Source organism: Nonomuraea recticatena (genome assembly GCF_039533245.1).
Classification (GTDB): domain Bacteria; phylum Actinomycetota; class Actinomycetes; order Streptosporangiales; family Streptosporangiaceae; genus Nonomuraea; species Nonomuraea roseola.
Genome location: NZ_BAAATE010000004.1, coordinates 56,336 through 112,266, shown reverse-complemented (window position 1 = coordinate 112,266; position 55,931 = coordinate 56,336). Strand labels below are relative to the sequence as shown.

The following is a 55,931-nucleotide window of genomic DNA, read 5'->3' as shown; positions in this document are numbered from 1 at the left end:
CTGGACCTCGGCGGTGTTGGCGAGCACCTCGACACCCGAGTAGGCCGCGGTCTGCTCGGCGGTGGCATTGGGGAGCAGCAGGTAGGCGTAGGTGGCGCCTGAGGGGTTGGCGCCGTGGTCGAACCAGAGCGTGACGTACTCCCGCGAAACCGGCTCGCCCGAACCGCTGGTGCTGGCGCCGTCGTTGATCGCTTTCCAGCTGTCGGTGAGCACCTCACGCAGCGTGCGCAGGGGAGCGCCACCGGGAAAGACGTAGCCGCCGACGCCTTCGAGGTGAGCCCACGAGGAGGTGGACGAGCTCTCGGCGCTCTGCCGGAGGACGCCGTCGACGGTCAACGCGCCGGTGGTGCCGCGATTCTCGACGACGGTCTCGATCGTGCGGGCGTCGGTGCTGGTGATGCCCGCGCCCAGGCAGACGACGGCGTCGTCGAGGCAGATCCAGCTCTTCCTGGCCGTGAGCGTGCTGCCCATCGCCATGAGCTCGAGCGACGCCACGCCGTACCCGCCGAGAACGGCCCCGCCCGCCCACGCGTTCTTCGGGCGGAAGGTGCCGGTGCCGCTCACGGAGACCGCGGGATCGCGATGCCGTGTGTCGACCGTGGTGCCAGGCAGCCGGTAGGAGTTGACGGTCGGCCAGTAGTCGGCGCTGTAGTGGTCGAGGTCGGTGTAGAGGTAGGTGACGCCGTCGCCCTGGTACCAGGCGCGGTAGTTCTCCCCGTTGCCGCACTCGTATCCCGCGATGCGCTTGGAGTCGAGGCTCAGGGCGAAGGACCAGTGCGTACGGCGGTGCACGACGCGGTCCATGTCGGCGAACACGTGATGGCCCACCGGCCTCGCCACGGCCGCGAGGCGGGGGTCGTCGAGCACGGCCCTCGCCCTGGCGGTCGCCGCGATGCCCGCCCCTTCGAAGAACCTGCCCCTGCTCACCCAGCCCTTGGCCAGCTCCTTGAAGCGGGTTGCGTAGGGCTCGGGCGCGCCGGTGGCGAGTTGGAGCACCGCGTCGACGGTCTCACGCCCCGCGTCGTGGTCGCGGGAGCCGCCGCGCGACACCGCCCTGCCTCTGACGCTGTCCATCATGAGGCCGTCGTGGATCCACGGCGCGAAGGTGCGCTCCACCGCGTCGAGGATCACCGACCTCTTGGGGTCGGTGACCTCCCAGCTCGACCCGCCGAGCAGGCCCAGCATGGCGCTGACCGACTGGAGCAGGACGACGCCGTAGGAGCCGGTGTAGGCGACGGTGTCGTGCTGGATGAAGGAGCCGTCGGCGTAGAAGCCGTCGCGGGAGGTGACGTAGCCGAAGAGGGTGTTGCGCCCGCCGTCGCGCAGGTCGGACAGGCCGTCACGAGCCAGCGCCACCTTGGCCGCGTCGTCGCCGACGATGCCGCGCAGGGCGACGATCAGCGCCTTGTCGGCCCTGTTGGCTCCGGTCTCGGCGAAGTTCGTGAGGTTGGTCCTGCGGTCGGGGTTGGGGCAGAACCTGTCGACCGCTCTGATCCACGCTGTGCGCTGCTCGGTGCTGATGAGGTCGTACATCAGCAGGCAGGTGTCCATGAGGGCCCTCGGAGCGCCGATCTCCCAGTGCCACCAGTTGCCCACCTCGCGTTTGGTCTCGTTGTAGGCGCGGGCGTAGAGGAAGTCGAGTGCGGCGAGGAGCTCGCCCGCGAGGCCGTCGTCGCCGTGGAGGGCCGAGCCCGGGGTGGCCCAGGCGGTGGCGAGCGTGCGCAGCCGCTGGTGGCTGCTCGCGATGTCGCCCGAGACGCCCTTGAGGGGGAGGTCCGGCCAGAGAAAGCTGCGGTTGGGCGCCAGGTCGAGAGCCCCGCGCAGGGTTGACGCGGCGGCGTCGAGCTTGGCGAGGGGAGCGGCGAACGTGGGGTCGGCGGGGTCGAAGGAGCCGCCGGAGAGGAGGGCGGTGGCCTTGGCTCGGAGGGTGGCGAACTCGGTCACGCCCGCAGTCTGGCCGATCGGGGCGAGGGCGGGTGACGGGCCGGTCGCGCCTGTGGAAAACCCGGCGCCGGTCGCGGAGCCTGTGGATGACGCGGCCGCCTCCTGGGGGAGAAGGAACGCCGCCAGACCACCCGCGAGCCCGAGGAACCCCCGCCGGCTGGTGGCGGAGGCGAGGACGCGAGGCTCGGCAGCCTGGGAGAAGGGGACCCCCGGCGGTCGCGGAAGGTGCGCAGGGGGGCGCGGAGTCGGTGTGGTCATGGGACGGCTCCTACTCGGCCAGCGTGCTCGGGTCGACGCCGGGCGTGGGGAGGCCGAGGGCGGCCACCTTGGCCAGGTACTCCGCCGTCACCGGCGCGCCCCATCGCGTCCAGAACCCGCTCAGATCCCGTCCAGCCGTCCGTGAGGTGTAGAGGGCCAGGTACCCCCACCTCTTGTCCGTCTCCGTCCAGTCGGAGGCGGGCCGTTCCGCGCGGACCAGCCGGTGCAGCCGGGGCCAGAAGTCATCCCCGAACGCCAGCTCCAGCTGCCTGAACGGCACCAGCTTCTCGAAGGCGCCGAACCCCTTCACGTACCCCGCGCTGGGCAGCTTCGGCAGCGCGCTCTGGTACGGCGTCAGCCCCGTCTTGGCGTCGGGCTTGGTCAGGTTCGAGGGCTGGCCGAGGGTCCGCTGCGCCGCCAGCGAGTAGATGTTGACCGTGACCTCCGTGAGGTCGGTGGGCTTGTAGGCCATCTGCTGGTGCTGGTGTCCGAGCTCGTGGTAGACGCCCCAGCCCCTGGTCCGCAGCCCCTCCACGGTGATGAGCCTGTCGAGGTAGGTGCGCGGGTAGGCGGTCCAGCCGTGCGTGGCGTACGCGCCCGCGCCTGTGGGCATGCGCGGAGCCTCCACCAGGTGGAACGGCAGCGGGCTCCGCTCGCTCTCGGTGAGCCCCGAGATCGCCGCGTGCGAGGAGATGATCGTCTCGAGCACGGTGAGCAGCCCGCCGTGGTCCTGCTCGCGCCAGGCGAGCATGCCGTCCCTGGTCACCGTGACGATCCCGTACGGCGACAGCAGCTCGACCTGCGGCGCGGAGGTCAGGGTGTCGAGCTGGGACTGGAAGTCGGACTCGGTGGTCTCGCCCATCACGAAGGTCGGCACGGGCACCGCGCCGCCGAGGAACTTGACCTTGGCCTTCTGGCCCTCGCCGATGAGGGACAGGTAGACCATGCCGCCGCCGGGGTCGGTGACGGTGTTGACGCCTGAGGTCAGGGGGTAGGCGCGCGGGTTCTTGTAGATGACGTCGGCGTGGGTGTCGGGGGCGCCGACGTGAAGGGTGGGCAGCAGGCCGTCCTGCGCGTCGACCTGGACGGTCAGCGAGGTCGCGGCGGGCAGGTGGAGCCCCGTGGGGTGGAAGTTGGTGGTCCCGAGCGCCTGCTGGAGCCGCAGCCGCTCGCTTTCGGCGCTGGGCCTGGCCCTGAGGACGAACGTCCGCCTGGCGCTGGGGGCGGAGGTGCCCGCGAGGGCGGGACCCGCCCCGAGGAGGACGGCGCCGGCGGTGGCCGCGCCCAGGAAGCCACGGCGGGAAAGGGGGGTGTGAGTCATGACGGCAGCATGAAAGCGCTTTCTATAGCGCGTCAAGGGCCTGGGAATCTTTCTATGTCTTTCTATGCTGCTCAGCGCTGGTGCTTCAGTAAGCGCTTGCTATTGTGGAGGCGCGACAGACCCGCGCACGACGATGCTCGTGCCGACCCGCGTGGTGGTCTGCACGGGGGCGAGGTAGTCGCTCTCGCCCGCCACACCCAGCGCCAGCCGTACGGCCTGCCGTCCCATCTCCTCCAGCGGGATGCGCACCGTGGTCAGCTGGGGACGCAGCTCCTGCGCCACCGGCACGTCGTCGTAGCCGACGACGGAGATCTCCTCGGGCACGGAGACGCCCGCCAGCTCCAGCGCCTGCATGACGCCGGCGGCGACGGTGTCGTTGGCCGCGAAGATCGCGGTGAAGTCGAGCCCTTCGGCCAGCAGCGCCCTGACCTTGTCGTAGCCGAACCTGCGGTTGAACGAGCCGGTGTGCACCAGCTCCTTCGCCTGCGCGAGCCCTCGCATCTCCAGCGCCCGCCGGTGCCCCGCCAGGCGGGCGATCGTCGTGGACAGCGAGGGAGGACCGCCGAGGAACAGGATCCTGCGGTGCCCCTGCGTGATCAGGTAGTCGGTGATCGCGAAGGCGCCGCCCTCGTTGTCGTACTCGATGACCTTGGTCGGCACGTCGTCGCCCAGCGAGGGACGCCCGCACAGCACCAGCGTGGACCCGGCCGTGTGCAGTGCGCGGGCCCTGCGTCCCACCTCGGCGGCGTAGGCGCGGTCCTCGTGCGCCCCGCCGACGAGGATCACGGCGTCGGCGCGCTGCTCGTGCAGCAGGTCGATGAGAGCGAGCTCCTTCTCGTGGCTGCCCTGCGTGCAGCACACCATGCACAGCCTGCCGTGCACGGTCGCCTCGCGCTCCACACCCCTCGCGATGTAGGCGTAGAACGGGTCGACCACGTCGTTGATGATGATGCCGACGGTCCTGTTGGTGGAGCCCGCCAGCGCCCTGGCGTGGGCGTTGGCGACGTAGCCCAGCTCGGCGATGGCCGCCTCGACGCGCTCTCTCGTGGACGTCGCGACAGGGTAGTTGCGGTTGATCACCCTCGAGACTGTGGCGCTGGAGACGCCGGCCCGTTTGGCGACGTCGGCGATGGTCGCCGAGCTCATCTCGGTCACCGGCTCCTCCTTACCCGTGTGAAGATCATGCCATCCGATCGAGCGCGTCGAGCTGGATCTCGTGCAGCAGCGGCAGCCCCGCGCAGTACCTGGCCACCTCCTCGACCGTCGAGTCGGCCAGCCTGCCCAGCTCGTTGCCCTGCGCCCCCGCCAGGTGCGGGGTGAGGAAGACGTTGGGCAGCCCGAACAGCGGATGCCCCGACGGCAGCGGCTCGGGGTCGCTGACATCAAGTATCGCGTCCAGCCGCCCGCTCGTGACCTCTTCCAGCAGCGCCTCGGTGTCGATGAGCGTGCCCCTGGCGGTGTTGATCACCACCGCGCCGTCCATGAGCTTGGCCAGCCGGGAGCGGTCCAGCAGCCGGTAGGTCTCCAGGGTGCTGGGCGCGTGGAGGCTCACCACGTGCGAGCGGCGCACCAGCGTGTCGAGATCCACCAGCACCCCGCCGAGCCTGGCGACCAGCGCCGGATCGGCATAGGGGTCGTAGACCAGGACCTCGGCCTCGAGCCCGCGCAGCAGCTCGACCACCCTGCGGCCGATCCGCGAGAATCCGACCACGCCGACCGTGATGCGGCGCGCTCCCAGCCACGGGATGCCGCTGAAGTCGCGTTTGGTGCCGTGCTCCCTGTACCTGTGGGCCATCGTGAAGGCGCGCTTGGCGCCGAAGACGATCGCCGCGTAGGTGAACTCGGCCACCGGTACGGCGTTGGCGTCGGCCGCGCTCGAGACACGGACCCCGCCTTCCAGCACCACGGGGTCGAGGAAGGTCTTGACGGTGCCGGCCGCGTGGGCGATGAAGCGCAGCTTGGGCGCCCGTTCCAGCAGCTCGGCGCCGAGCGGCGGACATCCCCAGCCCGTGACCAGCACCTCCGCCTCGGCGAGCACCGGAAGGGCCGAGCCGGACGACAGGTCGTGCAGGACGTCGCCGTGAAGGTCGGCCAGCTCGGCGAGCCGGTCGAGGGCGCCCTTGGCGAAGACCTCCTCACGCACGCCCGGCGCCATCGCCAGGACGGTACGCGGTCTGAGCCGCGCCTCCATGACCGTCACATCACTCTCCCCGAGTCCTAACCGAACCAACCGGACCACCCCCAACCGCTCGACCTTGAGGATCGAGCCTTCGCCACACCCGAACCCCGGCGAACCGAGAGCCGCCGAACCCCCGGCGAACCCGAGGCCCCCGGAATCCGAGACCCCTCGGGCCTCGAACTCTCACGACCCCCCGCGAACCGAAACCCCCAAACCGCTGCGGGGCCCGAGTCCGGCGAACCGAGACCCGCAGGGCTCGAGTCCTGCGGACCTGACACCCGTAGGGTCCGAGTTCGCCGGTCCCGAGGACCCGCGAGGCCCGAGACCGCTGGGGGCCGAGACTCGCGGACCCGAGTTCCGCAGGGTCCTAGTTCGCCGGCGCCGAGGACCTGCGAGACCCGAGCCTTCTGGAGGCCGGGAACCCGCGGACCCGAGATCCGCAAGACCCGAGCTCCCCGGCCCCGAGGACCTGCGAGACCCGAGAGCCCTGGAGGCCGAAAACCCGCAGCTCCGAGATCCGCAGCCCCGAGATCCGCAGCTCGGAGAGCTCGAGGATCCGAGACCCCTGAGCCCCGAACCTCGCGGGCGACCCGACCACCAAGATAGTAAGCGCGTTCTACAGAGATCGTGCGCCGCACGCTAGGCCCTCACCTGAACAAACGTCAAGCGCGGAAAACCCACCCCACCCAACCCCTTGACGAGATGAGAAAGCGCTTACTACGGTCACGCCAACTGGAAGGACCAAGCATGACGACACCCCTACAAGCCGTCGGGACGGGTACGGCCAGCCGTACCAAGCCCGAAACCCCCTTGGCCGCGCCCAGGCGGCTCCCGCTGTGGAAACGGCTCTGGCGGGACCGGGTGATGCTCATGCTCACCCTGCCCGGCCTGGTGTACTTCCTGGTCTTCCACTACGTCCCGCTCTTCGGCTACGTGGCCGCCTTCCAGGACTACCAGCCCTACATCGGCTTCCTGGACAGCCAGTGGGTCGGTCTGCAGAACTTCGCGACCATGCTGGGCGACCCCCGGTTCTGGGACGCGGTGGGCAACACGCTGCGCATCACGCTCACCCAGCTGGTGCTCTTCTTCCCCGCCCCGATCGCGCTGGCCCTGCTGCTCAACAGCGTGATCAGCGAGAAGGTCCGCAGGTTCGTGCAGAGCGTGGTCTACCTGCCGCACTTCATCGGCTGGGTGATCATCGTCTCGGTCTTCCAGCAGGTCATCGGGGGCGCGGGTGTGCTACCCGGCTTCCTGGAGAGCATCGGGCTGCCGCGCTACGACATGATGACCGACCCCGACGCCTTCCCCCTGCTGGTCACCCTGCAGGTCATCTGGAAGGACTGCGGCTGGGGAACGATCATCTTCCTCGCCGCGCTGCTGTCGATCAATCCCGAGCTCTACGAGGCCGCGGCGATGGACGGCGCCGGCCGCTGGCGCAGGCTCTGGCACGTCACGCTGCCCGGCATCACGCCGATCATCATCCTGCTGCTCATCCTCAACCTCGGCAGCATCCTGTCGGTCGGGTTCGAGCAGATCCTGCTCCAGCGCGACGCGGTGGGGCCCGAGTCGGGCGAGGTGCTCGACACCTTCGTCTACTTCAACGGCGTCCAGGACGGACAGTGGGGCCCCGCGGCGGCGGTGGGCCTGGTGAAGGCGGTCGTCGGCGCCGTCCTGGTGCTGGGCGCGAACAAGGTGGCGCACCTGCTGGGCCACGAGGGGGTGTACCGCAATGCGAGCAAGTGAGCGTCCCGCCTGGATGGAACGACCCTCCAAGCTCGGGGTCGGCCTCAAGGCGGTGATCATCACCGCGATCACGCTGCTGGTGATCTATCCGTTCGTGGGCGTCATCGGCACCAGCTTCTCCTCGGAGTCCGAGATCGCCAGGAGCGGTGGGTTCGTCCTGCTGCCCACCGCGCCCCAGCTCGACGCCTACCGGGCCGTCTTCGACGGCGGCACGGTCACCCGCGCCCTGCTCATCAGCGTGCTGGTCACCGGCGTCGGCACGCTGGCGAGCGTCACCGTCACGATCTGCATGGCGTACGGCCTGAGCCGCCGCGAGGTCACGGGCTCGAAGTGGATCCTGATGATCGCGCTGTTCACCATGCTCTTCAACCCCGGCATCATCGCCAACTTCCTGCTGGTCAACCAGCTGGGCCTGCTCAACAGCTTCGGCGCGCTCGTCCTGCCGAGCCTGGTCAGCGCGTTCAACCTGGTCGTGCTGCGCTCGTTCTTCATGAACCTGCCTGGTGAGCTGCTGGAGAGCGCCCGCATGGACGGCGCGGGCGACCTGCGCATCCTGGCGCGCATCGTGCTCCCGCTGTCCAAGGCGGTGATCGCGGTGGTGTCGCTGTTCTACGCGGTCGCGTACTGGAACAACTTCTTCAACGCCCTGCTCTACATCGACGACTCGGACCGGCACCCGCTGCCCAACATCCTGCGCACCTTCATCCTGCAGGGCCGGACGCTGGAGAGCGCCGTGGGCACCGAGGCCCCCGCGCCCGTGCAGGCGATCCAGATGGCCGTGCTCGTCGTCGCGATCGTCCCGATCCTTCTCGTCTATCCCTTCCTGCAGCGCTACTTCACCAAGGGCGTGCTCACCGGCGCCATCAAGGGCTAGCCGGGCCCGCCCGCCCCACGACTCCCCGAAGGAAGACCATGAACCTGTCCAGGCGCGGACTCCTCCGCCTCGGCGCGACCGCCACGGCGGGCGCGGCGCTCTCCCCGCTGCTGGCCGCCTGCGGCGGCGGTTCGGGCGGCGCCCCGGCCACCAAGGCGCAGGGGCTGACCGTCAAGCTGCCGACCTACGTGCCGCTGGCGGCAGCGGCCAAGCCCGACCTGCCCGGCACGGCGGCGGGCGTGCCCGAGGGCTACTTCACCTATCCGAAGGAGCTGTTCAGGTCGGTGGCCAAGCCGCCGATGTCGGGCGGCAAGGTGACCATGGCGTCCAAGACCTTCCTGCCGCCGCCCCCGCCGCGCGAGCAGAACGCCGCGTGGCAGGAGATCGAGAAGCGGCTCGGCGGCACGGCGGACCTGCTGATCGTGCCCGAGGCCGACTGGCCGACCAAGTTCAACACCATGGTCGCCGGCGGCAACCTGCCCGACGTGTTCCCCTACGTGCAGACGCAGGGTGTCAACAACCTGCCCGCCTTCGTGGCCAGCCAGTGCGCCGACCTCACGCCGTTCCTGAGCGGCGACGCGGTCAAGGAGTACCCGAACCTGGCGGCCGTTCCTGAGGTCTTCTGGAAGCAGGGCATCGTCGCGGGCAAGCTCTACGGCATCCCGATCCCGCGCAACATGGCCGGAGGACTCGGCTTCTACCGGGCCGACCTGTTCGCCGCAGCGGGCGTCAGCGACCTGGCCGAGATCGGCGACACCGACAGGCTCGCCGAGGCGCTCAAGGCGGTCACCAACCCCAAGGAGAAGCGCTGGGGCCTGGTCACCGCGAGCGGCGGCCTGTTCGGCATGTCCATCTTCGCGCAGCTGTTCGGCGTGCCCCTGGAATGGCGGCTGGAGCCGGGAGGCAAGCTGGTGGCCGCCATCGAGACCGAGGAGTACAGGGCCGCGGTCGAGTACACCCGCAAGCTGCGCGAGGCGGGCGTCATCTACCCGGGCTCGGAGGGCTTCGACTCGCTCAAGCGCAAGAACGAGTTCAACGCGGGACGCGCCGCGATGACCTACGACGGCATGCCGGCCTTCCTCGGCGCGGCAGGCTACCTGCAGACCCAGAAGAAGATCGACCCGAAGGCCGACCCCCGCCCGATGCTGCCCGTCGGAGGCAAGACGGCGGCCTATCTCAACAACATCGCCTTCGCCACCAACTTCGTGAAGAAGGCCGACGAGGCGAAGGTCAAGGAGGTGCTGAGGGTCGTCGACTTCTTCGCCGCGCCCTTCGGCAGCGAGGAGTACACCCTCATCCAGTACGGCGTCGCCGACACCGACTACACGCGCGACGACAAGGGCAACCCCATCCTCACCGAGCAGGGCGCCAAGGACACCTCCGTCCCGTGGAAGTACGTCGGGGCGCCCACCCAGCCGGTCTTCGACGCCACCTCGAGCGAAGCGGTCAAGCTCGTCCACGACGCGTTCACCAAGCTGATCGCCGTCGGCGTCCAGGACCCCACCACCGGGCTGTTCTCGCCGACCGACGAGAACAAGTACGAGTCGCTCTACACGATGCGCACCGACAGGGTCACCTCGATCATCGCGGGACGCGCGCCGGTGTCCGACCTCGACCAGCTCGTCAAGGACTGGAGGGCACAGGGCGGAGACAAGATCCGCGCCGAGTTCGAGAGCGTGATCCAGAAGAACGGCGGCGTCGGCTGAGCCGGCTGTCCCTTCCCCTCAGCGCTACCACGGAGACCCCCCATGAAGCGAACCATCGCGACACTGGCCGCCGCCACGCTGGCGGCCGGAGCCCTCACCCTCCCCGCGCACGCCGACCGCTTCGATCCCACCCCCGGCGCTCCGGGCCTGAACGACCCGCTCTTCCCCGACCTCGGCAACGGCGGCTACGACGTCCGCCACTACGACGTCTCCTTCGACTTCACCCCCGTCACCTACGACTTCGCCGCCAAGGTGACGATCAAGGCCACGGCCGTCCAGGACCTGTCGTCCTTCAATCTCGACACCGACGGTCACCTCATCGACGAGGTCACCGTCGACGGCCGCCCCGCCGCCTGGGCGCTCAGCCCCGGGCGCACGGGACAGGAACTGACCGTCACCCCCGCCGAGCCGTTGAGGAACCACCGGCCCTTCACCGCCGAGGTGAGGCTGCACGGCAACGGCAAGGCTCCGCGCGGCGGCCTCACCGGCTGGCGGTTCGGCCCCGACGGCGGGTTCGCCGCCGCCGTCCAGGCCAGCAGGGCCGACACCTTCTTCCCCGTCAACGACCATCCCTCCGACAAGGCCACCTGGACCTTCCACGTGAAGGTCCCCGAGGGCTACGTCGCCACCGCCAACGGCGAGCTGACCGCCAAGGACGGCGACGTGTGGAGCTTCGAGGAGCGCGAGCCCATGGCGTCGGAGCTGCTCGGTCTGGCCGTGGTCAAGGGCACCTACCTGTACGGCACAGGCCCCCATGCCCTGCCTCTGCGCCACGTCGTCCCGCAGGGTCAGGAGGAGAAGTACGGCCCGATCGCCGCCGAGACCGCCGGCCAGATCGAGTGGGCGGAGGCCAGGTTCGGCCGCTTCCCCTTCTCCACCTACGGCGTGCACATCTACCCCGGATACACCGACGCGCTGGAGAACCAGACCCTCTCCCTGTTCGGCACCGGCTGGTTCACCAGGCCCACCTACTCCAACACGATGATCCACGAGCTGGTCCACCAGTGGTTCGGCGACTCGGTCACCCCCGCCACCTGGCAGGACGCCTGGCTGAACGAGGGCCCCGCGGTCTACTACGCGGCCGTGTGGGCCGAGGAGAAGGGCGGCGAGAAGCTCGCCGACAAGATGAGGACGGTCTACGGCAAGCTCGACGCCGTCCGCGCGAAGGACGGCCCGCCCGGCAGGCCGAAGGGCCTCGGCGGCTACAACATCTACGACGGCGGCGCCCTCGTCCTCTACGCCCTCCAGAAGGAGATCGGCGAGCGCGACTTCGACCGCGTCATGCGCCGCTGGGTCCAGCGCCACCAGGACGGCAACGCCTCCACCGAGGACTTCATCGCCCACGCCGTGAAGACCACCCACCGCCCTGACCTGGACGCGTTCCTTCGCGGCTGGCTCTACGGCGAGACGAACCCCCCACTGGAGATCTCATGAAGCGCCTGCTCGTCCTGACCGCCCTGCTCTCGCTGCCCTTAACCGGCACCGCTCAGGCGGCCGCTCCCGCCACGAAGATCTACCACGCGGCGCCCGGCGCCACGGGCCACGCCTGCAACGAGAACAACCCCTGCTCCCTCGAGACGGCCAGGGACAAGGTACGCGGGGCCATCGCGGGCGGCATGAACCGCGACATCGAGGTCCGCCTGGCAGGTGGCGTCTACCGGATGGCCGAGCCGCTCGTCCTCGACCGGCGCGACTCGGGGCCTGGCGGGCACACCGTCACCTGGACCGCCGCCCCCGGCGCCGTACCCGTGCTGTCGGGCGGCGTGCCGATCACCGGATGGCGGCAGGAGGGCGACCTCTGGGTGGCCCGGGCCCCTGAGGGCGTCGTCCCCAGGCAGCTGTTCGTCGGTGGGGTGCGGGCGGTCCGCGCCCGCGGCGAGGCCTGCCCCTCCAGCGTCTGCGACGCGACCAGGACCGGCATGACGGGCGCCGTGAAGAGCGGGATCGCCGCGTGGAAGGCGCCCTCCGACGCAGAGGCGGTGATCAGGATCCGCTGGCGCAACTACCACTGCGCCATCGACAGGGTCGAGGGCGACCTGATCACCTTCGCCCAGCCGTGCTGGGCCAACTCCGCCAGCGGAACCAACCGCACGGGCCCCGCGTGGGACACCACGACCGTCGACTCCGGCCGCTACACCAAGGTCTCCTACTTCGAGAACGCCAGGGAGTTGCTCGATCAGCCAGGCGAGTTCGTCTACGACCGCGGCAGCCGTACGGTCACCTACCTGCCCAGGCAGGGCGAGGACCTCAGCGACGTGATCACCCCCGCCCACGAGACGCTGCTGCGGATCGAGGGAGCGAGCGGCGTGAAGATCTCGGGCCTGCGCTTCGAGCACGCGGCCTACCTGCAGCCGAACACCGCCGAGGGCTACGCGGGCATGCAGGCGGGCCTCACGCTGACCGGCGCCACGGGGCCCGTCGACCACGCGGGCCGCTACTACACCAAGCCCGCCGCCGCGGTCGTGGTGCGGGGCGGGCGGCGGGTCACGGTGGAGAACAGCTCCTTCGCCCGCCTCGGCGGCGCGGGGATCATCATGGAGAAGGGCACCAAGGACTCCGCGGTCAGCGGCTCCACCTTCACCGACCTGTCCTCCGGCGCGGTCTACGTGGGCGACACCGAGCCCAACCCGCCCGCCGAGCTGCAGGGCGAGCGCAACACGGTGGCGCGCAACACCATCACCCACATCGGCGTGGAGTACACCGACGCGGTGGGCGTGTGGGCGGGCTACGAGAGCGAGCTGTCCATCGACCACAACACCCTCGAGAAGCTGCCCTACTCCGGCATCTCGGTCGGCTGGGGATGGAACCAGCCGGAGGCGCAGCGGCCCGCGATGCGCGACAACAGGATCACCGGCAACCGGATCGTCGACGCGATGATGGTCGCCTTCGACATGCACGACGGCGGCGCCATCTACACCCAGGGGCCGCAGCCGGGCACGGTGATCTCGGGCAACTACGTCAACCGCTCCGCCTACGGCAACACCGAGCGCGACGGCAACGGCGTCTACCTCGACGAGCAGAGCAGCCACATCCGCGTCGAGGGCAACGTGCTGACCCGCATGGGCTACAAGTGGGTCTCCAACTGGGCCGGATACGGCATCGAGAACCTCGCCACGGGCAACTGGACGGACACCACCGCCCCCGCCCTGTCGGGGCGCGGCTCGCAGATGACGGGCAACTTCACCGCTCTGGAAGTGCTGCCCGAGGCCGCGCTCCAGGTGGCGGCCGCCGCGGGCGCGGCCCCCGGCGGCACGGTCGAGCAGCTCCTGCCCGACCTGGCCAGGGGCAGGGCCGCCACCCAGTCCTCCACCGACGGTACGGCCGACGCCGCCAACGCGGTCGACGGCTCCACCTCGACCGACACCAGGACCCTCAGCCAGCCGGGCTCCTGGTGGCAGGTCGATCTCGGCGAGGTCAGGCGGATCGGCTCGGTCGAGATCTGGAACGACGCCTCGATGACCACCGCGGACGTCGAGGTGATCGTCGCCACCAGGGCCGACCTGTCCGACGCGAAGCGCGTGCCCCTCACGGGCAGGGCGCTTCGTCCCACCCTGGTGGAGATCGCGGCCGATGCCAGGTACGTGCGCGTCCAGCGCACCGGCACTGGCAGGATCGGGCTCGCCGGAGTCTCGGTCCACCCTTAGGAACGCACCTCGAGGGGGTACGGCCAGGCCGTGCCCCCTCCCGCTTGGAGAGCAGATGAGCTGGTTCACCGACGCGCGGTTCGGCCTCTTCGTCCACTGGGGCATCTACGCCGCCGCCGCCCGCCACGAGTGGGTGAAGTCCTACGAGAGGATGGACGACGAGCACTACCAGCGTTACTTCGACCACTTCGACCCCGACCTGTACGACCCGGAGGTCTGGGCGGACGACGCGTGGAACGCGGGCATGCGCTACCTGGTCGTCACGACCAAGCACCACGACGGGTTCTGCCTGTGGGACTCCGCGCTCACCGGCTACAAGGCCACCGCGACGCCGTACGGCAAGGACCTGTTGCGGCCGATGCTCGACGCCTTCAGGGCCAGGGGCATGCGCATCGGGCTCTATCACTCGCTCATCGACTGGCACCACCCCGACTTCCCTGTCGACCTCTACCACCCGCAGAGAGACCTCGGGGAGGACGGTGCCCGAGACGTCGGGAAGTACGCCGACTACCTGCACGGGCAGGTCCGTGAGCTGCTGACCGGCTACGGGCCCGTCGACATGATGTGGTTCGACTTCTCCTATCCCGGCCGCGGCATGGGGGCGAAGGGCCGCGACGAGTGGCGCTCGGAGGAGCTGGAGGCGATGGTCCGCGAGCTCCAGCCCGGCATCATGATCAACAACAGGCTCGATCTGGGCAGCGGCGACTTCATGACGCCCGAGCAGGTCATGCCGCCGGGCGGGGTGCCCGGCCACGTGCCGTGGGAGGCGTGCCAGACGCTCAACGGCAGCTGGGGCTACGACCGCGACAACCTCGACTGGAAGTCGCCGCAACTGCTGCTGAGCATGCTGGTCGACACCGTCTCCAAGGGCGGCAACATGCTGCTGAACGTCGGCCCCAACGCGCGCGGCGAGTTCGAGCCGCGCGCGGTCGAGCGGCTGCGCGAGATCGGCAGGTGGACCAGGCTGCACGGCAGGGCGATCTACGGCGCGGGCGCGTCGGAGTTCACCCCTCCCCAGGACTGCCGCTACACCCAGCGCGGCGACCGGCTCTACCTGCACCTGCTGAACTGGCCGATGAAGCACGTCCACCTGGAGGGGCTGGCGGGCAGGGTGAAGTACGCCCAGTTCCTGCACGACGCCTCGGAGGTGCGCTTCCTCGAGGTCGACCCGCACGAGCCCGGTCACGCCTACCTCAGGGGCGTGCCCGAGGACACGCTCATCCTGCAGCTGCCCGTGACCAGGCCCGACGTCGCGGTCCCCGTGGTCGAGCTGTTCCTCTAGCGGCCGGTGAAGGTGGGGCGCTGCTTGGCCAGGAAGGCCCGGGTGGCGCCCAGGTGGTCGTCCGTGGCGGCCAGCGCGTCCTGCAGGTCGGCCTCCAGCTCCAGCGACTCCTCCAGGGAGTGGGAGGCGGCGTGGTGCAGCGCCCTCCTGGTGGCCGCGTAGGCCTTCGTGGGGCCTGCCGCGAGCCGTACGGCCAGCTCGTGGGCGGACTTCAGCAGCTCGTCCTCTGGCACCACCCTGGAGACCACTCCGAGCTCCAGCGCGCGGGCCGCGTCCAGCGGCTCGCCAAGCAGGAGGAGCTCGGCCGCGCGGCCCTGGCCGACCAGGCGCTGCAGGGTCCAGGAGGCGCCGGAGTCCGGCGCCAGCCCGAGGGCGGAGAAGGCCATCGCGAACTTCGCCCGCTCGGAGGCGATACGCAGGTCGCAGGCGTAGGCGAGGGAGGCGCCCGCGCCGGCGGCCACGCCGTTCACCGCCGCCACGACCGGCTTCTCCATGCCGGTGATCAGCGCGATCAGCGGGTTGTAGTGCTCGCGCACCGTTCCCGCCAGGCCGCGGCCCTGCTCCAGGTTGTCCGCGTGCTCGCGCAGGTCCTGGCCCGCGCAGAAGGCGCGGCCCGAGCCGGTGATCAGCACGGCCCTGACGGTGTCGGAGTCGGCCGCCTCGCGCAGGGCGCCGATCAGGGCGCTCTTCAGCTCCACGGTCAGGGAGTTCATCGCCTCAGGCCGGTCCAGCGTGACGGTGGCGACGGCCTCGGTGACGTCGTAACGGATCACAACAGCTCCTTGTCGACGAAGGCGGCGGCGGACGGCATCAGGCGGGCGGCCTTCTGCTCGAAGAAGGCCCGTGCCTTCTCTCCGGGCCACCCCGGAGGCAGCAGCTCCGGGGGCAGCCCCGGGTCGCGGAACAGGAAGTTGCGCCAGCCGTGCAGCAGTCTGCTCCTGATGGCGAAGACCTGGGCGTCAGGCGCGCCGTCCGGCAGCCCGCCGACCAGCTCCTGCGCGTCGGTCAGCCACTGCTCGTAGGCCCGGCCTATCGCCTCGAGGTCCCATGCCCTCGCCACCAGCTCGCGTGGGTCGCCGTCGAGGACGGCTTCGAACCTGTCGGCGCGGATGCCCTCGTGGGCCAGCAGTGGATCGAGCTCGGGGGAGGGGCGCGGGCCCACCCAGGTGGTCTCTGACAGCTGCGCGTAGCCGAGGAAGGCCAGATCGGCGCGTAGCCGCTCCCTCCTGGCCCGCTCCCTCACCGGCTCCAGAACGATCAGATGCCAGCGCCCGTGCCACTTGATCGTTCCAGCTCGGTAAATTCTCAGCGCGGCCTCGTCCAAGCGTCTGACGCACTTGGGCGTGACGACATAGCCGGGCCCCTGGGGCATTCTGGCCCGGTCCAGCCAGCCTTGCCTGACCATCCGCGAAACCGCTGTGCGCACGGCCGGAGCCGCGATTTCCAGGGGCGCGAGCAGTCTCACCAGGGCGGCGACAGAGGCCTTTCCCCCGCGGGAGCGCAGATGGTCCCCGTAGAGGTCGAACAGCGCCGCGCGTGCGTTCACGAGCACCAGTTTGGCCGTCTTCGCGACCCTGGACAACGGATGCTGGGAGGAGATCGTTACCCATTTGGCACTCCGATGCGGGAGAATAGGACATCACAGAAGACGTGAATGCGTCGGCCACCCACCGGGGCGGTCGTTGATCGCAACCGCGGAGTCCATGGCAGGAAGGGATACACGCATGGCGGCGATGAAGCCGCGGACCGGTGATGGTCCGCTGGAGGTCACCAAGGAAGGGCGCGGCATTGTCATGCGGGTCCCGCTCGAGGGTGGCGGCCGGCTCGTCGTGGAGATTTCGGCCGACGAGGCGAAGGCGCTCGGCGAAGCGCTGAAGAACGTTGTCGGCTGACGCCGGCTCAACTACCTGATCGAACGGCCCTGGCGTCCTCCCCGCCGGGGCCGATCACGTTTGGAGATTCTCCCGTGCCCATCCAGACGACAGCGTCTGTGCTCCCCGAGGCACCCTCGGACACCGCACTGCTCGCGGTGCCGTACGACTCGGGTCTGAACCCGCGGGTCGAGCTGCCGGTACCGGCGGCGGCCCTGATGGCGCACCACGCCGCCAAGGGGGAGGCAGGCGAGATCGTCGAGGTGCCCGTCTCTCGCGGCGACTCGGTGGGCGGGCTGCTGCTCTACGGCGTGGGCGACGGCTCCCCCCGCGCCCTGCGCAAGGCGGCCTCCGCGCTCACCCGCAGGGCCAAGGGCAGGCCCGAGCTGACGGTCGTGGTGCCCGACGGCGACATCGCCGTCTTCGCCGAGGCCGCGCTCCTCGCGGCCTACACCTTCAAGATCGGCGCACCTCAGGGCAAGCCGCCCGTCGCCGCCCTCACCTTCGTCGGCGCCGACGAGTCGGCCGTACGGCGCGGCGAGAGCGTCGCGCAGGCCGTCGCCGTGGCCCGCGACCTGGCCAACACCCCGGCCTCGACCAAGACCCCCTCATGGCTGGCCGACCAGGCCGCGGCCGACGGGCTCGAGGTGAAGGTGTGGGACGAGGAGGCGCTCAGGGCCGAAGGGTTCGGCGGCATCCTCGCCGTCGGGCAGGGCTCGGTCCACCCGCCCCGCCTCATCCAGCTCTCCTACATCCCCGACTCCTACGACGAGCACGTGGTGCTGGTCGGCAAGGGCATCACGTTCGACTCCGGCGGCCTGTCGCTCAAGCCGACCGACAACATGAAGACCCAGAAGACCGACATGGCGGGCGGCGCCGTCGTGATCGCGGTCATGGGCGCGCTGGCCGCGCTCGGCTCTCCCGTGCGCGTGACGGGGCTGGTGGCCGCGGCCGAGAACATGCCCTCGGGCACGGCCCAGCGGCCCGGTGACGTCATCACCCACTACAGCGGCACCACGGTCGAGGTGACCAACACCGACGCCGAGGGGCGGCTGGTCCTCGCCGACGCCCTGGCCTACGCCGACGCCGTGCTCGAGCCCGACGCGATGATCGACATCGCCACCCTCACCGGGGCGATCAGCGTCGCGCTTGGCCGCAACATCGGCGCCGTCTACGCCACCGACGACGAGCTGGCGCGGGCGCTTATCTCGGCGGGGGAGGCCACCGACGACAGGCTGTGGCGGATGCCGCTGATCGACGACTACCGTCCCGCGCTCGACTCGCCGATCGCCGACATGCAGAACGCCGATCTCGGCGGGCGCTTCGGAGCGGGATCGATCACGGCGGCGCTGTTCCTGCGGGAGTTCACCGGCAAGCGGCCCTGGGCCCACCTCGACATCGCAGGGGTCGGCAGGAGCACCGTGGACGAGGGCACCCTGTCCAAGGGCGCCACGGGCTTCGGCGTCCGCGTGCTGCTCGACTGGCTCACCCGCCGCTGAGCCTGCCGCCTGGGGCCCTGCGGGGCCTCAGGCGGAGATCTTGACGGCGGCCAGCAGTCCGTCGCCCAGCGGCATCATGAGCGGCCTCAGGCGGTCGTCGGCCTGCACGAGCTTGCCCAGCTCCCGCACCGCGACCGTGTCGGGGTCGCGCTGGGAGGGGTCGGCCACCCTGTTGTGCCACAGCGCGTTGTCGAAGGCCACGATCCCGCCCACCCGCAGCAGCCGCACCGACTCGGCCAGGTAGTCGGCGTACTCCTGCTTGGCCGCGTCGGCGAAGACCAGGTCGTAGCCGCCGTCGGACAGCCTGGGGAGCACGTCGAGCGCGCGCCCGGTGATCAGGCGGATCCGCCCGCCGGAGAAACCGGCGTCGGCGAACGTCTGTCGCGCCAGGCGCTGGTGCTCGGGCTCGACGTCGACGCTGGTCAGCGTGCCGTCGGCGCGCATGCCGCGCAGCAGCCACAGCCCCGAGACGCCGCACCCCGTGCCGATCTCCACGACGGCGCGCGCGTTGAGCGCCGTGGCGAGGAAGCACAGCGCGGCGCCGCCTCCGGGAAGGATGGGCGGCGCGCCCATCTCCTGGCCGCGCTGCCGCGCCGCGTGCAGAATCTCATCCTCGTGATGGAACTGCTCCGCATAGGCCAGAGTGGCCTCTACCGGGCTGGTCATCGGCCTCTCCTCCCCACTTCCGTGCAATTGGTCACCGATCGCAGCCTAGGGGAGACACGCCGGGACGGGAACTCTGGTCGCGCCCAACGCGTTGCAGGTTTAAACGGGCTTTGCCGGTCCTGAAGGCAGGCAGTGCGCACGAAGGGACGAAACCAGGCACTATGGCGGTAGCGACGGTGGTCCCAAGGAGAGGAGTGCTGGTGGAAGGTAGCGACCACCAGGCTGATTCTCGCGTGTCAGATGTGTCTGAATGGACCCCTCCCACCTGGGAGGAAGTGGTGCGGACACACTCCGCACGCGTGTATCGGCTGGCCTACAGGCTGACCGGCAACGTTCACGACGCGGAGGACCTCACTCAGGAGGTCTTCGTCCGGGTCTTCCGGTCCCTGTCGAGCTACACACCCGGCACCTTCGAGGGCTGGCTGCACAGGATCACGACGAACCTGTTCCTCGACACGGCGCGCAGGAAGCAGCGCATCCGCTTCGAGGGCCTGGCCGACGACGCCGCCGAGCGGCTGAGCGGCAGGGAGCCCTCTCCGGCCCAGGCGTGGGACGACGCGCACCTCGAGCCTGACATCCAGGCCGCGCTCGACGCGCTCGCGCCCGAGTTCAGGGCCGCGGTGGTGCTGTGTGACATCGAGGGCCTGTCGTATGAGGAGATCGCGGCCACACTCGGCGTGAAGCTGGGCACAGTCCGCAGCCGGATTCATCGTGGCCGGGCACAGTTGCGAGAGGCGCTCGACCATCGCGCGCCGCGCAGCCCTGAACTCCCCCCGACCGTGTCCCGTGGGGAGGAAGTCTGATATGTCCCATCTTGGAGAGCGCCTTTCGGCGCTGGTCGACGGTGAGCTGCGCCACGCCGAGCGTGAGCGCGCCCTTGCCCATCTGGCCTTCTGCGCCGAGTGCAGGCGGGAGGTGGAGGCGACGCGGGCGCTGAAGTCGCGCCTGCGCTCGCTCGACGGGCCCTCGATGCCCGCCGACCTCACCATGTCGCTGCTGCGGATGGGTGAGCCAGGTGACCCGGTGCCGCCTAGGGAGCGGCCCTTTCCGACCTTCGGCGGCGTCCCGCTTCCAGGTCCGCGCAGCATCGCCCCGCCGGACAACCGGCCTCGGGGTTTCCTGGGCGGCTCGGCGGGGCCCGGACGGTCCCGCAGGCGTCCGGCCTATGTGGCCGTAGGCGTCGTGTCGGCCGCGGTCGCGCTCGGTTCGCTGTTCGTCGTCGCGGGCCAGGACCCGGGTCCGTCGGTCGCACCTCCCGTCGAGGTGTTCAAGCAGGTCCACAAGACCACGGTGCCCTACAGCAACCCGCCCTCCGCCACTCCGTGAGCCGGCTGCTGGCCGTCCTCGCGCTGGCGCTGGTGATGGCGCTGGGCCTGCAGGGCACGGCGGTCGCCGTGCCCGACGACTCGGAGAACGAGGACACAGGCCTGCCGCTGTTGAGGCAGTCGGCGACGGCGGCGAGGGCCCAGCCGTACTCAGGCACGATGTTCACCACCTCGGGCGCGGTGCTGGCCGTGCGCAACGCGCCCGGCACGGGCATGACCATCGACTCCCGCGCGGCCGACCCCGGCGCTCCCGCAGGGGGCATGCTCGCCCCCTCTGACGGCATGCTGCGCGCCCTCGGCGCCAACTACCGGGTGGTCGAGTCGGGCGGCGGCAGCGTCTGCGGCAGGGCGGCCCGCCTGGTCGAGGCGCTGCGGCACGACGGGAAGGTGGCCGCCCGCTACTGGATCGACTCCGCGAGCGGGATCCCGTTGCGCAGGGAGGTCCTCGACGGCCAGGGCAGGATCGTCAGGGGCGAGGCCTTCGTCGAGGTGACGATCGCCACCTCCCGCCCGCTCGCGCACGTCTCCTCCGGCGGCAGGCTCAGCTCCGAGGCCGTCGCCGCGCTCAGATCACGCGGGTGGACGTTCCCCGCCATCCTGCCGGGCGGCCTCGAGTTGGCCAACGCCGCCGAGAGCGGCGGCTACCTGAAGCTGGGATACTCGGATGGTGTGTCCGTTGTGTCGGTGTTCATCCAGCGCGGCAACCTGGACGAGGAGCGACTGGCGGGCTGGCGTAGCCAGCGTCGCGACGGGCATACGATCTGGATCCGGGATTCTGCCGGGCTGGAAATGATCTGGGCTAGTGGGGGTCATGTCTACACCGTCTTCGCCGACGCGCCCGCGGACGTGGCAGCGGCCGCGGTCCTCGGGCTGCCGCACGAGGCGGATCCGGGCTTCTGGGATCGGTTCGCCCGGGGCGCCGACCGTGTGCTTTCCTGGGTCAACCCGTTCGCTTGACGCTCGCTTTACGTCTCTCGTACATCGCGCGGGTAAAGATTGCGGTGTCCGATCTAGGAGTGGTGAGAGTAGATGACCGACGAGACGCGCCCGACGGACGGACGCACGCCGTCGGACCTCTCCGAGCCCCAGGGGAGGCCGGAGTTCCTGCCTGCCAACGACGGGTGGGAGAGCGCGCGGACCGAGCAGCTCGGATGGAACGCCTCCGAGCAGCGGCCCCAGCCGTACGGCTCGGGCTGGGGCGACCCCTCGGGACGCCCCTCCGGTGACACCGCGGTCCACAGCGGCCCCGACTACGGGCCTCCCTCCGCGCCTCCGCCTCCGCCTCCCGGCGCGGCGGTCGGCATGGGACCGGGCTGGGGGCCTCCCCCTCCGCCCGCCGAAGGGTCGCCGAGCCACGGTCGCAGGGGGCCGAACACGGGCGTGCTCGTCGCGCTGGGCGTGGTGATCGCGCTGCTGGCCTCCGTGATGGGCAGCGTGGGCACCTATCTGCTCACCAGGCCGAGCGCCTCGTCCACCGACCCCTCCTACTCCCTCGGTCCCGCGCCCACGGGCGACACCAGCAGGCCGCCGGAGTCGGTCGCGGGAGTGGCCTCGCGGGTGCTGCCCGGCGTGGTCTCCCTCGAGGTCGAGGGCGCGAGCGACGCGGGCACGGGCTCGGGCTTCCTGATCAAGGGAGGCTACGTGGTCACCAACAACCACGTGGTCGCGCTGGCCGCCCAGGGTGGCGACATCAAGATCGTGTTCAACAACCGCAAGTCCACCACCGCCCGCATCGTCGGCCGCGATCCCGGCTCCGACCTGGCCGTGGTCAAGCCCGAGGAGACCTTCGGCACGCCGGAGATCACGCTCGGCAACTCCGACCAGGTCGTGGTCGGCGACCCGGTGATCGCGATCGGCTCGCCGCTCGGCCTGACGGGCACCGTCACGACCGGCATCGTGAGCTCGCTCAACAGGCCGGTCGTCGCGGGCGAGGACAACGATCCCGACCCCGCCTACATCAGCGCGATCCAGACCGACGCGGCCATCAACCCTGGCAACTCGGGTGGCCCGCTGGTCAACGCCAAGGGTGAGGTCGTCGGCGTCAACTCCGCGATCGCCACGCTCAGCAGGGCGATCTCCAGCCAGAGCGGAAGCATCGGCCTCGGCTTCGCCATCCCGATCAACCAGGCCAGGCGGGTCGCCGAGGAGATCATCACCACCGGCGCGGCCAAGCGGGTCAAGATCGGCATCGTCCTCGACTCGCGCTACCGCGGAGAGGGCGTGCGCATCGCCACGGAGCCCGCGCAGGGCCGTCAGCCCGTCGACTCCGACGGCCCCGCGGGCAAGGCGGGCCTCAAGCCGGGCGACATCATCCTGGAGCTCAACGGCCTGCGCATCCAGGACAGCACCGAGCTCATCTCGCTCATCCGGAGCAAGTCGCCGGGCACGAAGATAGCGATCAAGTACAAGCGGGGAACCGAGGAGCGGATGGCCTCGCTGACGGTCACCGCCGAGGCGGAGCCCACTCCCAGGCCTTCGTGATCCGACGGGCTCGTCCGGGTTGGGTGTCTCATCGCCCGGGCGAGCCCTTAGTCTGGAACTGGCCGGGGTTGTCCCCGGAACCGGTTGCACAGTGGTAGGAGCTTGCGGTGTTCGGACTCGGTTGGATGGAGGTCGGGGCGCTCGTCGTCATCGCGCTGCTGGTCTTCGGGCCGGACAGGCTGCCGCAGGCGGCCGCCCAGGCGGGTAGGACGCTGCGCAACCTCCGCCGCATGGCCACCAACGCCAGGGACGATCTGCGCTCGGGGCTCGGCCCCGAGTTCTCGGACTTCGACCCCGCGGACCTCAACCCGAAGAACTTCGTGCGCAAGCACCTGCTCGACGACGTCGAGGACTCCTGGAACGCCACGCCCACGTCGGCCACCCTGGAGCCGGTCGCCTCGGTTCCCGAGCCGGTCTCCGAGCTGGGTTTCGGCGAGATCCCTCCGTACGACCCCGAAGCGACCTGACCCCGGCATGACGGTGGCCACCGTCGCCGCCGGGCGGCGAACGGTGACCACGGTGGCTCAGCCCGTCACTTGGGAGTGGGCGACAGTCCGAGTGAACGGCCCTTCAGGCTCGACGAGCGCTTGGACAGCGACCCGGCGATGCGGCGCAGCTCGGCGGCGGCGGGAGCGTCGGGGTCGGTGAGCACGAGGGGCTTGCCCTCGTCGCCGCCCTCGCGCAGGCGCGTGTCGAGCGGCACCTGGCCCAGCAGCGGAACCCTCGTGCCGAGGGTGCGGGTCAGCGCGTCGGCGACCGTCTGACCGCCGCCCTCGCCGAAAACGTTGATCTTCTCGTCGCAGTGGGGGCAGGGCAGCCACGCCATGTTCTCGATGACGCCGGCGATCTGCTGGTGGGTCTGCGCGGCGATGGAGCCCGCGCGCTCGGCCACCTCGGCCGCGGCCATCTGCGGGGTGGTGACGACCAGCAGCTCGGCGGAGGGCAGGCGCTGCGCCACCGAGATGGCGATGTCGCCGGTGCCCGGCGGCAGGTCGAGCAGGAGGACGTCGAGGTCGCCCCAGTAGACGTCGGCGAGGAACTGGTGCAGGGCGCGGTCGAGCATCGGCCCCCGCCACACCACGGCCGAGTTGCCCTCAGGCTTGAACATGCCGACCGAGATGACCTTGATGTCATGCGCCACCGGCGGCATGATCATGTCCTCGACCTTGGTGGGACGCTCGGCGGCGCCCAGCATGCGCGGGATGCTGTGCCCGTAGATGTCGGCGTCGACGATGCCGACCTTCAGGCCCTGCGAGGCCATGGAGGCGGCCAGGTTGACGGTGACCGACGACTTGCCGACGCCGCCCTTGCCGCTGGCCACCGCGAAGACGCGGGTCAGCGACCCCGGCAGGTTGAAGGGAATCTCCTTCTCTGGGGCGCGGTTGCCGCGCAGCTTCGTCTGCAGGGTCTTGCGCTGCTCCTGGCTCATCACGTCGAGGTCGACGCGCACACCAGTGACGCCGTCGAGCGCGGAGACGGCGGCGGTGACGTCACGGGTGATCGTGTCTTTCAACGGACACCCCGCCACCGTCAGGTAGATGCCGACGACGATCTCGCCCGAGGGAGAGATGTCGATGCTCTTGACCATGTCAAGGTCGGTGATCGGCCGGCGGATCTCGGGGTCGTTGACCGTTGCGAGTGCGGCTGTCACCTGTTCCGGGGAAGGTGCCATGGGTCCATGGTATGAACCCAGACCGCCTATGCCGAACGCCGGGGCCTCTAGGATTCTTCGCATGGTGGGGATCTCGCCTGAGGAGTCGGCGGTCTGGCGGATGATGCAGCGGGCTCAGGTGCGCATCACCCGCCGTCTGGAGGCCGAACTGCTGGCCGCCCACGACCTCGCGCTGGCCTCGTACGACGTCCTGCAGCAGCTGAGCGAGGCGCACGGGCGGTTGCGGATGAACGACCTCGCCGACCGGGTGCTGCTCTCGCGCAGCGGCCTGACCAGGCTCATCGACCGCCTGCAGCGCGACGGCCTGGTGCAGCGCGAGGCCTGCGCCGACCACGCACGCGGCCTGTACGCGGTGCTGACCGGCCCCGGTGAGGCCAGGCTCGTCGAGGCCACCCCCACCTATCTGCGCGGCATCCGCGCGCAGTTCCTCGACGTGCTGGAGCCCGAGGAGCTCGAGCGGTGCACGGCGATGCTCACGAAGCTTCTGGTCGCTCCTCGTTGAACCGCTGCAGCTCCGAGCGCAGGAAATCACGGGTGGCCAGCTCGCCCATGGACAGGCGCAGGCCCGCGATCTCGCGGGTGAGGTACTCGATGTCAGCCTGGTTGCGCTCGCTGGTCAGCCTGTCCTGCTCGTACGTCACGCGGTCGCGGTCGTCCTGGCGGTTCTGCGCCAGCAGGATCAGCGGTGCGGCATAGGAGGCCTGCAGCGAGAGCATGAGCGTGAGGAAGATGAACGGATAGGGGTCGAAGCGCAGGTGGGCGGGCGAGAGCACGTTCCAGCTGATCCAGATCGCCACGAAGCACGTCATGTAGACCAGGAACCGCGCGGTGCCGAGGAAGCGGGCGATCTCCTCCGACAGCCGCCCGAACGCCTCGGGGTCGTAGTGGGGACGGAAGCTGCGCCTCAGCTCACGCGGCTGGTCGAGCCGGTCAGCCGCCATCGCGCCACCCCTCGGGGAGCAGGTGGTCCAGGACGTCGTCGACGGTGACCGCCCCGACCAGCTGGCCGAGCTCGTCGACCACGGGCGCCGCGACGAGGTTGTAGGTCGCCAGGTAGGCGGTGACCTCGGGCAGCGGCAGGTCGGGCCTGATCGGGTCGAGCGAGGCGTCGATCACCGCTCCCAGCAGCGTGGAGGGCGGATCGCGCAGCAGCCGCTGGAAGTGGGTCACGCCGAGGTAGGTGCCGGTGGGCGTCTCGTTGGGCGCGCGGGTGACGTAGACCTGGGCGGCCACGGCGGGCGGCAGGTCCTTCTGCCTGATCTGCGCGAGCGCCTCGGCGATCGTGGCGCTGGGCGGCAGGATCACGGGCTCGGTGGTCATCATGCCGCCCGCGGTCTTCTCGTCGTAGGTCAGCAGGCGCTTGACGGGCGCGGCCTCTCTCGGCTCCATCAGCGCCAGCAGCCGCGCCGACTGCTCGTCGGGAAGGTCCTGGAGCAGGTCGGCGGCGTCGTCCGGGCCCATCTCCTCCAGCACGTCGGCGGCCCTCTCGGGGGCGAGCGTGCCCAGGATGCCCATCTGGTCGCTCAGCGGCAGCTCCTCGAGCACGTCGGCGAGGCGGACGTCGTCGAGGGCCGCGGCGACTTCGATCTTGCGCTTGTCGGGCAGCGCGTGCAGGGCGCTGGCCAGGTCGGCCGCGCGCATCGACTCGAAGGCGGCGATGAGGCCGGCCGCCCCCTGGTCCTGCTGGAGGGTGTCGAGGCCCGACACCTCTCGCCAGTCGACGATCCTCGGGTCGCGTCGCCTCTTCTTGACGACGGCCACCTTGGTGATCTGCCAGATGGCGGGCCGAACCTCCTCGATGGCCAGGTCGTAGACGATCATGGCTTCGCCGTCGACCTCGACGGTCAGGTCGAGCATCTGGCCGAGGACGAGGGTCTCCGTGGCGCGCTGCTCGAACCTGCGCATGTTCAGCCGCCCGGTGAAGACGACCGCGCCCGCCTCGATGCCCCGCACCCGGGTGATGGGCAGGAAGACCCTGCGACGGGGCTGGATCTCCACGACCATGCCGTGGACGCGCGGCGGCTGGCCCGGGCGCACCCCCGCCACGATGTCCCTGATGCGGCCGATCTGGTCGCCCGCGGGATCGAAGACCGCGGTCCCCGCCAGACGGGCAACGAAGATCCTCACATTGGCAGCGTAACCGGGCATCGGACGTTGCCTCCGCTACGACTGGCATGTAAGTATCAAACCCCTATCATGGTGGTGACATATGAGGTACACAGGATTGGCGATCGCCTTCGTCTCCGCGTGGTGTTTCGCGTTCTCGGGGCCGATGGCGAAGTTTCTCGGCGAGGCCGGACTGGCCCCGCTGGAGTCGGTGTGGGCCCGGATGGCGGGCGCGGGGTTGCTGCTGCTGGCCGTCCTGGTGGTGGTGAAGCCGCGCGCGTTGCGCATCCCGCGCTCACGTCTGCCGTTCTTCGGGGCCTACGCGGTGATGGCGGTGGCGGGCGTGCAGGCGCTCTACTTCGTGGCCATCACCAGGCTGCCGGTGGGCATCGCCCTGCTGCTCGAGTTCATGGCGCCGGTGATGGTGGTCCTGTGGGTCCGTTTCGTCCGCAAGGTACGGCTGCCGCGGGCCGCGTTCGTCGGGGCTGTGGTCGCCGTCGCGGGGCTCGCCATCGTCGTGGAGGCCTGGCAGGGCCTGCGGATCGACCTGCTCGGCCTGCTCCTCGGCCTGGCGGCGGGCGCCTGCTGCGCGGGATACTTCCTGATGAGCGACAGTTTCGGCGACGACGTCGACCCGCTCGGCCTGATCGCGTGGGGCATGATCGGCGCGGCCGTCGTGCTGCTGCCGTTCTCGCAGCCGTGGAACATCCCGTGGGAGGCGTTCACGACCGAGGCCACGCTGGGCGGGCACACGCTGCCGGTGCTCGGCGCGTACCTGTGGATGGTGGTCGTGGCGACCGTCGTCGCCTACATCCTGGGTGTCAACGCGGTGCGCAGGCTGTCGGCCGCGGTGGGCGCCACGGTGGCCTCGCTGGAGGTCATCGGCGGCGCCGTGGTGGCATGGGCCCTGCTCGGTGAGGCGCTCGGCCTCTTCCAGATCATCGGCGGGCTGATCGTGATCAGCGGGGCGCTGCTCGCGCAGACCGCGACCGCCAAACCCGTGGCCGAGCCCGCGCGTGAGCTCAGCAGGATCTGAGCGGCTCAGCCGCCCTTGAGCTCCGTCGGCTCGGGGTCGGGCTCGGGCGAGACGGTTTCCTCGGTGGCCGTGTCCGTCGGCGTGGCCGTGGGCATCGGCTCCTCGGTGGGCTCGGCGCTCGGGTCGCCAGGGCCGGGGGTGGACTCTTCGGAGGGTGTGGGGGTGGGCTCCTCCTCCTGCGGGCCTGAGGAGACGTAGAGCGTCACCACACTTCCCTTGGCGAGCCTGCCCGGGCCTGGGGAGGTGGAGATCACGTAGTCGGCCTCGAACGACTCGTCGGCGCGGTGCTTCACCTTGGCCTGCAGCCCGAGGCTCTTCAGCTGGGCGATCGCCTCGTCGACGTGCTGACCCTCCAGCGCGGGCAGGTTCACGCCCGCCTTCGGCCTGGCCCTGACGGACTCACCGGTGACGGGCGGATCGGACTCTCCCACATCGGCGGGGATGTTCCCGACGTTCTGCCCCTGGTTGTAGGGGGCCCCTGCGAGCTGCGGGAGTATGACGGCGGCCGTCACCGAGGCGGCGAGCGCCATCGCGGCCACGAGCAGCAGCGCGGGGCGCAGCCGTCCGCGCCTCGCCGGCTTGGCCGGCCGCTGCTCGGGCAGGATCGTGTCCGCGGGCAGGCCCTGGTCCTCGGGCAGGATCGGGTCCACGGGCATGATGCTGGTGGGCCTCATGGGAGCCGCAGGCGGGATGGCCGGATCGGTGGGCGCGACGTCCTGCTCGGCGGTGTCGCTGTCAGGCCGTTCGAGGTCGTCGACGTGATCGGCGGGGAAGGCCTGCGGCTCAGGCGGTGTTCCGGGCGCGTGCGCCACGGGGGCGTGCCCCACGAGGCGCAGCAGGGCCTCGGCGGCCGTCGGGCGCGCGGAGGGGTCCTTGGCCAGGCAGGCCGCCACCAGCGAGCCGAGCGGCTCGCTGAGCTCGGGCAGGTCGGGCTCCTTGGTCAGGATCCTGTGGAAGATCGCGGGAACGCTGTCGCCGCCGAACGCGGGACGGCCCGTGGCCGCGAACACCATGGTCACCGCCCAGGCGAACAGGTCGGACGGCGGCCCCACCGTCTCACCCGAGATCTGCTCGGGCGACATGTAGGCGGGCGTGCCGATCAGCCCGCTCGCGCTGGCCGTCGTGGCGTCGAGCGCCTTGGCGATGCCGAAGTCGATGACCCTCGCCCCGTCGAGGCCCAGCAGCACGTTGCTCGGCTTGAAGTCGCGGTGCACGACCCCCGCGCGGTGGATGGCGGCCAGCGCCGCCATGGTGCCCACTCCCAGCCGCTCCAGCGCCCCCGAGAGGCGCGGGCCGCTCTCCCTGACGAGCTGGTCGAGGGAGACGCCCTCGACGTACTCACTGACGATGTACGGCCTGTCCCCGTCGGTCGAGGCGTCCAGCACGCGCGCGGTCGAGAATTCGGCCACCCTCCTGGCCGCCGCGACCTCCTTCAGGAAACGGTCGCGCGCGGCGGGGTCGCCGGAGAACCTGGCATGCAGCATCTTGACCGCCACGAGCTCGCCCGAGGCGGACCTGCCGAGGTAGACGACCCCTTGACCGCCTTCTCCCAGGCGGCCGAGCAGCTCGTAGTCGCCCATGCGGGCGGCCTCGTGAGCAAGGAGCGGCTGAACATTCTGCACCCGATGCACCCTACGGGGTAAGGCGCACCACAGCGGACGAAACGGACCAACGGTCGGTCAGGCGCGCGGCGTCCCTGGCGTTCAGCCGCTCCTTGGCCAGCGCGGCCACCGCGTCGGCGGCGGCGGCCTGGTCGACGACCTCGACCCGCGCGTCGAAGGCCACCAGTTCGGCCCCGTTGTCCTTGCTCCTCAGCGTCACCCGCACGCTGTCGCGCCCGACCAGACCAGGAAGGTCCTGCTCCTCGCCGCCGGTCACGAGGTAGATCGCCCCTTCGTGCCAGACGTGCCACGCGAGCCTGGGGCGGTCCAGATGCAGCCACAGGATGCCCGACTTCTTCGCGCCCTCCTCGATCACGCTCACCCTCGTCTCCTCCCTGCTCGCCCGCGCCGGCCTCCAGCATGCCGCACCGCGCCGCCGTCCCGACTATCGTGCGGGTGTGCTCTACGCCCTGTACACCAGGCATCTGCGCTCCCTTCTGCGCAGGGGACCGCTTCCTCGCCACGTCGCGCTGGTGATGGACGGCAACAGGCGCTGGGCCGAAGAGATGGGGCTGGAAAGCTCGCCGTCGAGCGCACCAGGGACCGCCCGGACTTCCACCTGACCGTCGCCATCATGGCGGCGACAGAAGAGGGCGCGCTGTCGCGGCGCGGGGGCCGCGCGCTAGCTTTTGGGCATGCGCTCACGCCGTTCGTGCCTCGCGGTCCCCGGATCCAACCCGCGCTTCCTGGAGAAGGCTCAGACCCTGCCCGCCGACGAGGTCTTCCTCGACCTCGAGGACTCCGTCGCGCCGCTGGCCAAGGAGGAGGCGCGCAAGAACATCGTCTCCGCCCTGCGCGAGGGCGACTGGAGCGGCAAGGTGCGCGTCGTCAGGGTCAACGACCTGACCACGCAGTGGACCTACCGCGACGTGATCGAGGTGGTCGAGGGCGCGGGCGAGTTCCTCGACTGCGTGATGCTGCCGAAGGTGCAGGATCCCACCCAGGTGATCTGGCTCGACACGCTGCTCACCCAGATCGAGCGGACCATGGGCTTCGAGGCGGGGCGCATCGCCATCGAGGCGCAGATCGAGAACGCGCGGGGGCTGGTGAACGCCGACGCCATCGCGGGGTCGTCGCCGCGCCTCGAGACGCTGGTGTTCGGCCCCGCCGACTTCATGGCCTCGATCAACATGCGCACGCTCGTGGTGGGGGAGCAGCCGCCCGGCTACACCGAGGGCGACGCCTACCACTACATCCTCATGCGGCTGCTCATGGCGGCGCGCACCCACGACCTCCAGGTGATCGACGGGCCGTACCTGCAGATCAAGGACGTCGAGGGGTACAGGAGGGTGGCCCGCAGGGCGGCGGCGCTGGGTTTCGACGGGAAATGGGTGCTGCATCCCTCCCAGGTGGAGGCGGCCAACGAGGTGTTCTCGCCGTCCCAGGAGGACTTCGACCACGCCGAGCTGATCCTCGAGGCGTATGAGTACTACACGACCGTCGAACGGCGGGGCGCGGTGATGCTGGGTGACGAGATGATCGACGAGGCGTCGCGGAAGATGGCGCTGGTGGTGTCGGCCAAGGGGCGCGCCGCCGGGATGACGCGCACGACGACCTTCACCCCCGGCGCCTGAGCCCGCCGGGGACGGCGGTCCCCGAGCCTGCTCACAACCGCACGCCAATCGTGGTGAAGAACCACAGCGACGAGGTCAGCCAGAGCCCGACCAGCGCGGCGAAGAGGCCGCCGCCCAGGAGGGGAAGCGTCCAGCCCGGCAGTCCCTTGCGGGGCAGCGCGAGCATCTTCGCCGTGAACACACCGTAGAAGAAGCAGCCGAGCAGCGAGTGCACCAGCACTCGTGGCACGTCGTACTGCAGTCCCAGCGCGTAGAGGCAGTGGAAGGCGACAGGGATGGTGAGCACGAACGCCACCCTGCCCGACCACCTGTGCACCCAGGCGGGGATGCGGACGCCGATCTTGCCCCACATCGACAGCGCCGAGACGACCTGGACGAAGGCCAGCACGAAGGCGCCGGTCGTCAGCCAGGACTTCATGGGCAGCGCCCCGCTGAACCCTCCCGGGCCCACCGCGAACCCGGTGGGTGTGTGGACCCTGCCGTACACGCCGAGCGCGACCATGACGAGAGCGCCTGCCAGCAGCGGCGTCAGCAGGCCGGTGGCGGAGCGTCTGTCGGTGGCGATGGTCATGACATCTCCTCGATGAATGCGTCGACGTCCTTGGGTGCGACGGTGTCGCCGTCGATGGTGACCGGCGAGCCAGGGGTGATCGTCGGAACCGGTACCGGCCCGCCGTCCTTCACCATGGCGCCGACCTGGACGAAGCCGTTGCCGTCCGGGCGGGGCAGGACGATCCAGCCGGCCCGGTAGCGGGCGCCGCGCACGAGCGCGGTGGCGCGGTAGAGGCCTGAGGGCTTCTTGACGGTGGGCGCGGTGAAGTCCCAGCGCTTCCCGCCGAGCGCCAGCTCGCCGGTGGCCTTGCCGCCGCCGAGGGAGGCCGAGAGCGTGGCGCCGCCGAAGCCCTTCAGCGTCACCTCGCCGTCGCCCGCCTTGCCGGCGAACCAGGCCTCGGTCTTTCCGTCGCAGAAGTACCCGACGGCCTTGCCGTCCCTGATGGAGACGGCGACGAGGCCGCCGTTGCCGCGCACCCTGCCCGCGTAGTCGGCCTTCGCGGCCGCTTTCGCGGTCTTGGCGGGCGCGGGCGTCACGGAGGTGGTGGCCTCGGCGACCGGCGGTGAGGTGGCGTCGGTGGACGCGGTGGACGCGTCGGCGGAGGAGGTGGCGGTGACGGCCTGGGGCGCCGACGTGACGCTGGCCACGCCCAGTCCCGCGGCCAGCGCGGCGCCCGCCGCAAGGGTGAAGAACGGCCCGAGCCTTGACATGACTGCTCCCGGAGTTCGGATGGTCTCAGCCCGAGCATCCGCTCTTTCCGCGCGGCTGTCTGTGAACTAATGCGCATCCGGGCGGCCAGAATGAGGGGATGCACGACAACCAGCCGCCCACCCCGAACGGCCCGCCGCCCCTGGGCCGGCAACCGGCGTACGGCCCGCCGCCTCAGGCCCGACCGCCGTACGGCGCGCCGCCGCCGGGTCAGCAGCCGCCGTACCAGCCGGGTCCCTACGCGCAGGGCCCGTACGGCGCGCCGGCTCCCCGTCCCTCGTGGTTCGTGCAGGCCCCGCCCGGCGCCCGCTACGACCACCTGGCGAGGAACCCGCTGAACGCCTGGTGGCGGCAGGTCGTCGGCACGCTGCTCGTGGCGCTGGCCTTCTTCGGCATGGCGGTGTTCGTCGTGGTGGCGGGCGCGATCGTCGCGACGATCGCGGGCATTCCCGCGCCGATGACGCAGGAGCAGCTGTTCGGCGATCCGGTGTTCAGCCTGACGGTGACGCTGCTGTCGATCGCGGCCGTGCTCCCGCTGGTCTACGGCACGGTCGCGGTGATCCAGCGCAGGAGGCCGGGCACGCTCTCCTCGGTCATGGGCAGGCTGCGGTGGCGGTGGCTGATGGAGTGCGCCGGCATCGGCGTCGTGGCGCTGGTGCTCGGCCAGGCGGCGCTGTGGGCGGCCTATGTGGCGACCGGCGAGAACACCTCCGAACTGCTCGGCTGGAAGGGATGGAGCGGTTTCCTGCCCGCGCTGGTGGTGATCGTGCTGCTGGTGCCCTTCCAGGCGGCGGCCGAGGAGTACATCTTCCGCGGCTGGCTCCTGCAGGCCTTCGGCGCCTACATCCGCTCGCCGTGGCCGGGCATCGTGCTGGGTTCGGCCGGCTTCGCCGCGCTGCACGCCTACACCGACTGGGGCATCCTCGACGTCTTCAGCTTCGGGGTGCTGATGGGGTGGCTCGCGGTGCGCACGGGCGGGCTGGAGGCGCCGATCGCCATGCACGTGGTGAACAACACGCTGGCCTTCGCCATCAGCGCGGCCGCGGGCGACCTGGACGACGCGTTGCGGCAGGGCGCGGTGCCGTGGCAGTCGCTGGCGGGGACCGTGGTGCAGCTGTCGGTGTTCGCCTTCGGAGTGCTGTGGCTGGCGAGAAAGCGGGCGATCGCCACCGTTTCCGGATAAACCACACAGCTGTTCCGTGAATCTCGCTAGAGAGGTCTCGCCATCGCGGCTGGAGCGTGCTGGGCTGGATTCTGTGGAGGTGTGGGCAGGTGATCATTTCAGTGGGACGGGGTAGGAGTACCCGCGTGCGTTTCCTGAAATAGGCGTACGAAACTGGAACGGTCCGGACATTTCCGACTAGGAGGTGCGACGCGTGGCCTCGGGCCCCAGCGAACCGCGCTCACCACGGCGACCGCCGGACGACGATCCGCGCACTCCCGATGCCGGCACGCCCGGCGAGCCGGGCAGGCGGGAGGGGCACTCCGCGGGTGAGGCGAGGCCCTCCGGAGGATCGGGCGCGCCTGAGGAGCCCAGGATCCGGCACGCCCCTCCAGGCCCGAGAGACGACCACGCGCGCGGGCTGCCCGTGGCCTCCCCGTGGGGGATGCCGCCGTTCGCCTCGCCCACGCCGGAGGACGAGCCGGTCGAAGGCGACGCGGCGGCCTGGCCCAAGGGGCGCAGGCCGTACAGCTCGCCGACCGCGTCACCTGAGACGGCGCGGGAGGCAGAGCAGGAGCCCGAGCAGCGACGGCGGCCGCGCAGGACCGTCGACAGGCCCGACAAGCTGGTCGCGACCGGCCCGCCCCGACCCCAGCCGCCCCGCGCCGAACCCACCGTCGACCGATCCCCGCCACCCCGCGCCGAACCCGTGGGAGAAGGGCCTCACGCCGAGCGCGTGGGAGAGCGGTCACCGTCGCCTGGCGCCGAACCCGTGGGGAACCGGTTACCGCCGCCTCGGGTCGAACCTGTGGGTGAGCGGGGCGCCGACGTCGAGGGCGCGCCCAGGAGCGGCGAGCCGGTATCCGAGGGGCAGGAGCCGGTCGCCGAGCGGGACAGGCCGACCGCGCCGCACCCGCGTCCGCCCGGCATCAGGACCGGTGTGCCGCCGAGCCGCGCCCAGCCCTACCGCAGGCCCGAGCCGGCTCCCGAGCCGCCGGTGGAACGGCCGGAGCCGGTCGGCGACGTGCCGGAGGGAGAGGCGCGAGAGCGGGTGGGGGGTCCGCCGATCCCCGTGCGCCCCGAGATCGAGGCCGAGCCCGAGCGCGTTCCCGGCGAGCGGCACGACCCCCACGAGCAGGAGGGGGAGGAGCCCGTCCGCAGGGTGGGCAGGCCGCCCGGCGGCCGTCCCACGCGACCCGACCTGCTCGTGGCCTCGGGCCCGCCGGGACCAGCCGGCTCGGCCGGCAGGCACCACCGCGGCCCCGTTCCCTCGGCGATCCGCAGGTCCAGCCCGGTCAGGCGGCGCAGCCGCCTCGGCCCCGTGGTCATCGTCCTCACCCTGGCGCTCACCGTCACGGCGGGCGTGGTCGCCTACCAGTGGTGGAACTCCACCAGCACGGGCCTGCGCCTGGCCGCGGGCGACGGGCGCTCGGGCGACGAACTGTTCGTCGTGCCCGCCGCGGGCGACGGCTCCAACCAGAAGCTCAACGACCTGGCCGCCGTCGGCGCGAGCGTCGTGGCGGTCGGCAGCGACACCACCAGCCCGCTGCCGCGCCCGCTGTTCCTCTTCTCACCCGACAGCGGCGCGACCTGGCAGCTGGCCAACGTCACGGGCTCCACGACCACCACCGTCCAGCGGGTCGTCGGGGCCAACGGCAGGTGGCTCGCCTTCGGCCAGGACGGCGTGGGCGACGAGCGCGGCCTGTGGACCAGCACGGACGGTCTCACCTGGGCCGCGGTCGAGCCGAGCGGGCTCCAGGTGTTCAGGAAGGGCGACCTGATCCACGACATCGCCAGGACCACCTCGGGCTTCGTCGCGGTCGGCCGCACCGTCCTGCAGGACGGCACGCCTGGCCCCGTCGCCTGGCACTCGCCCGACGGCCGCGCGTGGACCAGGGTCGACAGCAAGGACATCGGCACCCCCGACAAGGTGCGCGAGTTCAGGACCGTGGTGGCGAGGGAGGACCAGGTCGTGGTCCTCGCCCAGCCCGCCCAGAACGGCGGCTCCGTCGTCATGCGCTCGACCGACGGCGGACGCACCTGGGTCCGCACCGCCACCCAGCTTCCCGACATCGCTCCCAGGCAGGGCACGCTGGCCGTCCTGCCGACGAGGTTCGTCCTCATCCCCACCAAGCAGCGCGACCCCGCCGGCGACGTGCACGTCTACTGCTCGCCCACCGGAGCCGAATGGGCCAAGTGCGGCACCATCGGCGGCCTCGGCGCGCAGAGCACGGGCGTCAACGCGGTCGTCACCCACGCCGCGGGTCTCGCCGCGGTCAGTCAGTCGGGCCTCGACCGCTACACCGTCTACACCAGCACGGACGCCCGCACCTGGAGCAAGCGCGCCGACCTCGGCAGCATGCCTGGCGCGACCGTGCGAGGGCTGACCATGTCCGACTCCGGCACCCTGGTCGCCGGCGGCGACCAGGCGGCGGCCGACGTCGACAACCAGCTCGTCCTGATGACGGCGAAGGACGGTCAGCCGCCCGCTCAGGTCCGCCTCGCCGACATCAAGGGGCTGACGAGGGTCGCCCGCGAGACGGCCAGGGTCGCCGCCGCCGAAGGCCGCTTCGTCGCCGCGGGCTCTGCCTCGGGCGACGCGGGCCTGTGGACCAGCACGGACGCCGTCACCTGGAAGTCGATCACCCTGGCCGCGCCCCGCCAGCAGGAGCTCGCCGACCTCGCCCACGGGCGCAAGGGGTGGCTGGCCGTGGGCACCACCATGCCCGACGCCTCCTCCACCGAGCCGCTGCTCGTCGGCTCCTCCGACGGCCGCGACTGGAAGAGGATCGAGGGGCCCGCGCGGGCCGAGGGCCAGCCGTACCTCGCCATGCAGGCGGTGGCCGCGGGCGAGAAGGGGTACCTGATCGCAGGCGAGGACAGAGCCGCCTCCGGTACGGTCACCGCCGCACTCTGGTACACCACCGACCTGCGCAGGTTCACCCGCGTGGAGAAGCTGCCGCGCGGCGGCGCGGGGGTGCGCATCCACGATGTGGCCGCGGGCGGGCGCGCCTACGTGGCGGTCGGCGGCTCGGGCAGCGCCGAGCGGGAGAGCGGCGTCGTCTGGACCTCCGCCGACGGCCTCACCTGGAAGGCGGGAGAGCGCCTCATGCCACCCTCCGCCACCTCGGCGGGCCTGCGCCAGGTCGCCTGGTACGGCGAGCGCATCGTCGCGATCGGCACCGCCCAGGTGCCGGGGGCGCGGCGGGCCTTCGCCGCGGTGTCCGACGACGACGGTGCCTCCTGGCAGTACTCGTGGCTGCCGGCCGAGCAGGCCGCGGCGGTGCACGACCTGGCCTCGGCCGCGCAGGGACTTGTGGCGGTGGGCTGGCACGGGAGCCCGGGTACCGGCGACAGCGCCGCATGGACCTCCGAGGACGGCCTGAGCTGGAACCGTCAGGATCTGACCAAGGACAGGCTCGGGGGAGAGGGCCTGCAATGGCTGGGGGCGGTGACCGTGACGGGAGCCGACGTGGTGGCGCTGGGGCGCTCCACGACCTACAACTCCGACCACCTCATCCTGTGGACCTCCACGCTGTCGTCCGACCGTTGACGCGGCGGTTCACAGGACGTCCCACGAGGTGAGCGCGTCGAGCAGGCCGTCGGTCAGCGGGAGGAGGGCCAGGTCCGCGGGGGCGCACCAGCGCGCGGCGGCGGCGTCGTCGCCGGGCGTGAGCGTTCCCGCGTCCACGGTGGACAGGTAGTCGCGGATGACGTAGACGGTTCCTGCCGGCCCCTGCCGCTCGACCGCGCCCACCAGCGGGCCGACGGTCACCACCAGACCCGTCTCCTCCATCACCTCCCGTCTCAGGGCGGCGGCGTCGCTCTCACCCGCCTCCACCCTGCCGCCCGGAATCGACCAGAGCCCCTCGCCGGGCGGATGCCCCCGCCTGATGAGCAACAGCCGCCCCGCGCCGTCCAGGATGATCGCGCCCACACAATTTACGTGCACATGGCCAAGATTACGGCCGGATAACGGCCGATGCCCTTGACGGATGGGGCCCTCGCGACGCACCGTGAGTAGCTGTGAGAGCGGCTCCAACCTGTCCACGGTGTTTCGGCCCGCTTCATGCACCGAGTGCGTGGTCCAGCGCGTGGCGCTGTGACGCGCATGGCGATGTCCTGCCCTTCCAGCCGCTGCCGCCGTCCTCCGCGGGTTACACCTCGGTACGGCAGAGCACGGTCGTCCCCGTCTGGCTGCCGTGGCCGTTGCCATCAGGCTGGCTCGTGACGGGCTTCGGCGAGGCGGGAGACGATCGCACCGGCGCACGAGCGAGCCTGGTCGCGCTGGCCGGCCCTTCGGTCACGCTCGGACCCACCGATCTGGTGATCATCGCAGAGGAACCAGGCGTCGGCCTGGGCGCGTCCTTCGCGGGCCTCGACGGCCCCGACCCCGGCGGCGGCTTCGACGAGGGTCCCCCGAACGCCAAGATCGACGTCCTCGGCCACCCGACCGCCCTGTGGTGCGTCGCAGGTCCCGCCGATCGCGCGATCTACGCGGGCGAGGCGCTGGGCAACTGGATCTGGGCGATCTGCTGGCCCGCGGAGGCGGGCTGCCTGATCGCCCTGACCGAGCTCAGCCTGCGCGACCTGCGCGACAACGACCAGGATCTCGACCTGCCCTACGGCGCGTTCTCTCCCAGGCTCACGGGTTAACATCGTGGTCGGTCCCCCCACCCGAAGCTGGGGGGACAGGTGTTCGACGTCAGGTTCTTCGTCGAGGCTTTCGTCACGATGTTCGTCATCATGGACCCGCCTGGCGTGATCCCGCTGTTCCTGGCCTACACCGGCGGACGCACCCCGGCCGAACGCAGGCGCATCGCCTGGCAGGCGGCGGTCACGGCGTTCTGCCTGATCGTGGTCTTCGCCGTCTTCGGCCAGGCGATCCTGCGCTACCTGCACGTCGAGGTGGCCGCCATGCAGATCGCCGGCGGCCTCCTGCTGCTCCTCGTCGCGCTCGAACTCCTGCGCGGCACCACCGAGCCCCAGGCGGGCAGCGTCAAGTCGAACGTGAACGTGGCGCTGGTACCCCTCGGCACCCCGCTGCTGGCAGGACCGGGCGCCATCGTCGCCACCATCGTCTTCGCCCAGCAGGCCGAGACGGTGAACGGCGGCATCCTCGCGCTGGGCCTGGCCATCGCCTCGGTGCACGTGGTGCTGTGGCTGTTCATGCGCTTCTCGGTGAGCATCATCAGGGTCATCAAGGAGAACGGCGTCGAGCTCGTCACCCGCATCGCGGGCCTCCTGCTGGCGGCTCTCGCCGTCCAGCTCATCATCACCGCCATCCGCGCCCTGGTCGCCGAAGCCTGACCCCCAGAAGACCTCGGCCCCGTCAGGCGGACGCAACCGACCGTGCCGCGCCCCAGAAACCTCGGCCCCGTCAGACGGACGTGCCGGCCCGCCCGTGCGGCCTCGGCTGCCGTCGGACGGGCCCCGCCGCGGGTCCTCGGATGCCCCAAGAAGAGGCCGGCCGCCGGTGGACGGGAGGGGCGCCGGTGACGTTCTGGAGAAAGAGGCATGGAAGCAGAGGGAATACGCCCCCCTGTTGGCGATAGGGTGGCGGCGTGGTAGCGCGTATCGAGCGAGTCGTGACCGAGGGCACCGTCGACATCGACGGCACCGAGCACAAGGTCGAGAACAACACCTGGATCGTGGGAGACGACGACGAGGTCATCGTCATCGACCCGGCGCGTGACGCCGAGAAGATCCTTGAGCAGGTCGGCGAGCGGGAGGTGCTCGCCGTCATCTGCACGCACGGCCTGCCCGACCACGTCGGCGCGGCCATCGAGGTGGCCAGCAGGGACGAGTCGGTGGTCGCCCTGCACCCCAAGGACAAGCCGATCTGGCGCGAGACGTGGTCGGAGACCTGGCCCGACATCGAGATGGAGGACGAGGGCGTCTTCGGCGTCGCAGACGTCCGCCTCGAGGTCCTCGAGACCCCCGGCATCACGATGGGCGGCGTCAGCCTCTACTCCGAGGAGCTGGAGGCGGTCTTCACCGGCAAGTCGCTGCAGGCCGACGGTCCCGGCAAGCTCGGCGGTGAGTACCCCGCCCTCGCCGACCAGCTGACCTCCATCGGCGGCAGGCTGTTCACGCTGCCGGGCGCCACGAGGGTGCTGCCCAACCAGGGCGAGGAGACCACGGTCGGCGACCTCGAGCCGCACTTCGACGACTGGGTGTCGGGCTCGCTGACCCGCGAGGCGCCTCCCGAGTCGCCGCTGACCGACGGCACGGGCGCGGCCGGAATCCGGCTCAACCTGGGCGACCAGTAGGTGCTGGAGCAGCTCCCGCTCGAGGGCATGCCGCGACGGCTCTATTCGTGCACGCCGTCGCGGCTCAACTCATGGCTCGACTGCCGAAGGCGCTACCGCTTCTCCTACCTCGACAGGCCGCAGCCGCAGAAGGGGCCCGCCTGGGCCCACAACAGCATGGGCGCGAGCGTGCACAACGCGCTGGCGGCCTGGTGGCGCGAGCCGTACAACCGCAGGACCCCCGCGATGGCGAGCATCCTGCTCACCAACGGGTGGATCTCCGAGGGGTTCAGGGACGCCGAGCAGTCCACGCGCTGGCGTGACCACGCCCGCGGGCTGGTGTCCGGCTACGTCGAGACCCTCGACCCCGCCGACGAGCCCGTCGGCGTCGAGCGCACGGTGGCCACGCGCACCAAGACCATCGCGGTGTCGGGGCGCATCGACCGTCTCGACCGGCGTGGGGACGAGCTGGTCGTGGTCGACTACAAGACGGGCCGCCGCCCGCTGACCCAGGACGACGCCCGCGGCTCCCTGGCGCTGGCCATCTACGCGATCGCCGCCTCGCGGGTGCTGCGCACGCCCTGCCACACCGTCGAGCTGCACCACCTGCCGACCGGCGAGGTCGTCGAGTGGGAGCACACCGACGAGTCGCTCGCCCGCCATCTGAGCAGGGCCGAGGAGGTCGCGCTCGAGGCGGGCGAGGCCGACGAGCGATACCGGGCGGGCGACACCGAGGCGCCCTTCCCGCCGAGCCCCGGCCCGCTCTGCTCGTGGTGCGACTTCAGGCGGCACTGCCCCGAGGGCCGTACGGCCGCGCCCGACAAGCTCCCTTGGGACGCTCTCTCCGACCCGAGCTGACCCGTGTGCGGCTCGGGGACGGGCCGTACGCTCCGCGCGTCAGGCGGCGCGGCGCCCCTCGACGGCCGACGGCCACCGCCTCGGGTCGGTCAGCCCCTTGAGCCCCTTGCTCAGGTCGTAGCCCGCCGCGGCCAGGCGCCTCCTGGAAGCGGCCAGCATGTCCCTGGTGGGCTGGGCGAAGGCCAGGTCGTGTACGGGCTCGGGCAGCGCGTTGCAGCCCAGCCTGAAGGCTCTCAGGGCCGCGGTGACCGTCGAGCGCGGCACCTCGGGCAGCGTGCCGTACAGGTCTCTGGCCCAGTCGGGCAGCGAGTAGTAGCACAGCGCGCCGAAGGGGAAGTAGGCCGGTTTGCCGGGGGAGAGCCTGCGCAGCTCGGGTGGGAGCCTCGGCCACAGCAGGAAGCGCACGGTGGCCGCCGACTCGTCGATGACCCTGAGCCTGGGCCGCATGTGGGCGAAGTAGGCGTCCATCTCGGCCCGCGAGCCTGGCACGTCGTCGAGGTGCAGGCCGACGTAGGTCGCGCTCCTGCGCTGCTCGCGCAGGTACCGGTCGGCCTGCCTGTCGCTCAGGCCGAGCCCGCCGCGCCTGGCCACCTCAAGGTAGGACGACACCTCGGCGCAGTGCACCCAGAGCAGCAGTTCGGGATCGTCCACGCGGTGCGTCCTGCCGCCGTCGGTGATGCGCAGGCCGCGGTGGATGCCGCGGACCCTGCGTCCGATCTCGTCGGCCTCCTGCGGGCTGCCGAACGTGACCCTGCCCACGAAGTCCGCGGTACGGCGCAGCCGCCCGAACGGGTCGTCCTGGAAGGTGGAGTTCTGCCAGACGCCCAGCATCGCCAGCGGGTGCAGCGCCTGCAGCATGAGACCCCGCACGCCGCCCACCCACATGGCGCGGTCGAGGTGGACCAGCCAGGTGACGGTCTGGGGCGGCTGGACGACGATCTCTTCGATGCTCGCCATGATGATCTCCCACTCGAGCCGCTCGAGCTACTCCGGTTTGGGGGGCCGGGGGCCGACAGTAAGTGAATCATTACATGGCATTGGACCGGTTGTCTAAAAGGTCGGCTTCCTGGTCTCCGCCGCGTTCCAGAACCTGGTCAGCGCGGCGGCCGTCGTCTCGGGCGCCTCGACGGCCGGCGAGTGGACCGCGCCGGGGACCACCACGGCCTCGGCGCCCAGGCGCTCGGCCATCTCCGCCTGCACCTCGGGGGGCCAGCCGTCGTCGTGCTCGCCGTACAGCACCAGGGTGGGCACCTCGATCTGCCTGAGCTCGTCGGTGCGGTCGGGCTGGTCGAGCACCTGCTCGGCCATCGTCGTCAGGCCCGTGGGGTTGTTGGCGAACAGCCGCTTGCGCAGGAAGGACACGATCTCGTCGGGCACGCCGCCCGACAGCGCCTCGGGCTCATAGCGGGTGATCCACACGTGTTCGAGGCCGAACTCGGGCAGCTCGAGCATGATGGCCCTGCCCGCCTGCTCGCGGCGGCCCACGATGCCCGAGGGGCCCGAGCTCATCAGCGTGAAGGAGGCGAACTTGGTGCGGCCGTCGATGACCGCCTCGCGCGCGACGAGCCCGCCGAAGGAGTGCCCGACCAGGTGGACGGGGCCACCCTCGCCGAGGGCCATCGCGATCACGTCGACGTCGTTGCCCAGCGCGGGGCAGGTGTAGGCGGTCGGGTCGTCAGGTCCCTGCGTCTCGTACTGGCCGCGCATGTCGATGGCGGTGACCCTGCGGTTGGCCGCGGCCAGGGTCTGCATGACGGCGAGGAAGTCTTCCTTGCTGCCGGTGAGGCCCGGGACCAGCAGGGCGGGCAGTCGCTCGATGACGCCGCTGAGCGGACTGGCCTCGAGGGCCGCGAAAGACCCCTGGGGCGTCTCGATCTGAACCTCGACGACGCCAGGTGGCAGGGACAGGAATCGCGGCGTACTCACGTAAGGCAACAATACCCAGAGGTCAGGGTGGGAACACCCGCACGCGGAACGAGCAAGGCGCGGGCCCCGAGAACGGGACCCGCGCCTCACCTGCGGACTCAGCGGCGGCGGTTGCCGCCGCCGTTGCCGCCGTAGCCGTTGCTCTGGCCACCGCCGTGGCCGCCGCTGCCGCCGCCGGTGCGCGGACGGCGGCGCTGCTGCTGCCGCTCGGTCGCCGCCGAAGGGGCGATCTCGTCGTCGTCGGTCGCGAGGTCGGGTGACTGGAAGATCACCGTGAACGCGTTCGGCGGGACGATCCGCTCAGGCTCCCTGCGGACAGGGGGCGGCGGAGGGCTGGACAGGAAGCCAGGCTCCTCGGCGGGCGCCTCGGCGCGGTGGTTGTTCCTGGTGATGGTCTGCTCGTCGCTCACGGAGGAGAGCGCCCCTTCCAGTGCCTCGGAGGACGCGCCCCTACGGGTGCGGGTCCGCCTGGACGGCTGCTCGGCGGCCGCCTCGATCTCCTCGGGGGAGATGATGGCGGGTGTGTCGTCGGTCCTGCGGGAGCGCCTGCGCATGGGCTCCTCCTCCGGCGCGATGGTCGATGTGGTGTCCTCTGCGGGCTCGGTCGCCACGTCCTGCCTCGCGACCACCCGGCGCGTGGTGGTCCTGCGCGAGGTGGAGCGGTCGGAGGCGGGCTTCCGCGAGGTGGCCTCGTCCGAAACCGGCGGCGTGGAGGCGAGCTCCGTCACAAGGGGCTCGGACGAGATGGGCTCCGTCGAGACGGGCCCCGTCGTCACGGACTCTACCGCGAGAGGAGCGTCCGAAACCGGCTCCACCGCAACCGGCTCCACCGCAGCCGGCTCGGCCGCAACCGGGTCGTTCGCGACGGGCTCCGCCACGAGCTCGTCCTCGGCGCGGCCGCCGCGGGTGCGACGGCGCTGGCGCGGGGCGCGGGGGGGACGCGGCTCGCGCTCGCGCTCCTCCTTGTCCTTGCGGCCACGCGAACGCGACCTGCCGGTCTCTCCGAGGTCCTCGATCTCCTCGGCGTCCAGGCCCGCCCTGGAGCGGGCCGCGCGCGGCAGCACGCCCTTGGTGCCCGCGGGGATGCTCAGCTCGGCGTAGACGTGCGGCGAGGTGGAGTAGGTCTCCTCCGGCTCCGCGAAGTCGAGCCCGAGCATGTTGTTGATCATCTTCCAGCGGGTCAGCTCCTCCCACTCGACGAAGGTGACCGAGATGCCCGTCTTGCCGGCCCGGCCCGTACGGCCGACGCGGTGGACATAGGTCTTGTCGTCGGTGGGAGCGTCGTAGTTGACCACGTGGGTGACGTCGTCGATGTCGATGCCGCGAGCCGCGACGTCGGTGGCGACGAGCACGTCGATCTTGCCGTTGCGGAAGGCGCGCAGCGCCTGCTCGCGCTGGCCCTGGCCCAGGTCGCCGTGGACGGCCGCGACCGCGAAGCCGCGGGTGTCGAGCTGCTCGGCGACCATGTCGCAGGCCCGCTTGGTCTCGCAGAAGACCATCGTGAGCCCGCGGCCGTCGGCCTGCAGCAGGCGACCGAGGATCTCGATCTTGTCCATCCTGTGCACGCGCCAGACGAGCTGACGCACCTGCGGGGTGGTCTCGCCCTCGCCGTTGTCCATCTCGGCGCGCACGTGGGTGGGGCGGTTGAGGTACTTGCGCGACAGCGAGACGATCTCGCCTGGCATGGTCGCGGAGAACAGCATCGTCTGCCGCTCATCGGGGATGAGCTTGAAGATGCGCTCGATGTCGGGCAGGAAGCCGAGGTCCATCATGCGGTCGGCCTCGTCGAGGACGAGCATGGTGATCTGCGAGAGGTCGAGGTGCTTCTGCTTGACCAGGTCGAGCAGGCGCCCTGGCGTGCCGACGATGACGTCGACGCCCGCCTTGAGAGCCTGGACCTGCGGCTCGTAGGCGCGACCGCCGTAGACGGTCAGGACCCTCGAGCCGAGCTTGCCCGCGGCGGTGACGAGGTCCTCGGAGACCTGCACTGCCAGCTCGCGGGTGGGCACGACGACGAGGCCGCGTGGCTTCTTGCGGTTCTTGCGCGGCTTGCCGATGCTCTGCAGCATCGCGATGCCGAACGCGTAGGTCTTGCCCGTTCCCGTGCGGGCCTGACCGATGAGGTCCTGGCCCGAGAGGGCGAGCGGGAGCGCCATCTCCTGAATCGGGAACGGCGTGGTGATGCCCTCGGTCTCGAGGGCATCGGCGATCTCTGGTGTGACTCCGAGGTCTCGGAAAGTCGTCAGCGTGGCCTGCCTCAGTCTCAAATGAAGGCGGGCCTGCCGGGACCATCGGGCGGAATCATCCCGTGCCTGGGTCCTCGCGGTAGAGCCAGCCCTCGCGCGTCATCAGCGACCGCAGGCCCGGAGTGGGGGTTAGCGGGAGCGAATCTCCCGGATTAACACTGTGCGGTCGCACTTTCACAGAGCAGTGTACTCGATACCACAACGCGGACCGAGTTTCATTATGTTCCCGAAGTACGCTGCCACCATGACAGAATCCCCTGGCGTCGTCGACCTGCTCGGCGTTCTGGCCTATGCCGAGCTCAGCGCGTTCCTCAGGCTGGCGGAGGACGCCGCGCATCTGGCCCCCACGCTGACCGACAGAGCCGTGCTCGGCGAGCTGGCGGTGGCGGAGTACGCGCACTTCGAACTCCTGCGCGACAGGCTGCTCTCGCTCGGCGCCGACCCCGACAAGGCGATGTCGCCGTTCGTCGAGGCGCTCGACGAGTGGCATCTGAAGACTACGCCAGGCGACTGGCTGGAGGCTCTGGTCAAGGCGTACGTCGGCACGGGGATCGCGCTCGACTTCTACAGGGAGGCCGCCAGGCGCCTCGACCCCGCCATCGCCGACCTGGTCGACGAGGTGCTGATGGACGAGGGGCGCTCCGCCTTCGCGGTGGAGCGGGTGCGCGCGGCCGTCGAGGCCGACCCCACGCTCACGGGCCGGCTGGCGCTGTGGGCCAGGCGGCTGGTGGGTGAGGCGCTCAGCCAGGGGCAGCGGGTGGCCGCCGTCCGCCCCGAGCTGGCCCAGTTGCTCGTGGAGGCGGTGCCCGACGACCAGGCCGAGATCTCCCGCCTGTTCGCGAGACTGACGGAGGAGCACGGCAAACGCATGGCCGCCTTGGGCATCTGACGGCGCGAGAGGCGAATCGGTTGTAGCGTGCCAGGCATGAGGGCCTCGCGCCGCAACGGCAGTTCCTTGAGCAGATGTGGGCCGAACCGCTGGACACCGCGTGCCGCGCTGCGAAGGGGCAGCACGGGTTGTCCGACCATCGAAGCGAGCAGAGCCGAGAGCCCCGGCGAGCGCCGCCCTCTCGGCTGCTCGCTCGGCCGGCGGCGGGCCTGCGGCTGACCGCTCCAGGGGGTACGGCAGGCGGCCGCACCCCCGGCGAGCGAGAGCTACATGGTGCCGCCGAAACCGACGGGCCTCGACTCGTCCTCACCCATCTCGATGAAGCCCAGCGAGGCGACCGGCACGATGACGCGCCTGCCCTTGACGTCGGTGATGGCGAAGACACCCCGGTCGGCGGCCAGCGCGTTTCTGATCTCCTCCTCGACCTGATCGGCCGAGAGGTCGGTCTCCACAACGAGCTCGCGGTGCACGGAGCGCACACCGATCTTGATTTCCATCGTGCTCCCTTTCGACGGGCCAGCTCTTCCCATCGTCGCCGCTCATGGGCAAAAGGAGGACATTGATCGCGACCAGCGAACGCGGTTATGCCGTACGCGGAAAACCGCTGATGCCGCGCCAGGCCAGCCTGGCCATGAGCTGCTCGGCGGCGTCCTTGGGGATGGAGCCGTGCTGGGTGATCCAGTAGCGGGCGCTGACCTCGGCCATGCCGACCAGCCCGACGCCCAGCAGGTGCGCCTCCTCGCTGGAGCAGCCGGTGTCCTCCTGGATGACCTGGCTGACCATCTCGGCGCACTCGCGCAGCGACCGCTCGACGCGCTGCCGCACAGGGGCGACGTTGCGCAGGTCGGACTCGAAGACGAGCCTGAACGCCTCGCCCTGGCTGGAGACGAAGTCGAAGAAGGCGCGGAAGGTGGCCTGCACCCTGAGCTTGTTCTCGTGGGTGGAGGCCAGCGCGTCGCGCACCCTGCTGACCATGTCGTCGACGTGCAGGTCGAGCAGGGCCAGGTAGAGCTCGAGCTTGCCGGGGAAGTGCTGGTAGAGCACCGGCTTGCTGACGCCCGCACGGTCGGCGATCTCGTCCATGGCTGCGGCGTGGTAGCCGTTCTCGACGAACACTTCCTGCGCGGCGCTGAGGAGCTGACGCCTGCGGGCGAGCCTGGGCAGCCGGGTGCCCCGGGGCTTGGCGTCCGGGGTCGCGGTCATGATCGCTCCTTCACAGCGCCGAAGACAGGTCACGCTGCCTGGTCAACAGCAGCTCTTGCGGGCTCATCCTACGCGTGGGTAACCAGGTCAGCGGTAGTCATCGTCATCATCGTCGCCCACGGTGCGGTCCTGCTCGAAAGCGTCGGCCGGATCAACATCGATAGGGAGCTCGCGCCGCACGCCGCCCTCCTCACGCAGCAGGCGCTGCTGCTCGGCCGCGTCGGCCTCGGGCGCCTCGATCGAGAGCTCCTCTGGCTCGAACACGATGTCCTCCATCTCCGACATTCCTGTCCCCCTTCCTTGGTCGAACGTGTTCCACCTTACGCCTGAGCGAACAGGTCTCCATGGTCATCCACCCTGGCCAGCACGTCGGCCGCGGTGAAGACCAGCTCGTCGGGGCTCTCGCACGCCTCGACCTCCTCCCAGAGCAGCGGCGTCGAGACCGTGGGGCGGGGCCTGGCGCGCAGGGAGTAGGGGGCGACGGTGGTCTTGGCCGGGTTGTTCTGGCTCCAGTCGATGAACACCTTGCCGGGTCTGAGCTTCTTGGTCATCACGCTGACGATCTGGCGCGGGTGCTCCTTCTCCAGCCGCTGCGCGAGCGAGCGGGCGTAGTCGGAGGGCTCGACCCTGTTGTCCCACGGCGCGTAGAGCTGCATGCCCTTGTTGCCGCTGGTCTTCGGTGTGGCGGTCAGGCCGTCCTCGGCCAGCACCTCGCGGATGTGCACGGCCACCCTGCAGCAGTCGACGATCGTGGCGGGCGCGCCCGGGTCGAGGTCGAGCACGAGCAGATCGGGCGGCAGCGCCTCGCCGTCCTTGGAGACCCGCCACTGCGGCACGTGGAGCTCCAGCGCGGCGAGGTTGGCGTAGTAGGCCAGGGTGGCCAGGTCCTCGACGATCGCGAACTCGATGGTCTCGCGGTTCTTGGTGCTGCCCGGCACGGGAAGCGTCACGCGGCGCACCCACGAGGGCGTGTGCTGAGGGGCGTTCTTCTCGAAGAAGAACGCGCCGTCGACGCCGTTGGGGTAGCGCTTGACGGTCAGCGGCCTGCCCTGGAGGTGGGGGAGCAGCACGGGGGCGACGCGGCTGTAGTAGTCGATGACCTCCGCCTTGGTGAACCCGTACTCCGGGTAGAGGACCTTGTCCAGGTTGCTGAGCGTCAGCTCGCGTCCGTCCACCTTGACGGGAACCTTCACAGCGTCACCTCTGCTGGTACCTTGTCCGCCCTGAGGCCGCGCCATACCGGGTGCCGCAGCCTGCGGTCGTGTGTCCACATGGTGTAGGCCACCTCCCCGACCAGCTCGGGTCTAACCCACCTGTTGCGGCCCCCCACCTCGTTGCTGAAGGGGCTGCACGGGATCGTCAGCGGCTCGAGCACGCCGAGCAGGTGGGCGAGCGCCGCGTCGGTGAACCCGGTGCCGATGTGCCCGACGTAGACGAACCCCTCCTCGGTGAACACCCCCGCCAGCAGGGAGCCGATCCCTCCCGCGCGGCGTCCCTTGCCAGGCTTCCACCCGCCGATCACCACCTCGCGGGTGTCGTGGTGCTTCACCTTGATCCACCAGGGCGTGCGCACCCCCGGCCGGTACGGCGAGTCGAGCCGCTTGGCGATCACCCCCTCCAGCCCCTGGTCGAGCGTGGCGGCCAGCAGGTCGGTGTCGCAGGGGAAGACCGGGGGCGCGCCGATGTCGAGGTCGTCGAGCAGCGCCCTCCTGTCCCTGTACGGCAGGTCGAACAGGGAGATCCCGCCGAGGTGCAACAGGTCGAAGGGTAAGAAGGTGATCGGGAAGCGGCGCATCATGGCGGGGGAGGGGTCGGGCAGGTGCATCCGCCGCTGCAGCCCCTGGAAGCTGGGCCGTCCGCCGGGCCCGAGCACCACGAGCTCGCCGTCGACGATCGCGCGGTCGAGGCCGAAGCCCGCAGCGCTCTCGCAGACCTCGGGATAGCGCCTGGTGTAGTCGGCGCCGTGCCTGCCGTTGACCCTGCAGGCGCCGCCTTCGAGGTGGACGAGCGCTCTGATCCCGTCCCACTTCACCTCCAGCCCGTACTCCTCGCGAGCTGCCGGTAACTCCCCAGGTACGGCCAGCATCGGTTCGACCGGATATGGCATCGGATCGCCCATGCCGGGTATGTGCCCATGAGGTGAGCCGCTATTTCTCTTTGGAGTGCCCATGCGCAGCATCTGGAAGGGTGCGATCTCCTTCGGGCTGGTAACGATCCCGGTGAAGCTCTATTCGGCCACCGAGCAGAAGGACGTCACTTTCCACCAGGTGCACCGCGAGGACGGCGGGCGGATCCGCTACAAGCGGGTGTGCACCATCGACGGCGAGGAAGTGCCGTACTCCGACATCGCCAAGGGATACGAGCTGGCCACGGGCGAGATCGTGGTGCTCACCGACGAGGACTTCGAGGACCTGCCGCTGACCACCTCGCGCAGGATCGACGTGCTGCAGTTCACGCCGGCCGACCAGATCGACCCCATCTACTTCAACAAGACCTACTACCTGGAGCCCGACGCGCAGGGCGCCAAGCCGTACGTGCTGCTGCGCGACGCGCTGGAGAGCTCGGGTCAGGTCGCGGTGGTCAAGGTGGCGCTGCGGCAGCGAGAGTCGCTGGCCACGCTGCGCGTCCGTGACGGGATCTTCGTCCTGGAGACGATGCTCTGGCCCGACGAGATCCGCGCCCCAGAGTTCGACTTCCTCGAAGAGGACATCGAGGTGAGGACGCAGGAGCTGAAGATGGCCGAGTCGCTGATCACCACGATGGTCGCCGACTTCGATCCCGCCGAGTACCACGACGCCTACCGCGAGGCCCTGCAGCAGGTGATCGAGGCGAAGGTGGCCGGCAAGGAGGTCATCGCGGCCCCCGCCGGTGAGGAGGAGGCGGGTCCCGCCGTCGATCTCATGGCCGCCCTCCGGGCGAGCGTCGAGGCCGCCAAGAAGGAGCGCGGCACCTCGGCCAAGAAGGAGCCGAAGAAGAAGGCGCGCAAAACGGCCTGAGGAAAAGCCGGAGACAGGGAAAAGCGGGGGCCGGCTCGGCTTCTTCGCCGGTCCGGCCCCCGCCCTCGGGTAATCGCGGGTATTTCTCCTCGCCCGTCAATCACCCGGTCGATCGCTCACTGTGGGCGGCTCACCAGCCGTGGTGGCCGTGGTGCCTGCCGTGCAGGAAGCTGTCCGCGTGGCGGATCTTGGCGCAGCCATTCACCCTGCGGAACCTCACGTGCCCGGTGTGGTGGTTGATCCGAATCTTGGTGCGGTTCAGGCGGTGCTCCCACGGCGCGCAGCGGCGGTGGCCCCACCCCCAGTGCCCCCCGCCGTTCGCGAAGGTGCTGGTGCCGGCGGCGACGGTGGTGCCGGCGGCGGCGGCCGAGGTCATGGCGCCGACGCCGACGACGCCACCGGTGAGTGCGGTGCTGAGTGCCATCGCAGCCGCGAGCTTCTTGATGTTAGGCATTGTCTTTTCCCCCTGAGGCATTTGGTGTGCCTTCTTCGATACTCGCCGTTTCGGACGAAATATCTCGGTTGGCCGCAAAGCCATCCTGGTTGTGATGGTTTCCTGGCCATTGGTGACACAAACGACGAATGCCCGGTTTTACCGGATGCCTATACCTTCATTACATTGATTAAATAGTTATCCGCGAAGTATGTGATAGTTGGCGGCATATGTCCGAAATAAGAGAAGGAGGGGTTAGGGGGCGGATCCATGCCGAGCAGCGCGTTATCGTCAAGGAAACGGAAGGGGGACGAACGGTGACCGAACCCATCGAGCACTGGCCAGGACGCATGATCGGCGACGTGCACGTGCGCTCGACACCTGAAGGAACGGCGGCCGAGCAGGCGGTCTTCGTGCACGGGCTGGCAGGGTCGGCGACCAACTGGACCGACCTCATGGGCGAGCTGCGCGACCTGGTCACGGGCCATGCCATCGACCTGCCTGGCGCGGGCTACTCCCCGGCCCCTGAGGACGGCGACTACTCCCTGTCCGCGCACGCCCGCGCGGTCATCGCGCTGATGGAGCACACGGGCCCCGCCCACCTGTTCGGCAACTCGCTGGGCGGCGCCGTCGCCGTCTCCGTCGCGGCCACCCGGCCCGACCTGGTGCGCTCGCTCACGCTCATCTCGCCCGCGCTGCCCGACCTCCTCCCCAGGTACGGCCCCGCCCGCGTGGCCGCCGCCGCCACGCCCAGGCTGGGGGAGTGGGTGGCCGACCGGCTGCGCTTCCTGCCCCCCGAACAGCGCATCAACGCCTCGTTCGCCATGTGCTACGCCGACGCCTCCCTCGTCCACCCCTCCAGGCTCCGCGAAGCGGTCGAGGAGCTGCGCAGGCGGGACGGCCTGCCGTACGCGGGGAGGGCGCTGATCGGCTCGACGCGGGGGATCGTGGCGGAGTACCTCAGGCTGGGCGAGCAGAACCTGTGGCGCCAGGCGGCCAGGGTCGCCGCGCCCACGCTGGTCATCCACGGCCGCAGGGACCGCCTCGTCAGACCCGCCACCGCGCGCCGCGCCCTGCGGACCTTCCCGCAGGTCAGGCTGGTTCTGCTGCGAAATGCCGGACACGTCGCCCAGATGGAGGTGCCCGCCGCCGTGGCCGCCGAGGCCCGCCGTCTGATCCTTGAGACGCGATTGGGGAATGCCCCACTGCCCGGCTAGGTTTCAAGTGAGATAGGACCCCTAATCGGGAGCGTAGAACTGTGTCGTTGCCACCTCTGGTCGAGCCGGCCGCCGAGCTGACCGTCGATGAAGTGCGCCGCTACTCGCGTCACCTGATCATTCCCGACGTGGGCATGGCCGGGCAGAAGCGGCTGAAGAACGCCAAGGTGCTGTGTGTGGGCGCGGGCGGCCTGGGTTCGCCCGCGCTGATGTACCTCGCGGCGGCGGGCGTGGGCACGCTGGGCATCATCGACTTCGACGTCGTCGACGAGTCCAACCTCCAGCGCCAGATCATCCACGGCCAGTCGGACGTGGGCAGGCCCAAGGCCGAGAGCGCCGCGGCGACCGTCAGGGAGATCAACCCGCTGGTCGACGTCATCATCCACAACACGGCGCTGACGACAGAGAACGTGATGGAGATCTTCTCCGGCTACGACCTCATCGTCGACGGCACCGACAACTTCGCCACGCGGTACATGGTCAACGACGCGGCCGTGCTGCTCGGCAAGCCGTACGTCTGGGGCTCCATCTATCGCTTCGACGGCCAGGCGAGCGTCTTCTGGGCCGAGCACGGCCCCTGCTACCGCTGCCTCTACCCCGAGCCCCCGCCTCCCGGCATGGTGCCTTCGTGCGCCGAGGGCGGCGTCCTGGGCGTCCTGTGCGCCTCGATCGGCTCCATCCAGGTCAACGAGGCCATCAAGCTGCTCGCCGGCATCGGTGACCCGCTCGTCGGCCGTCTGATGATCTACGACGCCCTCGAGATGAAGTACCGCGACGTCAAGGTCCGCAAGGACCCCGAGTGCGTGCTGTGCGGCAAGAACCCGACGGTCACCGAGCTGCTCGAGGACTACGAGGCGTTCTGCGGCACGATCTCCGACGAGGCCGCCGAGGCCGCCTCCGGCTCGACGATCACGGCCCAGGAGCTCAAGGCGATGCAGGACAGCGGCGAGGACATCTTCCTCATCGACGTCCGCGAGCAGAACGAGTACGAGATCGTCTCGATCCCGGGTGCGACGCTGATCCCCAAGGGCGAGTTCCTGAACGGCTCGGCCCTGGAGAAGCTGCCCCAGGACAAGCGCATCGTGCTCCACTGCAAGTCGGGCGCCCGCTCCGCCGAGGCGCTGGCGATCGTGAAGAACGCCGGCTTCTCCGACGCCGTCCACGTGGGCGGAGGCGTGCTCAGCTGGGTCAAGACCGTCGACCCCAGCCTGCCCAGCTACTGACGACGTCCATGGACACACCGAACAGGGGCACCGCGGCGCGGTGCCCCTGTTCGGTGGGTCCTCGACATGCTGCCCTGCGACGGCCGGGAACCCTTTCTCATCAGGGGCCGTGGCCACCGGGCGACCGGTGCGCACTTCAGTAAGCGCGACCCCACCAGGCAAAGCTTCACGCCCCACTCCTGCCGGATGGGGGGCTGTCACTCGGCCTCCCGCATTAGGGTCGAGTGGTGAGCAAAAGACGCGCATGGCCCGCCGTGGTCGTGACGTCCGCGTTGGCGCTGATCTGCGCGATCACCGCGGGCATCGCGGCCAGTGCGGCGGGCGCAGAGCTCACTCGGGGCCCGACGCAGGCGGAGCTGGAGCGGGCGGCGAAACGGGAGGTCGCCGACCGCTGGCGCAGCTGGCCCGCCGGACGGATCTTCCCCGCCACCCTGGCCTACTACGCGGAGCAGGGTGGCGAGGAGCGGGCGCGCCGGGTGGGCATCTCCACGACGACCGACTGTGCGGGCGCGGTGGACAGGAAGGCCGAGAGTGCACTGCGCAGGGCGGGGTGCAGGGCCGTGCTCAGGGCCACCTACCTCGACGCGCTGCAGGGCGTGGTCGTGACCGTGGGCGTGGTCGCGCTGCCTGACGAGCTGCGGGCCGTACGGGCCAAGAAGGTCTTCTCCGCCTCGGGCAAGCCCGTGCCCGGCATCCGCCCGATGGCCTTCGCCGGCACGGTCACCGACCGGTTCACCGCGGCGGGCCGCCAGGCGGGGTCGGTACGGCAGGCGGGGCCCTACCTCGTGCTGACGACCGCGGGACAGGTGGACGGACGCCCCGCGCGAGCGGTCGGCGGGCAGCGGCCCGCGGTGTTCTCCTTCGCCGCCGACCTCGGCGAGCATGTTCTGACCGAGCTGAGCACCCCGCGCATGCCCGAATGCGGCGCCAAGGGGTGGCAGTGCTGAGGCGGGCGGCTCTCGCGACGGCGGTGGTGCTGCTGGTGACGCCGCCCGCGCACGCCGACGAGGTGCGTGCCAGCCAGCAGCAGGTGATCAAGACCCTCCGGCTGCCGCAGGCGTGGAAGACGACCATGGGCGAGGGCGTGACGGTCGCCGTCCTCGACTCGGGGGTCGACCCGGGCCACCGTGACCTGGTGGGCTCGGTGAGCGTCGGCACCGACTACACCCAGGGCGCCAACCCCGCGGGCGTGGCGCCGCTGCGGCTGCACGGCACCTACATGGCCTCCCTCATCGCCGGCCACGGCCACGGACCGGGGAACAACGACGGCGTCATCGGGGTCGCGCCCCGTGCCAGGATCCTGTCCGTCAGGGTGATCCTCGAGGAGGAGGAGCCCGGGTTCGGCCAGTTCAACACCGCCAAGCGCTACGAGGACGTGGTGGCCAAGGGCCTCAGGTACGCCGTCGACCAGGGCGCCCAGGTGGTCAACATGTCGATCTCCAAGGAGCTGGCCACCCAGGAGGAGCGCGAGGCCGTCCGCTACGCGATCTCCAAGGGGGTCGTGCTGGTGGCCGCCGCGGGGAACGACGGCGCCCGCAAACCCGCGGCCAGCGGCTTCGCGCCCTACTCCTATCCCGCCGCCTTCCCTGGGGTGGTCTCGGTGGCCGCCACCGACGGCGGGCTGCGCCGCGCCTCCTTCTCCAACTGGAATCCGTCGGTGCTGCTGGCCGCGCCGGGCGTCGACATCCTGGGAGCGGGCCCCGGCGACGAGTACTGGGTCGGCAGGGGCACCTCGCAGGCCAGCGCGCTGGTGTCGGGGGTCGCCGCGCTCATCAAGGCCAAGTACCCCCGCATGTCGCCCGCGATGGTGTCCCAGGCCCTCACCAGGGGCGCCTCCCAACGGCCCTCGGGCGGGTACGACACGGGCACCGGGTTCGGCGTCGTCAACGCGGAGGGAGCGCTCGCCGAGGCGGCGAAACTGTCCAGGCACACGCTCACCGCCAAGGGGGACGACAGCCACGACCCCGCCCGTTCGCTCGGCGTGGCGGCGGGACCCGTGCAGGTCATCCACCGTGACCACCGGCGCGTGGCGGTCTACGGCTCCATCGCCGCCGCCGCGGCCGTCGCCGCGCTCACCGCCGTGCTGGTTCTGACCGCACTGGTCAGGCGGGCACGCAGGGCGGACAATCCCCAGGACGCATGATCCGCGCCCTTAGGGGGACGAATTACGTAGGAGAAACGCGCGAAACGGGACATCAGTGTCCCGGAACGCGTCGCCGACCGAGTGAGTGAGGAGCGGTGGGGGACACGTCAGGGCGGGCTCGCAGGCGGCCGGTGTCCGGGCTGCCCCGAACCGGGCAGGTGGCGAAGGGCGGATCCCCGCTCGGCGCCCCCGTGACCCGGCGCTCCCGCGTGCGCGCCTGGCCGGCGGCCTCGGGCCGAACGAACCTCCAGGCGGCCAGGGAGCGCGCCGAGCGGGCGGCACTTGAGCGAGGCGTCCGGTTTCGCACCGTCTTCCTCACCATTCTCGGCGCGATCGTGACGCTGTCCGCGGTCGTGGTGCTCCTCGGCACGGTCGGTCTCATCGCCGAGACCAGGTCCAGGCCCCTCACGGTCGCCGAGCAGACCCGCTACAAGCAGGAGGAGATCGCCAGGCGGTGGCAGGCGTGGCCGACCACGGGAGTCTTCCCCGAGGAGGTCGCCTACCAGGGGCTCGACGAGGCCCAGCAGTACGCCAGGAGGGTCGGCATCGCCCCTGAGAGCACGTGCGCGGCGGCGGCCGACAACGCGGTGGGGCAGGTCCTCGAGGAGCACGGCTGCCTGACGATGCTGCGCGCCACCTACATCGACCAGAGCGCGATGTTCATGTTCACCGTGGGTGTGGCGGTGCTCAAGGACGAGGAGTCCAGGGTGGCGGCCACCGAGGCCCTGTCGGTCGACGACAGGGTGGGGGTGCTGCCCGTCGCCTTCCCCGGCACCGTGACCGAGCGCTTCGGCCTCGACCAGCGCCAGCGCAACGGCTGGGTGGGCGCGGGGCCCTACATCGTCTTCTCCGCCGCGGGCTACACCGACGGCCGCACTCGCGCCGCCGTGCCGGCCGAGGAGATCCTGCACAGCGAGCTGTGGCCGGCCGCCAGGTCCGTCGGCGGCCAGATCGCCTTCTTCCTCGCGGAGCCGCCCAAGGTGCCGCGTTGCACCCAGGGGAACGCGTGCTGACCGCCGTCCGGTCGATGCTGGCGGCCGCCGTGCTGCTGTACGGCACAGCCGCGCCACCCGACCGCGAGCAGCAGCAGTGGGTGCTGACCGCGATAAACGCCGAGCAGGCCTGGACGGTCAGCAAGGGTGAGGGCGTCACGGTCGCGGTGGTCGACAGCGCCGTGGCGCCGCAGGCCCCTGGGCTCAAGGGCAGGGTGACGGTCGCTCCTGACATGACCACCTCGAACATCGACAGGGAGAGCGTCGCCCCCGGCGACCACGGCACCGC

General features: G+C 70.7%; 55 protein-coding genes (2 of these 55 running past the window's edge). 31 read left to right on the top strand and 24 right to left on the bottom strand.

Annotation, left to right across the window (positions count from 1 at the left end):
• From ABFX50_RS09475 to ABFX50_RS09460, 4 genes are all read right to left on the bottom strand, one after another.
• A protein-coding gene (locus ABFX50_RS09475) for a polysaccharide lyase 8 family protein (protein WP_346145089.1) crosses the window boundary here: on the bottom strand, positions 1-1,944 show its 5' portion. Its footprint begins 333 nt before the window's first position; 1,944 of the gene's 2,277 nt are visible here — the first part of the coding sequence; it begins with the start codon at positions 1,942-1,944; its stop codon lies off the left edge, out of view.
• Positions 1,945-2,212: 268 nt separating this feature from the next.
• On the bottom strand, positions 2,213-3,523 hold the full coding sequence (locus ABFX50_RS09470; RefSeq protein WP_346145087.1) for a M60 family metallopeptidase: 1,311 nt from the start codon (positions 3,521-3,523) through the stop codon (positions 2,213-2,215).
• A 99-nt stretch (positions 3,524-3,622) separates the two neighbouring features.
• Positions 3,623-4,669: a LacI family DNA-binding transcriptional regulator gene (locus tag ABFX50_RS09465; protein ID WP_346145695.1), complete on the bottom strand. Its 1,047-nt coding sequence runs from the start codon at positions 4,667-4,669 to the stop codon at positions 3,623-3,625.
• 34 nt (positions 4,670-4,703) lie between these two features.
• Complete coding sequence (locus ABFX50_RS09460) at positions 4,704-5,714, bottom strand: hydroxyacid dehydrogenase (protein ID WP_346145693.1); 1,011 nt, start codon at positions 5,712-5,714, stop codon at positions 4,704-4,706.
• A 735-nt stretch (positions 5,715-6,449) separates the two neighbouring features.
• Between ABFX50_RS09460 and ABFX50_RS09455 the strand changes: the two genes are divergently transcribed.
• From ABFX50_RS09455 to ABFX50_RS09430, 6 genes are read left to right on the top strand one after another with little or no spacing between them, the layout of a single operon-like run.
• Positions 6,450-7,445: an ABC transporter permease gene (locus tag ABFX50_RS09455; RefSeq protein ID WP_346145086.1), complete on the top strand. Its 996-nt coding sequence runs from the start codon at positions 6,450-6,452 to the stop codon at positions 7,443-7,445.
• A gap of 13 nt (positions 7,446-7,458) precedes the next feature.
• Positions 7,459-8,319 (top strand): carbohydrate ABC transporter permease, encoded by an 861-nt coding sequence (locus ABFX50_RS09450; RefSeq protein ID WP_183655575.1) that lies wholly within the window; start codon positions 7,459-7,461, stop codon positions 8,317-8,319.
• Between the two features lie 38 nt (positions 8,320-8,357).
• Positions 8,358-10,025, top strand: a complete 1,668-nt coding sequence (locus tag ABFX50_RS09445; RefSeq protein ID WP_346145084.1) for a type 2 periplasmic-binding domain-containing protein — start codon at positions 8,358-8,360, stop codon at positions 10,023-10,025.
• A 42-nt stretch (positions 10,026-10,067) separates the two neighbouring features.
• A complete protein-coding gene (locus ABFX50_RS09440) occupies positions 10,068-11,459 on the top strand; it encodes a M1 family metallopeptidase (RefSeq protein WP_346145082.1) in 1,392 nt (463 codons plus the stop codon).
• Entirely contained in the window at positions 11,456-13,669 is a 2,214-nt protein-coding gene (locus ABFX50_RS09435) for a right-handed parallel beta-helix repeat-containing protein (RefSeq protein ID WP_346145080.1), read from the top strand. Before ABFX50_RS09440 ends, ABFX50_RS09435 begins: the two co-directional genes overlap by 4 nt.
• A gap of 55 nt (positions 13,670-13,724) precedes the next feature.
• Positions 13,725-14,951 (top strand): alpha-L-fucosidase, encoded by a 1,227-nt coding sequence (locus ABFX50_RS09430; RefSeq protein WP_346145078.1) that lies wholly within the window; start codon positions 13,725-13,727, stop codon positions 14,949-14,951.
• On the opposite strand, the gene ABFX50_RS09425 is transcribed toward ABFX50_RS09430, so the two are convergent.
• Both ABFX50_RS09425 and ABFX50_RS09420 read right to left on the bottom strand, forming a co-directional pair.
• The gene (locus tag ABFX50_RS09425) at positions 14,948-15,724 is read right to left on the bottom strand and encodes an enoyl-CoA hydratase-related protein (RefSeq protein WP_183655588.1); all 777 of its coding nucleotides are present in this window, start codon (positions 15,722-15,724) and stop codon (positions 14,948-14,950) included. The two genes, ABFX50_RS09430 and ABFX50_RS09425, sit on opposite strands and share 4 nt — an antisense overlap.
• Positions 15,721-16,497 carry a PaaX family transcriptional regulator gene (locus ABFX50_RS09420; RefSeq protein WP_346145075.1) on the bottom strand — a complete coding sequence of 259 codons (777 nt, stop codon included), beginning with the start codon at positions 16,495-16,497 and terminating at the stop codon, positions 15,721-15,723. The genes ABFX50_RS09425 and ABFX50_RS09420 overlap by 4 nt, the downstream gene beginning before the upstream one ends.
• A gap of 178 nt (positions 16,498-16,675) precedes the next feature.
• On the opposite strand from ABFX50_RS09420, the gene ABFX50_RS09415 reads away from it, so the two are divergent.
• Complete coding sequence (locus tag ABFX50_RS09415; RefSeq protein WP_020545024.1) at positions 16,676-16,843, top strand: DUF3117 domain-containing protein; 168 nt, start codon at positions 16,676-16,678, stop codon at positions 16,841-16,843.
• Positions 16,844-16,917: 74 nt separating this feature from the next.
• A complete protein-coding gene (locus ABFX50_RS09410) occupies positions 16,918-18,321 on the top strand; it encodes a leucyl aminopeptidase family protein (RefSeq protein ID WP_346145074.1) in 1,404 nt (467 codons plus the stop codon).
• A gap of 27 nt (positions 18,322-18,348) precedes the next feature.
• Here ABFX50_RS09410 and ABFX50_RS09405 read toward each other — a convergent pair whose 3' ends face one another.
• Positions 18,349-18,987: an O-methyltransferase gene (locus ABFX50_RS09405; RefSeq protein WP_183655595.1), complete on the bottom strand. Its 639-nt coding sequence runs from the start codon at positions 18,985-18,987 to the stop codon at positions 18,349-18,351.
• Between the two features lie 161 nt (positions 18,988-19,148).
• Between ABFX50_RS09405 and sigE the strand changes: the two genes are divergently transcribed.
• The 5 genes from sigE to ABFX50_RS09380 all read left to right on the top strand — a co-directional run bounded on the left by sigE (position 19,149) and on the right by ABFX50_RS09380 (position 23,260).
• Positions 19,149-19,790: an RNA polymerase sigma factor SigE gene (gene sigE / locus ABFX50_RS09400; protein WP_346145072.1), complete on the top strand. Its 642-nt coding sequence runs from the start codon at positions 19,149-19,151 to the stop codon at positions 19,788-19,790.
• A gap of 1 nt (position 19,791) precedes the next feature.
• Positions 19,792-20,313: an anti-sigma factor family protein gene (locus ABFX50_RS09395; protein WP_183655599.1), complete on the top strand. Its 522-nt coding sequence runs from the start codon at positions 19,792-19,794 to the stop codon at positions 20,311-20,313.
• Positions 20,310-21,269, top strand: coding sequence for a sigma-E factor regulatory protein RseB domain-containing protein (locus ABFX50_RS09390; protein ID WP_346145070.1), 960 nt, complete (start codon positions 20,310-20,312; stop codon positions 21,267-21,269). The genes ABFX50_RS09395 and ABFX50_RS09390 overlap by 4 nt, the downstream gene beginning before the upstream one ends.
• Positions 21,270-21,341: 72 nt before the next feature.
• A complete protein-coding gene (locus tag ABFX50_RS09385; RefSeq protein WP_346145068.1) occupies positions 21,342-22,793 on the top strand; it encodes a S1C family serine protease in 1,452 nt (483 codons plus the stop codon).
• Positions 22,794-22,900: 107 nt separating this feature from the next.
• On the top strand, positions 22,901-23,260 hold the full coding sequence (locus ABFX50_RS09380) for a sec-independent translocase (protein WP_183655602.1): 360 nt from the start codon (positions 22,901-22,903) through the stop codon (positions 23,258-23,260).
• Positions 23,261-23,325: 65 nt separating this feature from the next.
• Here ABFX50_RS09380 and ABFX50_RS09375 read toward each other — a convergent pair whose 3' ends face one another.
• Positions 23,326-24,465, bottom strand: a complete 1,140-nt coding sequence (locus tag ABFX50_RS09375; RefSeq protein WP_346129181.1) for an Mrp/NBP35 family ATP-binding protein — start codon at positions 24,463-24,465, stop codon at positions 23,326-23,328.
• A 61-nt stretch (positions 24,466-24,526) separates the two neighbouring features.
• On the opposite strand from ABFX50_RS09375, the gene ABFX50_RS09370 reads away from it, so the two are divergent.
• Positions 24,527-24,967, top strand: coding sequence for a MarR family winged helix-turn-helix transcriptional regulator (locus ABFX50_RS09370; protein WP_346145065.1), 441 nt, complete (start codon positions 24,527-24,529; stop codon positions 24,965-24,967).
• Here the strand turns inward: ABFX50_RS09370 and ABFX50_RS09365 are convergent.
• Complete coding sequence (locus ABFX50_RS09365; RefSeq protein WP_183655608.1) at positions 24,939-25,406, bottom strand: DUF1003 domain-containing protein; 468 nt, start codon at positions 25,404-25,406, stop codon at positions 24,939-24,941. The two genes, ABFX50_RS09370 and ABFX50_RS09365, sit on opposite strands and share 29 nt — an antisense overlap.
• Complete coding sequence (locus tag ABFX50_RS09360) at positions 25,396-26,592, bottom strand: magnesium transporter MgtE N-terminal domain-containing protein (protein WP_428834688.1); 1,197 nt, start codon at positions 26,590-26,592, stop codon at positions 25,396-25,398. The genes ABFX50_RS09365 and ABFX50_RS09360 overlap by 11 nt, the downstream gene beginning before the upstream one ends.
• 82 nt (positions 26,593-26,674) lie before the next feature.
• Between ABFX50_RS09360 and ABFX50_RS09355 the strand changes: the two genes are divergently transcribed.
• Positions 26,675-27,607: an EamA family transporter gene (locus tag ABFX50_RS09355; RefSeq protein WP_346145060.1), complete on the top strand. Its 933-nt coding sequence runs from the start codon at positions 26,675-26,677 to the stop codon at positions 27,605-27,607.
• 5 nt (positions 27,608-27,612) lie between these two features.
• Here the strand turns inward: ABFX50_RS09355 and ABFX50_RS09350 are convergent, their stop codons facing one another.
• Together ABFX50_RS09350 and ABFX50_RS09345 are read right to left on the bottom strand one after the other, a co-directional pair.
• On the bottom strand, positions 27,613-29,229 hold the full coding sequence (locus ABFX50_RS09350; protein ID WP_346145058.1) for a serine/threonine protein kinase: 1,617 nt from the start codon (positions 29,227-29,229) through the stop codon (positions 27,613-27,615).
• A 10-nt stretch (positions 29,230-29,239) separates the two neighbouring features.
• Positions 29,240-29,590, bottom strand: coding sequence for a hypothetical protein (locus ABFX50_RS09345; protein WP_183655619.1), 351 nt, complete (start codon positions 29,588-29,590; stop codon positions 29,240-29,242).
• Here ABFX50_RS09345 and ABFX50_RS09340 point away from each other — a divergent pair.
• Together ABFX50_RS09340 and ABFX50_RS09335 are read left to right on the top strand one after the other, a co-directional pair.
• Positions 29,553-29,831: a hypothetical protein gene (locus ABFX50_RS09340; protein WP_346145056.1), complete on the top strand. Its 279-nt coding sequence runs from the start codon at positions 29,553-29,555 to the stop codon at positions 29,829-29,831. The genes ABFX50_RS09345 and ABFX50_RS09340 overlap by 38 nt on opposite strands.
• Positions 29,832-29,903: 72 nt before the next feature.
• Positions 29,904-30,842, top strand: coding sequence for an HpcH/HpaI aldolase/citrate lyase family protein (locus tag ABFX50_RS09335; protein ID WP_346145054.1), 939 nt, complete (start codon positions 29,904-29,906; stop codon positions 30,840-30,842).
• A 31-nt stretch (positions 30,843-30,873) separates the two neighbouring features.
• Here the strand turns inward: ABFX50_RS09335 and ABFX50_RS09330 are convergent, their stop codons facing one another.
• Entirely contained in the window at positions 30,874-31,413 is a 540-nt protein-coding gene (locus ABFX50_RS09330; RefSeq protein WP_346145052.1) for a DUF6529 family protein, read from the bottom strand.
• Positions 31,410-32,105: a hypothetical protein gene (locus ABFX50_RS09325; protein WP_346145050.1), complete on the bottom strand. Its 696-nt coding sequence runs from the start codon at positions 32,103-32,105 to the stop codon at positions 31,410-31,412. Before ABFX50_RS09325 ends, ABFX50_RS09330 begins: the two co-directional genes overlap by 4 nt.
• 98 nt (positions 32,106-32,203) lie before the next feature.
• On the opposite strand from ABFX50_RS09325, the gene ABFX50_RS09320 reads away from it, so the two are divergent.
• Complete coding sequence (locus tag ABFX50_RS09320) at positions 32,204-33,286, top strand: CPBP family intramembrane glutamic endopeptidase (RefSeq protein WP_346145048.1); 1,083 nt, start codon at positions 32,204-32,206, stop codon at positions 33,284-33,286.
• Positions 33,287-33,479: 193 nt separating this feature from the next.
• Positions 33,480-36,818: a beta propeller repeat protein gene (locus tag ABFX50_RS09315; protein ID WP_346145046.1), complete on the top strand. Its 3,339-nt coding sequence runs from the start codon at positions 33,480-33,482 to the stop codon at positions 36,816-36,818.
• A gap of 9 nt (positions 36,819-36,827) precedes the next feature.
• Here the strand turns inward: ABFX50_RS09315 and ABFX50_RS09310 are convergent, their stop codons facing one another.
• A complete protein-coding gene (locus ABFX50_RS09310) occupies positions 36,828-37,217 on the bottom strand; it encodes an NUDIX domain-containing protein (protein WP_346145044.1) in 390 nt (129 codons plus the stop codon).
• 74 nt (positions 37,218-37,291) lie between these two features.
• Between ABFX50_RS09310 and ABFX50_RS09305 the strand changes: the two genes are divergently transcribed.
• The 4 genes from ABFX50_RS09305 to ABFX50_RS09290 all read left to right on the top strand — a co-directional run bounded on the left by ABFX50_RS09305 (position 37,292) and on the right by ABFX50_RS09290 (position 40,374).
• Positions 37,292-37,921, top strand: coding sequence for a DUF6758 family protein (locus ABFX50_RS09305; RefSeq protein WP_183655635.1), 630 nt, complete (start codon positions 37,292-37,294; stop codon positions 37,919-37,921).
• Positions 37,922-37,960: 39 nt separating this feature from the next.
• Positions 37,961-38,575 carry a MarC family protein gene (locus ABFX50_RS09300; RefSeq protein ID WP_183655638.1) on the top strand — a complete coding sequence of 205 codons (615 nt, stop codon included), beginning with the start codon at positions 37,961-37,963 and terminating at the stop codon, positions 38,573-38,575.
• A 254-nt stretch (positions 38,576-38,829) separates the two neighbouring features.
• Entirely contained in the window at positions 38,830-39,537 is a 708-nt protein-coding gene (locus ABFX50_RS09295; protein WP_183655641.1) for an MBL fold metallo-hydrolase, read from the top strand.
• Positions 39,538-40,374 (top strand): RecB family exonuclease, encoded by an 837-nt coding sequence (locus ABFX50_RS09290; RefSeq protein WP_346145041.1) that lies wholly within the window; start codon positions 39,538-39,540, stop codon positions 40,372-40,374. It abuts the gene before it with no gap.
• A gap of 39 nt (positions 40,375-40,413) precedes the next feature.
• Here ABFX50_RS09290 and ABFX50_RS09285 read toward each other — a convergent pair whose 3' ends face one another.
• The 3 genes from ABFX50_RS09285 to ABFX50_RS09275 all read right to left on the bottom strand — a co-directional run bounded on the left by ABFX50_RS09285 (position 40,414) and on the right by ABFX50_RS09275 (position 44,456).
• Positions 40,414-41,331 (bottom strand): oxygenase MpaB family protein, encoded by a 918-nt coding sequence (locus tag ABFX50_RS09285; protein WP_346145039.1) that lies wholly within the window; start codon positions 41,329-41,331, stop codon positions 40,414-40,416.
• A gap of 93 nt (positions 41,332-41,424) precedes the next feature.
• Entirely contained in the window at positions 41,425-42,300 is an 876-nt protein-coding gene (locus tag ABFX50_RS09280) for an alpha/beta fold hydrolase (RefSeq protein WP_346145037.1), read from the bottom strand.
• Positions 42,301-42,398: 98 nt separating this feature from the next.
• The gene (locus ABFX50_RS09275; protein ID WP_346145035.1) at positions 42,399-44,456 is read right to left on the bottom strand and encodes a DEAD/DEAH box helicase; all 2,058 of its coding nucleotides are present in this window, start codon (positions 44,454-44,456) and stop codon (positions 42,399-42,401) included.
• A 334-nt stretch (positions 44,457-44,790) separates the two neighbouring features.
• On the opposite strand from ABFX50_RS09275, the gene ABFX50_RS09270 reads away from it, so the two are divergent.
• Entirely contained in the window at positions 44,791-45,435 is a 645-nt protein-coding gene (locus ABFX50_RS09270) for a ferritin-like fold-containing protein (protein ID WP_346145033.1), read from the top strand.
• A gap of 266 nt (positions 45,436-45,701) precedes the next feature.
• Here the strand turns inward: ABFX50_RS09270 and ABFX50_RS09265 are convergent, their stop codons facing one another.
• From ABFX50_RS09265 to ligD (ABFX50_RS09245), 5 genes are all read right to left on the bottom strand, one after another.
• Positions 45,702-45,932 carry a DUF3107 domain-containing protein gene (locus ABFX50_RS09265; protein ID WP_183655650.1) on the bottom strand — a complete coding sequence of 77 codons (231 nt, stop codon included), beginning with the start codon at positions 45,930-45,932 and terminating at the stop codon, positions 45,702-45,704.
• Between the two features lie 85 nt (positions 45,933-46,017).
• The gene (locus tag ABFX50_RS09260; RefSeq protein WP_183655652.1) at positions 46,018-46,638 is read right to left on the bottom strand and encodes a TetR/AcrR family transcriptional regulator; all 621 of its coding nucleotides are present in this window, start codon (positions 46,636-46,638) and stop codon (positions 46,018-46,020) included.
• A gap of 87 nt (positions 46,639-46,725) precedes the next feature.
• Positions 46,726-46,923, bottom strand: coding sequence for a hypothetical protein (locus ABFX50_RS09255; protein ID WP_183655654.1), 198 nt, complete (start codon positions 46,921-46,923; stop codon positions 46,726-46,728).
• A gap of 35 nt (positions 46,924-46,958) precedes the next feature.
• Complete coding sequence (gene ligD, locus ABFX50_RS09250) at positions 46,959-47,831, bottom strand: non-homologous end-joining DNA ligase (protein ID WP_346145031.1); 873 nt, start codon at positions 47,829-47,831, stop codon at positions 46,959-46,961.
• Positions 47,828-48,745, bottom strand: coding sequence for a non-homologous end-joining DNA ligase (gene ligD / locus ABFX50_RS09245; RefSeq protein ID WP_346145029.1), 918 nt, complete (start codon positions 48,743-48,745; stop codon positions 47,828-47,830). Before ligD (ABFX50_RS09245) ends, ligD (ABFX50_RS09250) begins: the two co-directional genes overlap by 4 nt.
• A gap of 61 nt (positions 48,746-48,806) precedes the next feature.
• Here ligD (ABFX50_RS09245) and ku point away from each other — a divergent pair, with 61 nt between their 5' ends.
• The gene (ku, locus tag ABFX50_RS09240) at positions 48,807-49,634 is read left to right on the top strand and encodes a non-homologous end joining protein Ku (protein ID WP_346145027.1); all 828 of its coding nucleotides are present in this window, start codon (positions 48,807-48,809) and stop codon (positions 49,632-49,634) included.
• Positions 49,635-49,764: 130 nt separating this feature from the next.
• On the opposite strand, the gene ABFX50_RS09235 is transcribed toward ku, so the two are convergent.
• Positions 49,765-50,088, bottom strand: coding sequence for a hypothetical protein (locus ABFX50_RS09235; protein WP_346145025.1), 324 nt, complete (start codon positions 50,086-50,088; stop codon positions 49,765-49,767).
• 296 nt (positions 50,089-50,384) lie between these two features.
• Between ABFX50_RS09235 and ABFX50_RS09230 the strand changes: the two genes are divergently transcribed.
• The 6 genes from ABFX50_RS09230 to ABFX50_RS09205 form a co-directional block, all read left to right on the top strand.
• The gene (locus ABFX50_RS09230) at positions 50,385-51,284 is read left to right on the top strand and encodes an alpha/beta fold hydrolase (protein WP_346145023.1); all 900 of its coding nucleotides are present in this window, start codon (positions 50,385-50,387) and stop codon (positions 51,282-51,284) included.
• Positions 51,285-51,325: 41 nt separating this feature from the next.
• Positions 51,326-52,507, top strand: a complete 1,182-nt coding sequence (moeZ, locus tag ABFX50_RS09225) for an adenylyltransferase/sulfurtransferase MoeZ (protein WP_346145021.1) — start codon at positions 51,326-51,328, stop codon at positions 52,505-52,507.
• A 227-nt stretch (positions 52,508-52,734) separates the two neighbouring features.
• Positions 52,735-53,454, top strand: a complete 720-nt coding sequence (locus tag ABFX50_RS09220) for a hypothetical protein (RefSeq protein WP_346145019.1) — start codon at positions 52,735-52,737, stop codon at positions 53,452-53,454.
• Entirely contained in the window at positions 53,448-54,650 is a 1,203-nt protein-coding gene (locus ABFX50_RS09215) for a S8 family serine peptidase (RefSeq protein ID WP_183655678.1), read from the top strand. Before ABFX50_RS09220 ends, ABFX50_RS09215 begins: the two co-directional genes overlap by 7 nt.
• 95 nt (positions 54,651-54,745) lie before the next feature.
• Entirely contained in the window at positions 54,746-55,663 is a 918-nt protein-coding gene (locus ABFX50_RS09210) for a hypothetical protein (RefSeq protein WP_346145017.1), read from the top strand.
• Positions 55,639-55,931, top strand: partial view of a S8 family serine peptidase gene (locus ABFX50_RS09205; RefSeq protein ID WP_346145015.1) — the start only. The gene runs 892 nt beyond the window's last position; 293 of the gene's 1,185 nt are visible here — the first part of the coding sequence; it begins with the start codon at positions 55,639-55,641; its stop codon lies off the right edge, out of view. The genes ABFX50_RS09210 and ABFX50_RS09205 overlap by 25 nt, the downstream gene beginning before the upstream one ends.

Coding starts and splice junctions, on each gene's coding strand:
- ABFX50_RS09470 (WP_346145087.1), bottom strand. CDS start 3,523: ATGACTCACACCCCCCTTTCCCGCCGTGGCTTCCTGGGCGCGGCCACC.
- ABFX50_RS09465 (WP_346145695.1), bottom strand. CDS start 4,669: ATGAGCTCGGCGACCATCGCCGACGTCGCCAAACGGGCCGGCGTCTCC.
- ABFX50_RS09460 (WP_346145693.1), bottom strand. CDS start 5,714: ATGGAGGCGCGGCTCAGACCGCGTACCGTCCTGGCGATGGCGCCGGGC.
- ABFX50_RS09455 (WP_346145086.1), top strand. CDS start 6,450: ATGACGACACCCCTACAAGCCGTCGGGACGGGTACGGCCAGCCGTACC.
- ABFX50_RS09450 (WP_183655575.1), top strand. CDS start 7,459: ATGGAACGACCCTCCAAGCTCGGGGTCGGCCTCAAGGCGGTGATCATC.
- ABFX50_RS09445 (WP_346145084.1), top strand. CDS start 8,358: ATGAACCTGTCCAGGCGCGGACTCCTCCGCCTCGGCGCGACCGCCACG.
- ABFX50_RS09440 (WP_346145082.1), top strand. CDS start 10,068: ATGAAGCGAACCATCGCGACACTGGCCGCCGCCACGCTGGCGGCCGGA.
- ABFX50_RS09435 (WP_346145080.1), top strand. CDS start 11,456: ATGAAGCGCCTGCTCGTCCTGACCGCCCTGCTCTCGCTGCCCTTAACC.
- ABFX50_RS09430 (WP_346145078.1), top strand. CDS start 13,725: ATGAGCTGGTTCACCGACGCGCGGTTCGGCCTCTTCGTCCACTGGGGC.
- ABFX50_RS09415 (WP_020545024.1), top strand. CDS start 16,676: ATGGCGGCGATGAAGCCGCGGACCGGTGATGGTCCGCTGGAGGTCACC.
- ABFX50_RS09405 (WP_183655595.1), bottom strand. CDS start 18,987: ATGACCAGCCCGGTAGAGGCCACTCTGGCCTATGCGGAGCAGTTCCAT.
- sigE (WP_346145072.1), top strand. CDS start 19,149: ATGGCGGTAGCGACGGTGGTCCCAAGGAGAGGAGTGCTGGTGGAAGGT.
- ABFX50_RS09395 (WP_183655599.1), top strand. CDS start 19,792: ATGTCCCATCTTGGAGAGCGCCTTTCGGCGCTGGTCGACGGTGAGCTG.
- ABFX50_RS09385 (WP_346145068.1), top strand. CDS start 21,342: ATGACCGACGAGACGCGCCCGACGGACGGACGCACGCCGTCGGACCTC.
- ABFX50_RS09375 (WP_346129181.1), bottom strand. CDS start 24,465: ATGGCACCTTCCCCGGAACAGGTGACAGCCGCACTCGCAACGGTCAAC.
- ABFX50_RS09370 (WP_346145065.1), top strand. CDS start 24,527: ATGGTGGGGATCTCGCCTGAGGAGTCGGCGGTCTGGCGGATGATGCAG.
- ABFX50_RS09365 (WP_183655608.1), bottom strand. CDS start 25,406: ATGGCGGCTGACCGGCTCGACCAGCCGCGTGAGCTGAGGCGCAGCTTC.
- ABFX50_RS09355 (WP_346145060.1), top strand. CDS start 26,675: ATGAGGTACACAGGATTGGCGATCGCCTTCGTCTCCGCGTGGTGTTTC.
- ABFX50_RS09340 (WP_346145056.1), top strand. CDS start 29,553: ATGCCCGACTTCTTCGCGCCCTCCTCGATCACGCTCACCCTCGTCTCC.
- ABFX50_RS09335 (WP_346145054.1), top strand. CDS start 29,904: ATGCGCTCACGCCGTTCGTGCCTCGCGGTCCCCGGATCCAACCCGCGC.
- ABFX50_RS09330 (WP_346145052.1), bottom strand. CDS start 31,413: ATGACCATCGCCACCGACAGACGCTCCGCCACCGGCCTGCTGACGCCG.
- ABFX50_RS09325 (WP_346145050.1), bottom strand. CDS start 32,105: ATGTCAAGGCTCGGGCCGTTCTTCACCCTTGCGGCGGGCGCCGCGCTG.
- ABFX50_RS09320 (WP_346145048.1), top strand. CDS start 32,204: ATGCACGACAACCAGCCGCCCACCCCGAACGGCCCGCCGCCCCTGGGC.
- ABFX50_RS09285 (WP_346145039.1), bottom strand. CDS start 41,331: ATGGCGAGCATCGAAGAGATCGTCGTCCAGCCGCCCCAGACCGTCACC.
- ABFX50_RS09275 (WP_346145035.1), bottom strand. CDS start 44,456: ATGGCGCTCCCGCTCGCCCTCTCGGGCCAGGACCTCATCGGTCAGGCC.
- ABFX50_RS09270 (WP_346145033.1), top strand. CDS start 44,791: ATGACAGAATCCCCTGGCGTCGTCGACCTGCTCGGCGTTCTGGCCTAT.
- ABFX50_RS09265 (WP_183655650.1), bottom strand. CDS start 45,932: ATGGAAATCAAGATCGGTGTGCGCTCCGTGCACCGCGAGCTCGTTGTG.
- ABFX50_RS09260 (WP_183655652.1), bottom strand. CDS start 46,638: ATGACCGCGACCCCGGACGCCAAGCCCCGGGGCACCCGGCTGCCCAGG.
- ABFX50_RS09255 (WP_183655654.1), bottom strand. CDS start 46,923: ATGTCGGAGATGGAGGACATCGTGTTCGAGCCAGAGGAGCTCTCGATC.
- ligD (WP_346145029.1), bottom strand. CDS start 48,745: ATGCCATATCCGGTCGAACCGATGCTGGCCGTACCTGGGGAGTTACCG.
- ku (WP_346145027.1), top strand. CDS start 48,807: ATGCGCAGCATCTGGAAGGGTGCGATCTCCTTCGGGCTGGTAACGATC.
- ABFX50_RS09235 (WP_346145025.1), bottom strand. CDS start 50,088: ATGCCTAACATCAAGAAGCTCGCGGCTGCGATGGCACTCAGCACCGCA.